This is a genomic window from Lysinibacillus sp. G1-3, assembly GCF_056322905.1.
Genome location: NZ_JBWHYQ010000011.1, coordinates 55,427 through 113,097 on the forward strand (window position 1 = coordinate 55,427; position 57,671 = coordinate 113,097).

At 37.2% G+C, this 57,671-nt stretch carries 55 protein-coding genes and 1 riboswitch (1 of these 56 cut by a window edge); of the genes, 54 read left to right on the forward strand and 1 reads right to left on the reverse strand.

Annotation, left to right across the window (positions count from 1 at the left end; genetic code table 11):
• The 37 genes from comGD to ACVYAD_RS13390 all read left to right on the forward strand — a co-directional run.
• Positions 1–87, forward strand: the final stretch of a protein-coding gene (comGD, locus tag ACVYAD_RS13210; RefSeq protein WP_476426743.1) for a competence type IV pilus minor pilin ComGD. Its footprint begins 354 nt before the window's first position; the window shows 87 of its 441 coding nt (coding positions 355–441); its start codon lies off the left edge, out of view; it ends in the stop codon at positions 85–87.
• A complete protein-coding gene (locus ACVYAD_RS13215) occupies positions 80–397 on the forward strand; it encodes a hypothetical protein (protein WP_476426744.1) in 318 nt (105 codons plus the stop codon). The genes comGD and ACVYAD_RS13215 overlap by 8 nt, the downstream gene beginning before the upstream one ends.
• On the forward strand, positions 390–815 hold the full coding sequence (comGF, locus tag ACVYAD_RS13220; RefSeq protein WP_476426745.1) for a competence type IV pilus minor pilin ComGF: 426 nt from the start codon (positions 390–392) through the stop codon (positions 813–815). Before ACVYAD_RS13215 ends, comGF begins: the two co-directional genes overlap by 8 nt.
• Entirely contained in the window at positions 793–993 is a 201-nt protein-coding gene (locus ACVYAD_RS13225; protein WP_386827435.1) for a hypothetical protein, read from the forward strand. The genes comGF and ACVYAD_RS13225 overlap by 23 nt, the downstream gene beginning before the upstream one ends.
• 19 nt (positions 994–1,012) lie before the next feature.
• Positions 1,013–1,528 carry a shikimate kinase gene (locus ACVYAD_RS13230; protein ID WP_349660301.1) on the forward strand — a complete coding sequence of 172 codons (516 nt, stop codon included), beginning with the start codon at positions 1,013–1,015 and terminating at the stop codon, positions 1,526–1,528.
• 144 nt (positions 1,529–1,672) lie between these two features.
• A riboswitch (glycine riboswitch) is annotated at positions 1,673–1,765 on the forward strand.
• 272 nt (positions 1,766–2,037) lie between these two features.
• Complete coding sequence (gene gcvT / locus ACVYAD_RS13235; protein WP_349660300.1) at positions 2,038–3,138, forward strand: glycine cleavage system aminomethyltransferase GcvT; 1,101 nt, start codon at positions 2,038–2,040, stop codon at positions 3,136–3,138.
• A gap of 24 nt (positions 3,139–3,162) precedes the next feature.
• A complete protein-coding gene (gene gcvPA, locus ACVYAD_RS13240; protein WP_349660299.1) occupies positions 3,163–4,509 on the forward strand; it encodes an aminomethyl-transferring glycine dehydrogenase subunit GcvPA in 1,347 nt (448 codons plus the stop codon).
• Positions 4,502–5,965, forward strand: coding sequence for an aminomethyl-transferring glycine dehydrogenase subunit GcvPB (gene gcvPB, locus ACVYAD_RS13245; RefSeq protein WP_476426746.1), 1,464 nt, complete (start codon positions 4,502–4,504; stop codon positions 5,963–5,965). Before gcvPA ends, gcvPB begins: the two co-directional genes overlap by 8 nt.
• A 135-nt stretch (positions 5,966–6,100) precedes the next feature.
• Positions 6,101–6,277 carry a hypothetical protein gene (locus ACVYAD_RS13250; protein WP_476426747.1) on the forward strand — a complete coding sequence of 59 codons (177 nt, stop codon included), beginning with the start codon at positions 6,101–6,103 and terminating at the stop codon, positions 6,275–6,277.
• A gap of 291 nt (positions 6,278–6,568) precedes the next feature.
• Positions 6,569–7,492, forward strand: coding sequence for a serine/threonine-protein kinase (locus ACVYAD_RS13255; protein WP_476426748.1), 924 nt, complete (start codon positions 6,569–6,571; stop codon positions 7,490–7,492).
• A 531-nt stretch (positions 7,493–8,023) separates the two neighbouring features.
• Entirely contained in the window at positions 8,024–10,192 is a 2,169-nt protein-coding gene (locus tag ACVYAD_RS13260; protein WP_476426749.1) for a transcriptional regulator, read from the forward strand.
• A 228-nt stretch (positions 10,193–10,420) separates the two neighbouring features.
• Positions 10,421–10,846, forward strand: a complete 426-nt coding sequence (locus ACVYAD_RS13265; RefSeq protein WP_349660294.1) for a membrane-associated protease 1 — start codon at positions 10,421–10,423, stop codon at positions 10,844–10,846.
• A gap of 92 nt (positions 10,847–10,938) precedes the next feature.
• Complete coding sequence (locus tag ACVYAD_RS13270) at positions 10,939–11,373, forward strand: J domain-containing protein (protein ID WP_476426750.1); 435 nt, start codon at positions 10,939–10,941, stop codon at positions 11,371–11,373.
• A 36-nt stretch (positions 11,374–11,409) separates the two neighbouring features.
• Positions 11,410–11,985: an FHA domain-containing protein gene (locus tag ACVYAD_RS13275; RefSeq protein ID WP_349660292.1), complete on the forward strand. Its 576-nt coding sequence runs from the start codon at positions 11,410–11,412 to the stop codon at positions 11,983–11,985.
• A 40-nt stretch (positions 11,986–12,025) separates the two neighbouring features.
• Positions 12,026–12,553: an FHA domain-containing protein gene (locus ACVYAD_RS13280; RefSeq protein WP_476426751.1), complete on the forward strand. Its 528-nt coding sequence runs from the start codon at positions 12,026–12,028 to the stop codon at positions 12,551–12,553.
• Between the two features lie 6 nt (positions 12,554–12,559).
• On the forward strand, positions 12,560–13,399 hold the full coding sequence (locus tag ACVYAD_RS13285; RefSeq protein WP_476426752.1) for a PP2C family protein-serine/threonine phosphatase: 840 nt from the start codon (positions 12,560–12,562) through the stop codon (positions 13,397–13,399).
• A gap of 49 nt (positions 13,400–13,448) precedes the next feature.
• Positions 13,449–15,095, forward strand: a complete 1,647-nt coding sequence (locus tag ACVYAD_RS13290) for a serine/threonine protein phosphatase (RefSeq protein ID WP_476426753.1) — start codon at positions 13,449–13,451, stop codon at positions 15,093–15,095.
• Positions 15,096–15,098: 3 nt separating this feature from the next.
• Entirely contained in the window at positions 15,099–16,373 is a 1,275-nt protein-coding gene (locus tag ACVYAD_RS13295) for a normocyte-binding protein (RefSeq protein WP_476426840.1), read from the forward strand.
• Positions 16,364–17,059, forward strand: coding sequence for an iron-dependent peroxidase (locus tag ACVYAD_RS13300; RefSeq protein WP_476426754.1), 696 nt, complete (start codon positions 16,364–16,366; stop codon positions 17,057–17,059). Before ACVYAD_RS13295 ends, ACVYAD_RS13300 begins: the two co-directional genes overlap by 10 nt.
• Before the next feature lie 22 nt (positions 17,060–17,081).
• On the forward strand, positions 17,082–19,730 hold the full coding sequence (locus tag ACVYAD_RS13305) for a molecular chaperone (protein ID WP_476426755.1): 2,649 nt from the start codon (positions 17,082–17,084) through the stop codon (positions 19,728–19,730).
• A 780-nt stretch (positions 19,731–20,510) separates the two neighbouring features.
• A complete protein-coding gene (locus ACVYAD_RS13310) occupies positions 20,511–21,284 on the forward strand; it encodes a DNA and RNA helicase (RefSeq protein ID WP_476426756.1) in 774 nt (257 codons plus the stop codon).
• A gap of 40 nt (positions 21,285–21,324) precedes the next feature.
• The gene (locus tag ACVYAD_RS13315) at positions 21,325–22,017 is read left to right on the forward strand and encodes a hypothetical protein (protein WP_476426757.1); all 693 of its coding nucleotides are present in this window, start codon (positions 21,325–21,327) and stop codon (positions 22,015–22,017) included.
• A gap of 2 nt (positions 22,018–22,019) precedes the next feature.
• Positions 22,020–23,444, forward strand: a complete 1,425-nt coding sequence (locus ACVYAD_RS13320; protein WP_476426758.1) for a hypothetical protein — start codon at positions 22,020–22,022, stop codon at positions 23,442–23,444.
• 47 nt (positions 23,445–23,491) lie between these two features.
• On the forward strand, positions 23,492–24,622 hold the full coding sequence (locus ACVYAD_RS13325; RefSeq protein WP_476426759.1) for a pentapeptide repeat-containing protein: 1,131 nt from the start codon (positions 23,492–23,494) through the stop codon (positions 24,620–24,622).
• Between the two features lie 25 nt (positions 24,623–24,647).
• Entirely contained in the window at positions 24,648–25,199 is a 552-nt protein-coding gene (locus tag ACVYAD_RS13330; protein WP_476426760.1) for a serine protease, read from the forward strand.
• A gap of 35 nt (positions 25,200–25,234) precedes the next feature.
• The gene (locus tag ACVYAD_RS13335; RefSeq protein ID WP_476426761.1) at positions 25,235–25,894 is read left to right on the forward strand and encodes a hypothetical protein; all 660 of its coding nucleotides are present in this window, start codon (positions 25,235–25,237) and stop codon (positions 25,892–25,894) included.
• 221 nt (positions 25,895–26,115) lie between these two features.
• Positions 26,116–26,523 (forward strand): DUF4280 domain-containing protein, encoded by a 408-nt coding sequence (locus tag ACVYAD_RS13340; RefSeq protein WP_476426762.1) that lies wholly within the window; start codon positions 26,116–26,118, stop codon positions 26,521–26,523.
• Positions 26,524–26,639: 116 nt separating this feature from the next.
• Positions 26,640–28,088: a contractile injection system protein, VgrG/Pvc8 family gene (locus ACVYAD_RS13345; RefSeq protein WP_476426763.1), complete on the forward strand. Its 1,449-nt coding sequence runs from the start codon at positions 26,640–26,642 to the stop codon at positions 28,086–28,088.
• A gap of 41 nt (positions 28,089–28,129) precedes the next feature.
• Positions 28,130–29,617, forward strand: coding sequence for a deaminase domain-containing protein (locus tag ACVYAD_RS13350; protein WP_476426764.1), 1,488 nt, complete (start codon positions 28,130–28,132; stop codon positions 29,615–29,617).
• A gap of 4 nt (positions 29,618–29,621) precedes the next feature.
• Positions 29,622–30,077, forward strand: a complete 456-nt coding sequence (locus tag ACVYAD_RS13355; protein WP_476426765.1) for an SMI1/KNR4 family protein — start codon at positions 29,622–29,624, stop codon at positions 30,075–30,077.
• Between the two features lie 1,122 nt (positions 30,078–31,199).
• Positions 31,200–31,541: a hypothetical protein gene (locus tag ACVYAD_RS13360; protein ID WP_476426766.1), complete on the forward strand. Its 342-nt coding sequence runs from the start codon at positions 31,200–31,202 to the stop codon at positions 31,539–31,541.
• Between the two features lie 348 nt (positions 31,542–31,889).
• Positions 31,890–32,282, forward strand: coding sequence for a hypothetical protein (locus ACVYAD_RS13365; protein WP_476426767.1), 393 nt, complete (start codon positions 31,890–31,892; stop codon positions 32,280–32,282).
• Between the two features lie 282 nt (positions 32,283–32,564).
• Positions 32,565–33,371, forward strand: coding sequence for an SMI1/KNR4 family protein (locus ACVYAD_RS13370; protein ID WP_476426768.1), 807 nt, complete (start codon positions 32,565–32,567; stop codon positions 33,369–33,371).
• Between the two features lie 349 nt (positions 33,372–33,720).
• The gene (locus ACVYAD_RS13375; protein WP_476426769.1) at positions 33,721–33,873 is read left to right on the forward strand and encodes a hypothetical protein; all 153 of its coding nucleotides are present in this window, start codon (positions 33,721–33,723) and stop codon (positions 33,871–33,873) included.
• Positions 33,874–33,913: 40 nt separating this feature from the next.
• Positions 33,914–35,296, forward strand: coding sequence for a pre-toxin TG domain-containing protein (locus ACVYAD_RS13380; protein WP_476426770.1), 1,383 nt, complete (start codon positions 33,914–33,916; stop codon positions 35,294–35,296).
• A 27-nt stretch (positions 35,297–35,323) separates the two neighbouring features.
• A complete protein-coding gene (locus tag ACVYAD_RS13385) occupies positions 35,324–36,565 on the forward strand; it encodes a PoNi-like cognate immunity protein (RefSeq protein WP_476426771.1) in 1,242 nt (413 codons plus the stop codon).
• Between the two features lie 359 nt (positions 36,566–36,924).
• Positions 36,925–37,368 carry an SMI1/KNR4 family protein gene (locus ACVYAD_RS13390; protein ID WP_476426772.1) on the forward strand — a complete coding sequence of 148 codons (444 nt, stop codon included), beginning with the start codon at positions 36,925–36,927 and terminating at the stop codon, positions 37,366–37,368.
• 182 nt (positions 37,369–37,550) lie between these two features.
• Here ACVYAD_RS13390 and ACVYAD_RS13395 read toward each other — a convergent pair whose 3' ends face one another.
• On the reverse strand, positions 37,551–38,213 hold the full coding sequence (locus tag ACVYAD_RS13395; RefSeq protein ID WP_476426773.1) for a hypothetical protein: 663 nt from the start codon (positions 38,211–38,213) through the stop codon (positions 37,551–37,553).
• 765 nt (positions 38,214–38,978) lie between these two features.
• Between ACVYAD_RS13395 and ACVYAD_RS13400 the strand changes: the two genes are divergently transcribed.
• From ACVYAD_RS13400 to ACVYAD_RS13480, 17 genes are all read left to right on the forward strand, one after another.
• Positions 38,979–39,623, forward strand: a complete 645-nt coding sequence (locus tag ACVYAD_RS13400; protein WP_476426774.1) for a hypothetical protein — start codon at positions 38,979–38,981, stop codon at positions 39,621–39,623.
• Positions 39,620–41,152, forward strand: a complete 1,533-nt coding sequence (locus tag ACVYAD_RS13405; RefSeq protein ID WP_349660286.1) for a phage baseplate assembly protein V — start codon at positions 39,620–39,622, stop codon at positions 41,150–41,152. Before ACVYAD_RS13400 ends, ACVYAD_RS13405 begins: the two co-directional genes overlap by 4 nt.
• A gap of 15 nt (positions 41,153–41,167) precedes the next feature.
• On the forward strand, positions 41,168–42,265 hold the full coding sequence (locus ACVYAD_RS13410) for a pentapeptide repeat-containing protein (RefSeq protein WP_476426775.1): 1,098 nt from the start codon (positions 41,168–41,170) through the stop codon (positions 42,263–42,265).
• Positions 42,266–42,304: 39 nt separating this feature from the next.
• The gene (locus ACVYAD_RS13415; RefSeq protein ID WP_476426776.1) at positions 42,305–42,802 is read left to right on the forward strand and encodes a hypothetical protein; all 498 of its coding nucleotides are present in this window, start codon (positions 42,305–42,307) and stop codon (positions 42,800–42,802) included.
• Between the two features lie 386 nt (positions 42,803–43,188).
• Positions 43,189–43,587: a DUF4280 domain-containing protein gene (locus tag ACVYAD_RS13420; RefSeq protein WP_134020098.1), complete on the forward strand. Its 399-nt coding sequence runs from the start codon at positions 43,189–43,191 to the stop codon at positions 43,585–43,587.
• 30 nt (positions 43,588–43,617) lie between these two features.
• The gene (locus ACVYAD_RS13425) at positions 43,618–49,170 is read left to right on the forward strand and encodes an RHS repeat-associated core domain-containing protein (RefSeq protein WP_476426777.1); all 5,553 of its coding nucleotides are present in this window, start codon (positions 43,618–43,620) and stop codon (positions 49,168–49,170) included.
• 8 nt (positions 49,171–49,178) lie between these two features.
• Entirely contained in the window at positions 49,179–49,568 is a 390-nt protein-coding gene (locus ACVYAD_RS13430) for an immunity 22 family protein (protein WP_476426778.1), read from the forward strand.
• A 428-nt stretch (positions 49,569–49,996) separates the two neighbouring features.
• Positions 49,997–51,028, forward strand: coding sequence for an RHS repeat domain-containing protein (locus ACVYAD_RS13435; RefSeq protein WP_476426779.1), 1,032 nt, complete (start codon positions 49,997–49,999; stop codon positions 51,026–51,028).
• A gap of 15 nt (positions 51,029–51,043) precedes the next feature.
• Complete coding sequence (locus ACVYAD_RS13440) at positions 51,044–51,664, forward strand: RHS repeat-associated core domain-containing protein (RefSeq protein WP_476426841.1); 621 nt, start codon at positions 51,044–51,046, stop codon at positions 51,662–51,664.
• 24 nt (positions 51,665–51,688) lie between these two features.
• Positions 51,689–52,138 (forward strand): SMI1/KNR4 family protein, encoded by a 450-nt coding sequence (locus ACVYAD_RS13445; RefSeq protein WP_337989527.1) that lies wholly within the window; start codon positions 51,689–51,691, stop codon positions 52,136–52,138.
• Positions 52,139–52,483: 345 nt separating this feature from the next.
• On the forward strand, positions 52,484–52,690 hold the full coding sequence (locus ACVYAD_RS13450; RefSeq protein WP_476426780.1) for a transposase: 207 nt from the start codon (positions 52,484–52,486) through the stop codon (positions 52,688–52,690).
• A gap of 280 nt (positions 52,691–52,970) precedes the next feature.
• Entirely contained in the window at positions 52,971–54,584 is a 1,614-nt protein-coding gene (locus ACVYAD_RS13455; RefSeq protein ID WP_476426781.1) for an RHS repeat domain-containing protein, read from the forward strand.
• A 3-nt stretch (positions 54,585–54,587) separates the two neighbouring features.
• Positions 54,588–54,995 carry an immunity 22 family protein gene (locus ACVYAD_RS13460; protein WP_476426782.1) on the forward strand — a complete coding sequence of 136 codons (408 nt, stop codon included), beginning with the start codon at positions 54,588–54,590 and terminating at the stop codon, positions 54,993–54,995.
• Between the two features lie 270 nt (positions 54,996–55,265).
• Entirely contained in the window at positions 55,266–55,547 is a 282-nt protein-coding gene (locus ACVYAD_RS13465; RefSeq protein WP_476426783.1) for a hypothetical protein, read from the forward strand.
• A gap of 143 nt (positions 55,548–55,690) precedes the next feature.
• Positions 55,691–56,128: a hypothetical protein gene (locus ACVYAD_RS13470; RefSeq protein ID WP_476426784.1), complete on the forward strand. Its 438-nt coding sequence runs from the start codon at positions 55,691–55,693 to the stop codon at positions 56,126–56,128.
• 92 nt (positions 56,129–56,220) lie between these two features.
• Positions 56,221–56,847 (forward strand): Imm43 family immunity protein, encoded by a 627-nt coding sequence (locus ACVYAD_RS13475; protein WP_476426785.1) that lies wholly within the window; start codon positions 56,221–56,223, stop codon positions 56,845–56,847.
• Positions 56,848–56,949: 102 nt separating this feature from the next.
• Positions 56,950–57,297 carry a hypothetical protein gene (locus ACVYAD_RS13480; RefSeq protein ID WP_476426786.1) on the forward strand — a complete coding sequence of 116 codons (348 nt, stop codon included), beginning with the start codon at positions 56,950–56,952 and terminating at the stop codon, positions 57,295–57,297.
• The last annotated feature ends 374 nt before the right edge of the window (positions 57,298–57,671 follow it).

The window sequence follows — 57,671 nt, forward strand, 5'->3', positions numbered from 1 at the left end:
ACGCCAGGAACTGTTTATTTTAAAACGCCTCAAGGTGTTAAAAAGGTTGTGATTACATTAGGACGAGGGAGATCGAGGATTGAATGAATCGGGTTATTCATTTGTGGAAACGATATTATCAGTAGTCATTGTTATGTTATTATGCACGACATTAATACCAATTAGCTATACGATGAAAACGACTCTTTACAACAAGAGGTTGGAGGTTATCGCAGCTGAAACGGCCTATGAAGGCTTAAAGCATTACCGTTATCTACAGCAAACGGAAGGCACTAAAACAATTGAAAATATAGAATTTCAGTGGTTTATAAATGGACAAGGGATATGCGTAAGTTTTCAAAATACGCGGGAATTACGTAAAAAATGTATACAACTGACAGGTGAAGTTGATGAATGAGCGAGGCTACACATTATTAGAAGCGATGTTTCAATTAGTCGTTTTTGTGCTTATTGCCCATCTTTTTGTGTTCATTATGCTTTGGTTTGCAGAAATGAAAACAACGATGCTATCTGATGAACAATCAAAGTGGGAGCTTTTTGTTTATGATTTGAATATGTATTTAAATGATATTTCATCTTTAACAATTCGAAAAGATCAAAAGAGAATAACCTTCCAGGCAGCAGATACCATTCATAATATTGATTGTTACAGCAATATAATTCGTGATCAAGTAAATGGTGGTCATGTACCAATGCTAATTGGTATTACTAAATGCCAGTTCCGATATGAAAAAGATATGTTAACAGTAGCTGTTGAACTTCCAAGTGGTAGTAAAAAGGAGCGAACTTTCTATGTTCCAGTTTTTAAAAAATGACAAAGGGGCTATTTTTTTAATCGCAATTGGATTATTATTTTTTGTAACTACTTTTGTCCTTGCGTATTGTACGTCTTATGAAATTCAGTTTCGAACATATGATGGCCTAGAAAAGCTGAATGTTCAAGCTACGATAAATTTATTAGGACAAATTTTGTCAGACAGTGTAGAATCGTAGTTATAAGAAGGTGATTCGAATGCGAAAAATATATTTAGTTGGTTTTATGGGCTCCGGGAAAAGTGCATTAGGAAGACGTTTAAGCTATTTGTTAAAGATGCCCTATTACGATATGGATCATGAGATTGTTCGACAGCAGGGTATGACAATTCCGCAAATATTTGAAAAATACGGAGAAGCACGTTTTCGGGAAATAGAAACAGAATTTTTGAAAAATTTCCGGGATGAAGCTTGTATTATTTCAACAGGTGGTGGAGTCGCAATTAATGCTGAAAATCGAAAAATAATGAGACGCAGTGGGCTCGTGTTTTTTTTAGATGCGACATTCGAAGATATATACAAACGAATACAGCATGATCCGAACAGACCGATTGTACAGAGCTCGACGAAAGAGGAGTTAGAGCGGCTGTATCATTACAGAAGAAAGTTCTATCGTGAAGTAGGACATATACAAGTGTTAACAGAGGGGAGAACAATCCGCCAAATTCTTGAGTATTTAGTATTCCAAGTTAAAAGGCTAAAAGGCGAACTATGATATATTATAAAGGTTTTAATGTTCGTGTTTTAATATAAATTAAAAAATGATTGCCTTTTCAATGCAATTAATGTTAGGATATAGACAAATAAGTTACTTAATGTTCATTGAATACTAAATAGTACCAAGTTGAAACTTGGGCGGATGATTGTACGGGGAGAGAACGTGTAGACGTCACCGAAGGAGCAAGTAGCAAAGTGTTATGAATCTCTCAGGTAAAAGGACTCGTATAAGACGCAACTCTGGAGAGTGCTGTAGTACTACAGCCACCAAAGGGGAAAGCCGGCTGATTGGCATTGTAGGTATGCGAGCCAGTCTGGTGTAACTTTCAGGTGCAAGGACAGAGAATCCCGAAAAGGGGTTCGTCTGTCTTTTTTTATGTCTAAATGTTTTACCTAATGTTGTTCGTTCTTCTTTATTCGGATGAACAAAAAGGGAAGCATGACTGTAAAAAAAACAGACGAACTACTACAAGTAAATATGTAACGAACAATAAGGGGGCAAAAACAATGACAGAATTAAAACGCACACCTCTATTTGAAGAATATGCAAAACATGGTGGTAAAACAATTGACTTCGGTGGATGGGAATTACCAGTACAGTTCTCTTCTATTAAAGAAGAGCATGATGCAGTACGTAATCGTGCTGGTTTATTTGATGTATCACATATGGGTGAGATTTTAGTAACTGGACCTAATTCACTAGAGTTTTTACAAAATCTTTTGACAAATGATATTTCTAAAATTGCAGTAGGTCAAGCGCAATATAATGCAATGTGCTATGAAGATGGTGGTGTTGTCGATGATTTATTAACGTATAAATTAGCAGACAATCATTATTTATTATGCGTGAACGCGGCAAATATTGAAAAAGATTATGATTGGATGATGGAAAATCAACATCAATATGATGTGACGATCGACAACCAATCAGACGCTTATGCACAAATTGCCCTTCAAGGTCCATTAGCAGAAGAAGTTCTTCAAACATTAACAGATACTGATTTACAAACGATTAAATACTTCCGTTTCCAAGCAGATGTTGAAGTTGCTGGTCATAAAGCATTAGTATCTCGGAGCGGTTACACGGGAGAAGATGGTTTTGAACTATACGGCTCTCCAGAAGATATTAAAGCATTATGGAGAAAAATCTTAGAGGCTGGAAAAGACAAAGGTGTAGTTCCTGCAGGTTTAGGTTGCCGTGATACACTTCGTTTTGAAGCAGGTCTTCCATTATACGGGCAAGAGCTATCAGCGACAATTTCACCTCTTGAGGCTGGTATTGGTTTCGCTGTGAAGTTAAATAAAGAGGGCTTTAATGGTCATGAGGCATTAGTGGCGCAAAAAGAAAATGGGTTGTCACGTAAAATTGTGGGCATTGAAATGATTGATAAAGGAATTCCTCGCCATGGCTATAAAGTGTTGAAAGATGGTAAGGAAATCGGTGAAGTGACAACAGGTACACAGCTTCCTTCTTCTAAACGTAATGTTGGTCACGCATTAATTGACAGTCAATTCGCAACTATCGGAACTGAATTAGAAATCGAAATTCGTGGTAAACACTTAAAAGTAGTAACAGTTGAAACACCGTTTTATAAGCGTTCAAAATAATATTGAAAAGAGGGACCTACATTTATGAAACATCGTTATTTACCAATGACGGAGCAAGATAAACAAGAAATGTTAGACGTAATCGGTGTATCCTCGGTTGATGCGTTATTTGAGGATATTCCAGAAAAAGTACGTTTTAAAGGCCTATATGATATTAAAGAAGCGAAATCTGAATCAGCTTTATTAAAAGAATTAACGGCAATGGCTGCGAAAAATAAAGATACAAATGCTAACGTATCGTTTTTAGGTGCAGGCGTATACAACCACTATAAACCGGTTATCGTGGACCATGTTATTTCTCGTTCAGAGTTTTACACAGCGTATACTCCATATCAACCAGAAATTTCACAAGGGGAATTACAAGCGATTTTTGAATTCCAAACGATGATTGCAGAGCTTACAGGTATGGATCTTGCAAACTCTTCTATGTACGATGGAGGAACAGCATTAGCTGAAGCAGGTATGCTTGCAGCTGGCCATACACGCCGTAAGAAAATTTTAGTATCTGAAGCGGTTCATCCTGAGTATCGTGATGTCGTTGCTACATATGCATATGGTCAATCCATTGAAATTGTTACTGTTCCACAAAAAGATGGTGTGACAGATGTAGAAGCTTTAAAAGAATTAATGGATGATAATACGGCAGCTGTTATTGCACAATATCCTAACTTCTTTGGTCAAGTAGAGGACTTACAAGTAATTGGCGATATTGCGCATGAGGCAAAAAGTTTATTTGTTGTCTCTTCAAATCCACTTGCACTAGGAATTTTAACACCACCTGGTAAGCTAGGTGCTGATATTTGTGTAGGTGATGCACAGGTTTTCGGTATTTCTGAAGCATTCGGTGGTCCACACTGTGGTTTCTTTGCAGTAACTACGAAGTTAATGCGTAAAGTACCTGGTCGTCTTGTAGGTGAAACAGTTGATGGTGAAGGTCGTCGTGGTTATGTTTTAACATTACAAGCACGTGAACAACATATCCGTCGTGATAAAGCAACGTCTAATATTTGTTCGAACCAAGCGCTTCTTGCACTTGCTGCTTCTGTAGCAATGACTGCTCTAGGTAAAGAAGGCGTTCGTGAAATGGCAATGCAAAACATTGCGAAAACTCGCTATGCTAAAAATGCCTTTGAAGCGGCTGGCTTCACAGTAGCATTCCAAGGTGCACACTTTAACGAAATCGTTGTGAAAACAAATAAATGTGTGAAAGAAATTAATAAAGGCTTAATTGAAAAAGGCATCATCGGTGGCTATCCTTTAGGTCAAACATATGACTCTCTTAAAAATCACGTGCTAATCGCAGTAACAGAATTACGCACGAAGGAAGAAATTGATGCACTTGTTGCAGAAATGGGGGCTCTTAATGCATAACGAAAATCAATCACTCATTTTTGAAATTTCCAAAGAAGGTCGCGTAGGTTACAGCTTAGAAGCACTTGATGTACCAGAGGTTGATCTTGCCGACTTACTTCCTGGAAACTTAGTACGTACTGAGGCAGCAGAATTACCAGAAGTATCTGAGCTTGATATTATGCGTCATTATACAGCACTTTCTCGTCGTAACCACGGTGTAGACTCTGGCTTCTACCCGCTTGGCTCTTGTACGATGAAATATAATCCAAAAATTAACGAGGCTGTTGCACGAATTTCAGGTTTTGCTAATGTTCACCCATTACAGGATGAATCAACAACTCAAGGTGCGATGGAGCTTCTTTACGACCTACAAACTGCATTAGTTGAAATTACAGGTATGGATGAAGTGACATTACAACCTGCAGCAGGTGCTCATGGAGAATGGACAGCATTAATGATGATCCGCGCATTCCATGAAGCAAATGGTGAAGGTCACCGTAATAAAGTTATTGTTCCTGACTCTGCTCACGGTACAAACCCAGCATCGGCAACAGTTGCAGGCTTTGAAACTATTACTGTTAAATCAGATGAAGATGGTTTAGTAGATATTGAGGATTTACGCAAAGTAGTTGGTCCTGATACAGCGGCATTAATGCTAACAAATCCAAATACACTTGGTCTATTTGAAGAAAACATTATCGAAATGGCAGAGCTTATTCACTCTGTTGGCGGTAAAGTATACTATGACGGTGCAAACTTAAACGCAGTAATGAGTAAAGCACGTCCTGGTGATATGGGCTTTGACTGCGTACACTTAAACTTACACAAAACATTTACAGGTCCTCATGGTGGCGGTGGCCCAGGTTCAGGTCCAGTAGGAGTGAAAGCTGATTTAATTCCATTCCTTCCAAAACCAGTTTTAGTAAGAACAGAAGAAGGAACATATCACTTCGATTACGAGCGTCCACAATCAATCGGACGTGTTAAACCTTACTATGGTAACTTTGGTATCAACGTACGTGCATATACTTACATCCGTACAATGGGTCCAGATGGCTTAAAAGCTGTAACAGAATACGCTGTACTAAACGCAAACTATATGATGCGTCGATTAGAGCCATTCTACGATCTACCATATAACCGTCATTGTAAACATGAATTTGTATTATCAGGACGTCGTCAAAAGAAACTTGGCGTTCGTACTTTAGACATCGCAAAACGTCTGTTAGACTTTGGCTACCATCCACCAACAACTTACTTCCCATTAAATGTGGAAGAAGCATTAATGATCGAGCCAACAGAAACAGAATCTAAAGAAACATTAGATGCATTCTGCGATGTGATGATTCAAATTGCAAAAGAAACTGAAGAAAACCCATCAATCGTACAAGAAGCACCACATACAACAGTCGTAACTCGTCTAGACGAAACACGCGCTGCTCGTACACCAGTGCTTCGCTTTCAAAAAGCATAATTAACTGCTATAAAGCGTCCGATAAGTATTTAGATACTTATTGGACGCTTTTTTTAGTGAGTTTAAAAGCGAAATAGTCGGATCAATGAGACAGAATGTGATAGAACAGGCGAAGCGACGGATAGAACAAGTGAAGTGACGGATAGAACCATCAAAGCGACGGATAGAACAAGTGAAATGACGGATAGAACAGGCGAAGTGACGGATAGAGCAGACAAAAAGATGGATAGAACCATCAAAATGACGGATAGGACCATCAAAAAGATGGATAGAACAAGCGAAGTGACGGATAGAACCTCAAAATATGGATAGAAGCATCAAAGCGACGGATGGAACAAGTGAAGTGACGGATAGAAGCATCAAGGCGACGGATAGAACAAGTGAAGCGATGGATAGAACCATTAAAGCGACCCCACCATATTGTGCCAAACCCCACCATTCAATGTAGAACCACTAACTACTATAAGATAACTATTTAATATAAAGGTGTATATTGATATACTTACATTAATTTGTATTTTAGTTAAAATAATTACATATTTTGCGTTAAATATGAAACAGATTGTTCATAGTTTATGTGTTGAAAGGGATGATTGATCGAAAATGCAAGCGACTCAAGTTGAACTGAGCTTACCGATAAACAGTGTGTTGAAAGATACATATAAAATAAAAGAAATAATTGCTACTAGTAAATTGTCCTTTGTTTATATCGTGGAGAATATCAATGAAGGGAATCAACTAATTATTAAAGAGTTCTTTCCAAATGACATAGCTTTACGGGATTTAGATAATAAAACAGTTGTTAATCGTGTGCCTTCAACGAAGCAGAAGTTCGAGGATTTAAAAGCTATTTTTCTAAATGAAGCGTTAATTATGCAGCAAATAAATCATCAAAATATCGTCAAATATATGCACCACTTTGAAGAAAATGAGTCGATTTATATCGTGATGAAGTATTATGAAGGAACTTTATTAGATCAATATTTAAAGGATTTTCCTATTAATGATAGGGAGCATTTGTACAAGAGTATATTCCTTCCTCTAATTGGTGCTTTAAGCTATTTACATAAAATAGGTATACTCCATCGTGATATTAAACCAAGTAATATTATAGTAGATTCTGAAGGTAATCCATATTTATTAGATTTTGGTTCGGCTATTTTTAATAAAACTGCCGGGAATCATCAAATTTTCACTAGCCCAGGGTATTCTCCTTTAGAGCAATACTCGAATAAATCTGAGCAAGGTGTATATACAGATATTTATAGTTTAGCAGCAACCTTTTATTACTCTTTAACAAATATTATCCCAATGGATAGTACACAACGAATAATCGAGGACAAAATTGAGAATGTGAGAAAATATAATGAGAAAGTGAGTGTTGTTCTATCTCGAATTATTATGTGGGGTCTGGCAGTGCATGCAAAAAAACGATGCTCCTCACTTAAAATTATGGAATTGGCCATCAATTTTGAAAATATTGTAAAAAAGACGAAGGGTTATTTCAATTCATTTGGTTCTAAATGACTGCTTTAATAAATTAGTAGTTCTATAGTTCTGTTTTTTAGTTCGGAAAATATTTTTAAATAACAGCTTATGGACTACCTATTTTTACTCCATAAGCTGTTTTTTTAGTAAAAATAAAGAATAAATACATTTATTTCTATAAAAAAGTCATAAATTTTACCATGTTTATTTTTTACCATGAACCCAGTTAAATACATTTATTTTACAAAATGTACTAATGTAAATATTGACAATAAAATTAGATACTGTATAGTTACTTTGTGATACATAATGTCATCAGTGAAGTAAGTATGTAAAATTATAGAATCATAAGGAATTCTAGTATTGAGTAACTGGTGTACATAATTACATACAAAATCATAAATAACTATTGATTCTTTGTCTGTAATTACCATTTTGTTACTTATTAGTTTCTTATTGGTTGATTTTAAACGCAATCATCATATTTTATTTGCGACTCACTTATGACTATGCTTACTCGAAATTCGTTACAAAAAGGAGGGATGGCTGTATAATCATACGGCCGACTGAATGGAGATTATTAGTCAAACAAACAGAACCATGCTCTTTGAGGAAATTAATCCTGAAAAAATGGATTTAATTACGCTTGTTGGAGATGTAAAAGGGATTGACAGTCTTAGTGATGAAAAAATTAAAGAAATTAATGAAAATCTTCTTGTTAAAAGCTTCGACGAGTTTTTAGATAAGTTTTCTCCGACGGTTTACTCATTCTACAATGCTGCTAACCAAAAGGTTATGTATACATTAAAAAAACCTGAAGGAATTCAAGATGACTGTATTTCTGAAATAGCAATTGACCAAAATAATGATTTTTTAAAGATGTTATTTACCCTCATTGATACGAAAAGAAGTCAGGGCATTGCGAACGTTGATTTTAAGTTTGAAAATTTGCTCGATATGATCTCTCCTAAAAAGGTTATGGACGACATTCGACAAGTCCGTAAAGAAATCCATTACCTATATGGTGAATATGACAAATTAGATGAAGGCGATCCCAAAAAATTGGATACAGGGGACAAGCTAAACCTGATGTTTGAAGTAGCTAGTAGAAATTACAACAATGTCATGGCGATGCTTCCTTTAGCAATTGAAGATATTAAAACACGTCTATTATTAGGTGCTAATCAGGATGAAGACGAGTCCGAAAAATTACAAATTGGGACACTTTCTATTGGCGACAGTGGTGAATTAAAAATCATTGAGGCACCACAAAATAATAGCTCGGAACTGATGGTTATTGAAGAAAATAGTAACTATGGTTTAAGCACAGTATTTGAAGAGGACTATGAGGCGATTACAGAATCACCATCCTCTTATGTCAAAGATTTAGTCGTAAGAACGTTCTCTCCATTGCCAGCTGTGAGAGCTGAATTAGATGTAGAGACAGAAGTACAAAACTACAATACTTACTTAGAATTCTATAAGGATGCTAAGGATGAATTTGTAAAAACAGTGAAGCCATTAGTTGAAAAACTATTAGGCGTAAAAATGTACTTTGATCAGTATGCTACTAAAAACAAAGGTATGCAGCCCTCGTTACTTGTAACGAACACAAAGTTAGATATGCTCGTTAAAAGTAATAATCTACCACGATTACGCACGTATTTAAACACAGTTAACTCCAAAAATGACTTTACAGATACAGTATGGTACGGAATTGTCCCTGCACTAGAACTAGAAGCTTCAGGAAAAATGAAAGTAAGTAGAGCTAGATTTAAAGGGAACGATAAGGTTGCCAAGCAAGATGGCAATACAATGGAATCACTATCCATCCTTCTTGATACTGTGAAAGATTATAAAATACAGATTTTCTTCAACTTCATGGCAGAAGAAGAAACGACATTTAATGGAATTGCTACTGCAGGTATTGATCGCTTGATCGATAAATGCTCAGTGCTTATTCGAAAAGATTATAGTGAGTTTGCGATACCATGTTTACCAAACTTCACGATTATTCCTAAAGATAAATCAGGAGTAATCATTGATACAAGAATGCAGACAACAGAAAATGGAGCGCGATTATCTAAAGAAAAAGAAGATATTTTAAAACTTTGGATAGAGGGCGTTTATGTTGGTGCTAGCTATGTAGCGGCAGGTATTGTTTCAGCTTATCAATGTCCGGAATATTTGAAAGATTCTTTCAGAAATGTTCAGAGAAATTATCCTGGTGTACGCTTCGATATTGAAGCTGGTGATAACTCACTAAGAGCCGTTACAACAATGGCGAAAGAAATCTCAGGATTTACTAATAATATTAAAGATGCTATTAACAGTAGAAGCTTTGGCTTTGTATTCTCATCAGAAAATGCACAGCTTCAAGATAAAGAAATTAAACGTATTACAGTGTATAAAGCTAGAAGTTTAGCTATGGAAGAAGATGGATTTGATTCAATCTACAAAACACAAGTAAGTACGTATATTGAGAGAATTTTACGATTCCAATCAGGTGACTTTAAACATGAAAATATCGTTCGATTCTTTAGTAATAATCCAAGTAGCCAAAAAAGCAAATGGGTTCAAGATAAAGGCTTTGTAAACTCCATTATTCATGATGGAGATGACATCGGCTACATTATCGATGAAAAAACAAGCACTTGTCAGATTGACCTAGTGTTTAACGGTAATGTGAAGAATCTTGAAGTTATGATTACAAAGGCAAGTAGTGCTGTTAAGGCCTAACAAGTTTACACATACACTAAAATATTTTTTAAGTCGTATGTTTAAGATTTTTTCATAAATCTTTTAACATAAATAGAATCCTCCATTAATTGTAAGGTGAAAACATTACATATTTCTCCGTGCTTCATGTAGTTGCATGAGGCATGGAGGAATGTATACAACTAGTTATACACTTCACCCAAAACGATTTTTTGAGACGATTCAAACAAATTTCAGGAGGTAATGAGAATGGGTTTTGTATTAAAAGTAGAAGGATCAGAAGCAATTGAATTAGGGTTAGATAGCATTATGGCTGTTGAGTATGAAACAGATACTCCAAATGACTCTAACGCACGTTCAACAGATGTAGGAGCAACTTTAAAAATTAAAGGTAAAATTCTTACTGCAACTGATGGTGACAATTCTGATGACACGATGAAATTAGGATTATGGTCATTAGTACCAGCTGAAAAAGCTGACTGCTACCGTAAAGTAACTCTAGAAGTTATTTCTGCTGATCAAGTAGTAAGAAAAATTCATTTCCCAAATGCTTTCGTTGTTGACTATACAGAAAAGTATGGTGACACAGAAGGTATTGGTGAATTTTACTTATTCATTAAACAAAAGAAAGACAAAACAGATTTGGCAAAAATCGAAGGCGGCTACGCTGTCTAAGATTGCAGCTTGATAGCTATTCCACATTATCTAAGGGACTTTCATAGTTCCTTAGATAATTTTGAATAATCCTAATATTGGGGATGAAAAATATGAAAACGCATTATGAAACTTTAGGTGTCAGTAGAGACGCCACGCAAGCACAAATAAAACTAGCTTACCGAAAACTATCAAAAAAACATCATCCAGACGTGAGCGGTGGAAGCAAAGAATCAGAAAAGATTTTTTTAGAAGTGACAGAGGCATACAAAGTACTGAAGGATCAAGCCTCAAGAGAAGCATATGATGCTCGACTAGATGGAGCTAGTCAAAGTTGGGGCAAGGAACAGACATCAGAAAAACAGTCTTCGCGCCCACAGTCTACTGAAAAAAAGCCAGATTTTAATATGAACAATATTGAAAAAAACTTTGAGCATTTTTTTGGTTTTAATCCTAAAACAAAGGAAACGGGATCAACGCTTAATAAGAATGCAAAGAAAAATCCACTAGATACAACTGATTTATTTGAACGTTTTTTTAGCAAGTAAAACGAAGCCATAGCTAGTATGGAGGAGTGTGATACCATGTATGGTCAAAATTCAATGGATGCATACACTGAAGATGCAAAGAAACAAATGGTTATAAAAATTATCGATATTATTATTGTCATAATCACCTTCTTTTTCATTCTATACGTATTTGTCATGAATCAGGATTTTATTTTAAAAACAATTATTGGACTAATGCTGGGCATACTAGCAATAATTTATGGCTCTATTAAGTATGAAGCTAGAGATAAAAATTACAATGTGACAAACAAGAAAATTCGAAAATTAGTTCTCCTCAATGATCGAGGAGCTGAAATAGATGAATGGGAAATCGGTGATCAAACGTCATTACTTATTGGGAAAAGTTCCGCTGACAATAAGGCAGATATCGATTTAAATGGTACTGAATATGAATCGCTTATCAACTATGAACATGCCGTCTTAAATAATGTTTCAGGAGTATGGTACATAGAGGATATTGATTCTGTAAATGGTGTTGGTATAAAAAAGGCTAGTAAGCGCGTTAAAAACAGAATAAAACACGAAAATCCTTACCCAATAGGTAATGGAGACACAATATACATAGCAAATACACGGATTTTAGTGAAATAGAGACAAGTAAATTCGTAAACATAGACGGGGGATAGCGAAAATGAGTTTGATTAGATGCACAAATGGTCACATGTTTAGTTCCAGAAGACATAGAAATGTATGTCCGTATTGCAACGTAATGGTGGAACAGGAGCAAAGACCAAGTAGTCAGCAAACAGCTGTAGCAGAACTAGATGATAAAACAATGCCATACCTTGGAGAAATGGATGGCATTGATCCGGTAACGGGATGGCTAGTTTGTATTGAAGGACCTCAAATGGGTCGAGACTATCGAATTTTATCGGAAAAAAACTTTATTGGTAGAGCTGAGGATATGCACATTCGTATTGTTGGAGACAATTCGATTTCTCAACGTAACCATGCAGTGATTGTTTATGATCCTAAAAAAAGGAATTTCTATCTGCTGCCTGGAGATGCATCAGGCTTAGCTTATCTTAACAATGAAGCGGTTTATACGCCAACAGAGCTAGCAGCGTATGATGTAATTCAGTTAGGCGCAAGTATGTTTCTCTTTATTCCCTTATGTGGTGTTCATTTTGAATGGGAAAACAACAACAGTGAGGGATGATGACGGATGGATGAGAAACTACTGCCATACATAATTGCACTTATTTTTATCGTTGTACTCTTTGCATTATTAATTATTAGAAACATGCTTGCGCAACAAAATGAAAAAACAAAAATAGCCATCGGAAATGGTCAAACGATTGGCAGACGTGATGAGCAGGATGATTATTTCTCTACAGCAGAAACGAAAGATGGAACAATCGCTGTACTAGCAGATGGCATCAGTGGTTTAGCAAACGGTAGGATGGCAAGTACAGTTGCTGTCAATACATTTATTGAAGAATTTAAAAAGCTGAGCGGTCTAAATGCCCTAGAAAAATTTTTTAAGGAGGCCGCTTTTGCAAGTAATCATATGATTGTCGAAAATTTAAATGGCTCGAATGGCGGTACTACATTAGTGGCAGCCGTTATTGATGATAACGGATTTCTTCACTGGGGAGCCGTTGGAGATAGTGTCATTACCATTTTTCGAAATGGAGAATTTAAGGCCATCAATCAAAAGCATATTTTTGAATCAGTGTTAACTGAGCGATATATATCTGGTGAAATATCTCAGCTTGAGGTGCAGGAAAATCCTTTGAAAAAGAGACTTATCAATTATTTAGGGTATGAAGGCTTTAAAAATATGGATATCGGAAAAAGTCCGATTCAGCTAAATAGAGGGGATAAAGTATGTCTATTTAGTGATGGCGTCTATGATACTTTAACAGAGGTTGAAATGGAGAAAATTCTCTCTCAGCAAGCTACTCCCTATGATATTGCTCAAGACATGATAAAAGCTGTTGAACAAAAACGCTTAAAAAATCAAGATAATGCAACCATCGTTATTTTAGAAAAAACATGGTAATTATTTTACATGTGTCTTTAAATGAGTCAGTAAATAAGGAGGAGTAATCATGAGAAAGGAAAATAGCAACTTTAAAACAAGCTTTTTATCCGAAGCGGGCTCATTTTTGCAAAATAAAGATTACTTTGCCTATACAGAGCTGGACGATGTAGCCTGCTGGGTAGCTGTAAAAGGGTTAGATTCTGATCAGGAAATAAGTAGTGCAGAGCTTGCTGTAAAGGCAATTTTAGAAAAATTCATGGAAAAGCCATCCATGTCCAGACGGAAAATTAAACAATACTTACAATATGCACAAGAAATTCTTCAAGCTCAAAGCTTAAGGGTGAGATTGAAGGCTAGTATTGTCATTGTCGTCTCGGATTACTCAAAGATGATTGTTGCCGTTGCAGGAAATTCGAGATTATATCATTTCCGTAATGGGACTTTAACGTTTAAAAGTACGGATCAAAGCTTAGCGCAAGAGCTAGTGAATGATAGGAACCGTTCGCTTGATATTAGCCAGCACGAGGAAAGAACTAATTTACTAAACTATTTGGGCAAACCAAAAGAGTTCCAGCCTTTTGTTTCAAAGAAAATGAAGTTAATGGATGACGATGTACTAGTGCTTTGTACAGCCGGCTTTTGGGAAGATGTCAATGAAATTGAAATGGCAGATGCGTTGGAAGATGCAAAAGAGCCTGAGAAATACATTGATGTATTAGAAGAGGTATTGTTAAGCAGGCAAAAGAAAGTGGTCAATAATTACACAGTCGCAGCTATATTTGCTAATAAGGTTTATCAGGAAACAAATAAGAAAAAAATGAAATACATCAAAATGATTGTAGCTGTATTAATCCTAGTTTTGGTTGTAGGTGGAGGCACGATTTTTTATCAGGCAAAGCAAGCTAAAAAAATGGCTGAATTAACCGTCGAGATGAAAGATCATGAAAAGAGCGGAAACCAGTATTTCCAGGATGGAACTTATGATAAGGCACTGCTGGAATATAGTGAGGGCAGAAATGCTGCTAAAAAATTGAAGGATCCCATACATAGAAATGTACTAGCGAGAAAATTAAGAGTTACCGATCTGATTATCAGTGGAGATAAAGCAGCGGAAGAAGGTAAATTTAACGATGCGCTAGAGCAATATGAAAAGGCTAAAAAAGAAGGAAAGCTTATTAAAGACTTTGGGAAAGCCGTAGTTGAACAAAGAATCGCCAACATGGATACCATTGTACAAATTGCTGAAGCTGTGAAAGATGGAGATTTTAGATTTGAGGCAGAGGATTACAATGGGGCTCTTGAAACGTATCAAAAGGCAAGAAAAAAAGCGCTGACAATTGCCTATACTGGCGAACCTGAAATAAAGACAAAAATTGAAGATACAGAGGCAAAAATTGCTGAATTGAAAAAGGCTCAGAAGGAATTAAAGGCTGAAGGCTTAGAGAAAAGCGGAGATCAGAGCTATGCACGCCAAGAGTTTGGGAAAGCAATTGAATATTATACACTTGCACAGGAAATTTATCAGGAGACAGAGCTGCTGTCCAAGGTTTTAGGTCTTGAGCGAAAGGTTATGAACGCCAATGATAAATTAAATCCGCCTCCTCAAACACCAGCTGCCGATACAGCGCCACCTGATCAGGCAGCACCGCCAACGAATGAAGGGACAGCTGCTAGTGAGCCATCTAATGCTGAAGTGATGAAAGAGGGAAAATAATTGATGAAAGAGCTCATGATTGAACGGTTACGCAAAATAGAGGATTTAGAGCAACGTCAACTGCTAAAGGATATTGTAAGTGGCGTTTTTGTAAATTTAATCGACTATCAGGATGACATGAACAAAAAGCTTGAAGACCGCGTATTCAATGAAATAGATGATGCTGAGAATAGGTTTGATATTTATGTGACGTTAAGTTCTAGGGAGGATGTTGACCCTATTCATGAATGCTTATTCCCGATGCGACCAGCTGATTTAGAAAGTAAATCAATCAATAAAAAAAAACTGCTTGAATCATTTAAAAATAATGAACCTGCAGTGCTGTTCACCTTATTTTTAGCGTGTGATTCCATGCAAATTCAACAGTTACTTGCTGAGCAGCGACGCTTTAATGGAAGGCTAGTAACGACAGAAGGACAAGTAGAGATTAAGGTCAGCCTTACACAAAATACGGACTATTTGCAAGAGATGAACAAGCTGTATCCGCTTTTCCAAATAAACGGCTTACCGTGGAAAACTATTAATCATCCATTCATTTATAAATTTTTTAATGTCAATTTAGAAGATTGCCCACCTTTAAATGAGGATGCTGAAATTACTGAAATAATCGTTGATTTAGAAGAGTATGAGGATAAGAAACGAATGAATATGGTTCCACTATGGAATATTGAACGCCATGAGGTCAAAAATGTCGGGTTTCCCGTCCCTGCTATCGATAAGGTGAATTTTGAACATGTCCTTTCCGTACGTAAAATCGGAAACGAGCATGGCTATCTTGTTGAGGCAGAAGAGGATCATGTTCGTTACGTTAAACGCTCAGACAATGAATTAACAATTGTTTCACCCCAGGATAAGTCAGGGGTTTGGCAGCTAATCAAAATTGCAAAGATGGAAGATGACAAGATCGGGAAATTAAATTACGAGCTTGTATCAAATCGAAGAATCGAGCATTTTATACACAAATTCGCTAACAAGTATACGGCTACCGTTAAAACGAAGGGCGAAATTACTCGTATGATTAACTCCTTTGAGGCAGCTAATCGATTTGAGCTTGTAGATGTTGAAATAGTGGACTCTTTCTCCGGAACAAGCTTTACGCACTCCGCGAACACGTTCTTAACGGAGATGATAGGAGAAAATAATCATAGAAAAACGATGCTATTAAAGTTTAAGACGAAAGAGGAGAGAAACTTTATCGCAAACGATATTTTAAGCTTCCTCGTATCAGAAGTGCAACGACATTTCTTCGAATATGAATGTGTAGGTGTGTGGCTATGAACTATATTTGGGATTTGCTTATTAAAGCTGAGGATGAAGGACTTTCTAAAAAGGATATTTATTTTCATCTTGCCGAAGCCTATTCACCTTATATGGAACTAAGTCCACAACTATTAAATGCACTGTATGTTGACCAGCACGTTGAAGTAAATCCGTATTATCGTTATTACGGAATTTTTAATGGTCTTTTCCATCCAGATAATTCTGCGGATATAGAGTTTAGGAATTATCTTTTAGATACCGTATTGCACTTTTTAGCTGAAATTGATCGTATGCAGGGCATGAATAAGAGAGAGTTCTATATTCGCTTTATCTTACGTGAAATAGAGGCCGATGTATTTGGTAAATTGGTGCGGGACAATATTCATGCCTTTACGAAAAAGGAGCAAGAAATAGTTGCACTCAACATGCTAAGACTGTACCGGACAGGTGAAGAAATTTACTTATTAAAAGATACGCTGAAAAGGCTCTTTAAAAATTGCATGATTTATGTGAAATCGGAGGACCAGGATGAGCTGCTTTTATACATCCGTCAAAAGCAGACAGAACAGAATGAGCGAAAGGTACAGCTTGTACAAGAAATTTTTCTGCCAATAGGCTTTCATATGGAGGTTTATTGGCAATATCATTTTGGCATTATTGATGCAGAGGAAACGATGAAGCTAGATCGAATAGCTCTTTACTAAATAGGGAAGAGGAGGGATTCCAATGACAACGAAATATTCATATAAGCTGTATGCCAATAAGCGTAATACAGAAAAGAAATATATGACCTATACACGAGTAGAACTAATGGAAATGACAACCTTCCAGCTTAGAAATATTTGCTATAAGGAAAAGCTTGTGACGGGGCTTATTAATACACTGACAAGAGACGAGTTAATCGACAAAATTTTAAGATACCGTGGCTCTGAAGAAAACCCTCTTATTAGAGAAAAAAAGGATGGGGGCTTTGAACGAGTAGAAGCGGCCATGCAAGAGTATTTAAAAACACCTATGTCTGACAATGGTGACATTAAAATTCCTGCCAAAATGAGCTTATATAGCGGAATGAAGATTGATAAACCCGATCAGTATTTCTTGGAAACAGGTGGTTTTCTTGTTGAATCTAACGTACTGCTAGTCAATGAGCAGCTGGAACTTTGCGGCATTCTTAATATCCTTAAAGACGACGAAGTCCCAAATCAATACTATTTCGCTGCTGACCAAGCAATTGGAATTCGGAAGACAAACAATAAAAACTACAGCTTTATTTTTTTAAGAAAGCAAGATTCTGAGTATATCTATAAGACGTATTATCAGGAAACCCCACTTCCGCCAACAAATCTTCATTATTATAAAGTTCCAATACCAGATTTAGAGATGAAACAGCTGGAAACAACGAATGCCATTCTTGCGATTGACTTTGGTACAACAAATACAACGGCTGGTGTTTATTTAGAGAGTGATTATGTGTCCTCTCCTTGCAGTCATGATTTATTAAATGACAGAATCCAGCTTAATAGCATCAATTTTGTGCAATTCCCAGATCCACTTCATCAAAACGAATGGATTGAAGTAGTGCCGACGGTCATGACTGTCGCAGATTGCTCAAATGCAGACCAAGTAGGCTATCACTACGGCTATGAAGCGTTAAAAATGATGAAAAAAAATAGCTATACATCGTTGGCTACGAAATTCCAAGGTATTAAGCGATGGGTGAGTAATTATGCCAAGTTGGAAGAAGTGATGGATGCTAACGGGAATACTGCACTTGTTCCACGTAGCCAAATTTTAAGAGAGTTTATGCTTTATATTATTCGAATGGCGGAGCATCAATTTAAATGTCGTTTCAAGCATTTACATATTTCCAGTCCCGTTAAGCTGAAAACACAATTTTTAGATATGTTTCGTGCGATTTTACCCGAATACCAAATCGAAACTGAGCATGCTCTAGATGAAGGGATGTCGGTTCTTTATAATACAATCGCCAATCAAATAGAGAATGATAGTTTTCTCGATGGCAAGGAATATAAAGCGCTTGTGATCGATTGTGGAGGCGGAACAACAGACCTTTCTTCTTGTAAGTTTCGCATAGAGGACGGCCATATTTCTTACAAAATTGATATTCATACTACTTATGAAAATGGAGATACAAATTTTGGTGGCAACAATATTACGTATCGCATTTTCCAATTTATGAAAATCGTTTTTGCCAACTATTATAGTCGAGGAAAAAATGATTATGATATCGATGCATTAATCGATATTCCAGGCAAGGATATTTATCGATATGTCGACGATCATGGCGTAGAAGCGGTGTACGAGCAATTCGAAAAAGCCTTTGTAGATGCTGAAAATATTATTCCTACACGCTTTAAGGAATATGAAAATCGGACACGTGATGAGTACCTACGTGTTCGCAATAATTATTATTTCTTATGGGAAATGGCAGAAGAGATGAAGAAGGAATTTTTCCGCAAAACAGGTATATTAAGAAGTCGTTTTTATGCGGATAGCGATATGCAACACGATAGTGATTTAAATGTCACAGCAGTAGATCGCTGGTGCCTGTCGTTAGTAGAAAACAATCAATTTAAGGAAGTTTATGACTTCCCAAATGTCTTTTTCAACATTAAAGAAATTAATCATCTCATAAAGGCGGATATTTATGATATCGTACGAGAGTTTTTAGAGGAATTTTATGAGAGTGGCATACTGAGTGACTATTCCATCATTAAATTGACGGGACAATCCTGTAAAATTGACGCGTTTCGCGAGGCTTTAAAGGAATTTGTACCAGGGCGCAGCATTGAGTTTAGACAAAAGGCTGAAAACATCGGTAAAGTGCCAGAGTTAAAACTTGCTTGTTTAAGGGGAGCGCTTCGTTATTTAAATGCCAAGAAAATCGGCATGATTGAAACAGAAGTGACGAACCATGCGCCAGTTGTCCCATATGCTGTCAGTGCCTTTACACATAATCGTCAGGAAAAATTACTGATTAGTAGCTTAGAAAGACTAAATCAAATACACGGTACGATTTCTCGCCCATGGGGTGTAAAAGAGGTGGAGTTCTTCCTCACAGGCAACGACGATCACTCATCGTATAAATACACTTACTTAAATCGTCAGGAGGATTATGCACCTGTTCTTTATGAGAATATTGCCATGCAGTATCAAGATAAAATTCCGCAGGACGAGACGGATTCCATCACAAATGGAGAAGTGAAGTTCTTTGTCTTTGCAGGCGAAGATAATTGGGGCTTCCATGTAGTTCCAGTAGCAAGAAAAGACGAACAACTGTTTATCGGAAGCAAGGAATTCTTTGCCTTTGAAACCGATTTGTCTGAGCTGGATTTCTTTGATGGATTAAAGTAACACCTTCGTCGGATGGAAAGGGTTTATTAAATGATCAGGTATCGCTGAGAAGTGATCGGGTAGGCCCCGGAAGTGATCAGGTACCTCAGAGAAGTGATCGGGTAGGCCCCGGAAGTGATCAGGTACTCAGAGAAGTGATCGGGTAGGCCCCGGAAGTGATCAGGTACCTCAGAGAAGAGATCGGGTAAGCCTCGAAAGTGATCAGGTACCTCAGAGAAGTGATCGGGTAAGCCTCGAAAGTGATCGGGTATCTCAGAGAAGAGATCGGGTAAGCCCCGAAAGAGATCGGGTCCCCCTGAGAAGAGATCGGGTCCCCCTGAGAAGAGATCGGGTCCCCTTGAGAAGTGATCGAGTAAACCTCGAAAATGATCAGGTCCCCCTAAGAAGAGATCGGGTAAGCCCCGAAAGAGATCGGGTCCCCCTGAGAAGAGATCGGGTAAACCCCAAAAGTGATCGGGTGCCCCTGAGAAGTGATCACGTAAGCCATGAAAGAGATCGGGTCCCCTGAGAAGTGATCGGATAAACCCCGAAAGTGATCAGGTACCCCAGAGAAGAGATCGAGTAAACCCCAAAAGAGATCGGGTGCCCCTGAGAAGTGATCACGTAAGCCATGAAAGAGATCGGGTCCCCCTGAGAAGAGATCGGGTAAGGCCCTCATGCAGGTCTAAGTTGCAAGGCGATTCTGACGCATTGTTTATCTGCGCGAAAGCAAAGCGACAGCTTCAATTATGTCGAGGCATAATTGATCAGTGAAAAACAAGAAAAGAGGTGGGTGACAGCTTGTTTGCCAATCAATATCCACATTTTCAAAAGGGCCGCATTTTAAAGCGAGAAATGCTAGAAAATTTGCGAGATTACCCAAGAGAATTTTTAGATTTATACTTCCAAGATTATTCGAATGGCATTATTGCTGGTGCCAATATTGTCGTAGCAGATAAAAGCCTCATGATAGCGAAAGGCATTATCAAACATAACGGAAAGCTCTATATGCTACCTAGTAGCTATGAGCTTCCTTATGAGGCAACAGGAAGCGAAATGATTTTAAAAGTACGATTTGCTGAAGAAGTAAATGAACTAGATTTTAGAAATTTCACAACAGAAATAGTCCTAGATGATTCATTAGAGCTTGCAAATAATGAGCTAGAGTTGGCGCGCTTTAAATTAAAATTGGGTGCAAAACTTCGCTCGGAGTATATTGATTTTTCCGATTTTGCGACTGAATACAATACGGTTAATTATCTTCACAGTCAGTATGCAGGTTTTCAAAAGAGCACTTACCATCCAATTATTTTGCACTATTTTGCAAGAGAGCTGTTAAAAAATCGCCCAGCGAATCCGTACGATATTGCTTTTGCTTTAGAGTGCATAAATCAGGAGCGGGTTCAACGAGATGCAATCGATTTTTATATTTGCAATCGGCTAGAGCTAGACTATCAAACATTGTCTAATAGTCAGATTCATAAATACTTGAACCGTATTTTAGTGGAATCAAAACGTGGTGGTCGTATGACAGGGCACAGTCAAGGGCGACCAAAGCGCATGATTGTTGACTAGCTGGTGATCTATTGATGAAAAAACGTTCAAGAAATGGAAGGTGAATGGGTTGAAATATTTAGATGAACAAATTATTGCTCTTAGAAATGAAATGCGAGAGCAGGAACAACATGAATTAGCTCAAAAAGAAGCAGCTTTAAAAGCGGAGCAAACACCACCTGAGGAGCCTATACAGGAGGAACAGTCTGAGCTAGAAGCAATTGACCTTTACAAGGACTTTGTCAATATAGACGAGCAGGAAGTGCCGGTCATTGATCAGCATGTCCTGGAAGGGAAAATTTCGTTCCGAATGCCGAAGCTATTTTCAATCATGCCAGCTCAGTTAGCCTCATTAAAATATCCGTCAGAACGAAGACCGAACATTATTTATACAGATGAATCATCTACTATCAATCTAGCCTTCAACAAGACATCACATTCTTTACCTGATGAGGGTGTAGCAGAGTTTCAAGAAAATATGATTGACGCTCTTGAGCAATCTCAGCCTGCAGCAGAATGGTTTGATACAGATGTGATCAAAATAGATGACAAAACAGTCGGCTTTATCGAGGTCATGACACCTGCCATTGATGGTGAGATTTTTAATTTAATGTTCTTTGTATCGATTGATGGGAAAGCGCTTATCGGTACGTTCAATTGTATGGAGGAGGATACCGAGACTTGGCGCCCTATCGCAAGAGCGATGATGGAAACGATGCAATTTGCACCTAACGGAAGGATAGGAGGAGTATGACGATGAGCGAAGTAGTAACTGCCTATCATAATATTCAAATATTACCATTCAAACTGGTGAGCATTCAAGAGCTTACGCTCACAAAGAAAATGAACGAGCACGCGACATTACACTTCACGGGTATCGTACCAGAGGAAGTTCGAGATCAGTATGTCGAAATGACAGAGGTCCATTCAGCGATTGAAGTGAATCAGCTCGATCATTTAGGTGCACCTACCCCGTTATTTAAGGGGGTTATATTAGGTGTCAAGGTACATACAATTCGGGGAATTTACTACATCGAAGTCGAAGCTGCCTCCAATACCTACTTCCTTGATATTAAGAAGAAAAATTGCTCCTATCAGGATAAAGGGATGACCTATTCATCTCTATTCAAGCTCATGAGTCCATATTATCCTGGTCTCGATGTCATCGATGAGGCTACAAAGGGTGGGAAATTAGGCAAGTTTACCCTGCAATATCGAGAAACCGATTGGGAATTTTTAAAACGTCTTGCCTCCCGCTTTAACACTGGACTAGTTCCTGCAGCTACTTTTGATAAGCCGAAGTTCCATTTTGGTGTCCCTACTGGTCATGCAAAAGGAAAGCTAGAAGACTATCATTATACGACAAGAAAAAAACTAGCAGACTATCTCCTCTATACAGAGAACGGCAATGGTGGTATGGGAGAACATGACTTTATGTACTATGAAGTGGAAACCGATAAGGTACTTGCCATCGGTGACCACGTAACCTTCCATAAACATATACTCTATGTTTGTGAAGCCTATACGTCGATGAAGGATGGCTTGCTAAAGCATCGTTATACACTTTCAACGAAGAAAGGTATGAACAAGAGTGAAACCTTTAACGAAGAAATTTCGGGTGTATCCATAGAAGGTAAAGTATTGGAAGTTGCCAAGGATCATATTAAGGTTCATTTAAACATTGATGAAAAACAGGATAAAGGCAAAGCGCATTGGTTCCTTTATTCAACGGTATATACAGCTGAGGGGCATAGTGGTTGGTATTGTATGCCTGAAATTAACGACTTTGTTCATGTGTATTTCCCTTCGCACCGTGAGGAGACGGGGATTGCTAGCAGCTCGATTCGAAAAAATTTAGACAGCACCGCGACGAATAAGCTAGATGATCCTTCGACGAAATATTACAGAACCGCCTTTGGTAAAGAAATTAAGATGAGTCCAACGGAAATTGTCATTACAGCACAGGATAACGATATTTTTATCCGTTTAAATGAAGCGAGTGGTATTGAAATTTTTAGTAAAAAGGAAATTAAGCTTATTTCCGAGGCAGATATTTCAGTCAATGCAAGCAAGAAAATTCTGTTGTCTGCAGAGGAAGAAATTTCACTAAAATGCAAGGAAAGTAAAATAACGATGGATGGCAGTGTGCAAATTTTCGGGAAAGAAGTAAAGGCCAATTAATAGCCCTATTGATGGGTTTCTTAGTGAAGAGAAAGAAGGAGACACATATGCAAGCAGAGGAAGTTTTACAGCATTTTTATGAAACGGAAGTAGAGAAAAGACGGTTAAAACATCTCTTGACGTTAGAGGATTTTTTCCAAGCCTCAAAAGAGGAGCTTGCAGAGGAATTTAGAAAATCCTTTCAAATCATTTGTCGTCAGCTACAGCAGCAACAAGCTCTTCAACAGAAAGGCCCAATTGGACATATTACGTTCTCTATGCTACGTACAGAGCTACTGGAGGGGCGTCATCACTATCTGGTGGAGGGGACAGATGAGGAATGGTTCTTTGATTTGCGTCCTATTTTAACTACTTATGATGCAAGTTGGGCTTTAAACTTTTTAGAGCAATTCGCTGAGGAATTATATTTATACAGCAAAACATTCATGGGAGCCATTACCCAAGCGGATATTGAGCAAATCAAGCTAAAGGAAGCGACTCATTTCCATCAATATGTTATTAGCCTTGCTAGATATGCATTGCCAGACATTATTAGATGTCCCGAATATTTAGCACTTGATCGTGATGTTGCTGTAGAAATTCGTATAGGTGAATTTCTGGATGTCAATGAAGTTGTCTATAGCGAGGATTTCTCCTCGAAGGATATTGAAGAAATTAAGGATTGGCTTGCTCAAAAATTAGAGGATGAATATGCATATGAAGTATTTAGTAACTTAAATCTATCTGGTGGCAACTTTGAAGACTTAGATATTCAATATGCTTTTTTCCAGAAAACGAAATTAGTACAGAGTCAAATGCGTAATTGCTTACTCATTGGAGCTAACCTTAGGGATAGTCAGCTAATGGACGCTGATTTGAGTTTTAGTACAATCCATGAGGTAGATTTTAGCAATAGTCAATTACAAGGAGCTAAATTCCTTCAAGCGCAGGGAGCAAGCGGGCTATCTGATCGACAGCAGTGGGAAATGCCAGGCTACCTCCCAGTGCGCTTTACTAGCGCTAATTTAGAGGGGGCTGATTTTGAGCTTGCTAATTTACGAGGTGCTTGCTTTATCGGGGCTAATGTCAAGAATGCCCGTTTTGAAGGCGCCAATTTAGAAAAAGCCGTGTTCTCAAAGGAAGCACGGGAGCATCTGAAGCTAGATCCATTCCAAACAGCAAGTGTTATTTGGAAATAGATGTCGTGAAAAAGGAGGTTAAAAGATGAACTATTTTATTCTATCTCAGGATGAGCGTATCTCGAATGCTGTAGAACCAGTTGGACTATCAAAAATTATTAAAAAAGAACTTTTAACAGTGGAAAGAATGGAGGAGCTAGATGAGCTAGAGGGTCAATTTCCTGTTTTAGATAAAAGTGAAAATGACTATATCGATTTTATCGAAAAGCCCATTGCTCTTTTAGCTGATCCAGTGAAGCAGCTAGTGGAAAAATATGAGCCGCGCTTACCATTTAAACCAGTTGTTCTCGTAGATATGTCGAAATTAAAACAGACGTTATATTGGCTTTCGATTCCGCCAAAAGTGGCCTGTCTTTCAGCACAAACTGAATTCAATCTAGACGGAACGCTGAAAAAGCTCGTTATTGATGAGACTTTAGCCGCACCATATACCTTCTTTCAAATTGAAGGTATTAAAGAGGATTATATCATTGTCAATATTGAGCTATCAGAAAGTATATTGCGCCGAGCATTTCGAGGTATTCGATTACGCAAAGTGCAAACCGAAGGCAAATGGAACGAGATTCTTCAAGCATAGATAACTAGCAATACATAGAGTAGGAGAGCATTAACATGAAAAAAAGATGGGCAACGGCTGCTTTCGCAGCATTAGTACTAGCGGGTTGTGGGGCAGGTGAGGCTGAAAAAGGTGAGAAAAAAGAGCCAGTAGTTGCACAGGAAAGCGCAGCTAAAGTAGATATGAGCAAAGAGAATTTGGCTCAAAGCTTTAACGCAGGCACATTCAAGGCAGATGTCATGGCAATTGGCCTTCCAGCAGATTTAAACGAGAAAGCAGAAAAAATTACAGTAGCGATGCAAGCTTCTCTCGCCAAAAATAAAGATTGGTATTTAGAAACAGTGGCTGGGCAAGCTGAAGGTGAGAAGCTTCCCTATGATGAAAAATTAGGCATTACAGAAGACGAATATAAGTTTTTCCTAGAGCTGAATCAGCATTTCCAGCTCGGAAAAATTGGCGAAAGTGATATTACTATTACAAAAAAGGATGATCAGTCAACGATTGAAAATCCTACAACTACAATTGTGAAGAAGCTAACAATTAGCGCGGATGGAAGCACATTGCAAAGTGATGTAGGCGACATTGCATATGTAGAGGAAATCAAAGCTTCTGATGAACAAAAAGTAACGGGAAAATGGAACGGTCATTTATATCGGATGGGTGGCGCTGATACAAAGCAGGTTCTCAAAAATTTCTATTGGCCAGCTAGAGGATAGTAAGAAAAACATTATTTATACAGAGTTGTATGAAGAGGGTAAAGAGAAAAAAGATGAAATCATTATTTTCTGAAGTGATTAGTTTTTAAAGCGATATCTAGGTATTCACGCATCATGATAAAGATTCTCAAAAGCGGAAATAGGAACGTATTATTTTCGCTTTTGAGTATGCAAAGTGAAGCGACGTGAATGCACTTTTCTAATAGAAAGGGTGGTTTTCGATGGCGGATGAAATGCAGACAAAAGGTGATGAGCAGCGCAGTTATGTAGTTGCTGGTGCCAAGCTATCGTGCTCACAGGGCGATCAATCAAGCATATTAAAAATGCCTGTAAGCCATGGTGTTTACTCAAAAAACAAAGCACAGATGAACACGATGGATTATAAGCCCTATGTCAATATTCAGCCATTCGGTTTATGTCAAACATTATCTAATCCTACGGTGGCAGCAGCAACAGCGGCAAATAATGGTGTTTTGAAACCGATGCCGTGTACACCAGTGGTCACAATGCCATGGATTAATGGTAAGTCTGATCAGTTGATTGAGAATTCTCCCGCACTAATCAATCAATCTACTAATATGTGCATATACTGCGGGACGATAAAGGTAGAAGATGATGGACAAGAATAATCATCATCCACTGAGGAAAGAAGGGTATTCATGTGAACACGTATGAGGAAGTGATTGGATACGGTGAGCTTGAGCTCGTATCTCCCTATGAGGTTCAGACGTTGCATGATCTCAGCTTGACCCAAACTGTAAATGACCATGCAAGGTTAACAATAACGGGATTCATTCCAGAGGAAAAGAAAGATCGCTGTATGCAAATTGCCAGCAGTTCAGATCAAATAGAGCTCTATCAAAAACGCAATGGACAGCGTGTGCGAACGCTTTTTAAGGGGCAAGTATCCGAAGTGGTCGTTCGTATGGTAAGAGGCGTGTACCAAATTGAGTTAGAAGCGGTGTCATCTACATTTACTTTGGATTGTAAACGCAATGCTCGCTCTTTCCAGCACGATAAGATGACGTATAATGCTATGCTCAAGCAAGTACTGGCTAACTATCCGGGTGCAGATGTTATTGACACTGCATCGAAGTCTACTCCTCTAAAGCAATTTATATTACAATATAGGGAGACGGACTGGCAATTTCTAAAGCGCATGGCCTCACATTTTCGAACAGTGCTTGTGCCAGCAGTAGATGCCGATAAGCCTAAGCTATGGTTTGGACTACCAGAAGGACGATTAGAAAAACTGTCCGCTACTAGCTATACAATCATGAAGGATCGCTCCAAATATTTACATGCGCGAGTGAATGACACTGAGCGACCAATGGAGGAGAGGGATACAGTATCCTATGTGATCGAGTCCAAAAAAACATTAGCACTCGGTGACCGTGTTCAACTCCAAAACAAGAAGTTAGTTGTGGCGAAGTCCATAGCACGCATGCAACAAGGTGTCCTTACATATGAGTATCATTTACTGTCCAATGCAGGTATTCGTCAAGAAAGACTAAATATTCCTTCGCTGTCAGGCACAGCGATTGAGGGTAAGGTATTAGAGGTCAAGAAGGATCAAGTACGCCTGCACCTTTCCATTGATGAGGCACAAAAAAAGGAAGAAGCTACATGGTTCTCACTTGCTACGCCTTATACAGCAGAAGGACATAGCGGCTTTTACAGCCCGCCAGAGAAAGGCGATAGCGTCCATCTTGCCTTCCCGACACATCGGGAGGAAGCAGCCGTTGTCCGCCACAGTGTACGAAAGGGCGGCGACTCGAATCCCAAAACAGCCGATCCGAAAACGTCCTACTGGGGTACGCCAAAAGGCAAGGACATCAAGCTAGACCCACAAGCTGTCACATTTACTGCACAAGAAGGCGCCGTTTTCCTAAAGTTGGATCAGGGAAGCGGGATAGAAGTACAAAGTAAGCATTCGCTTACACTAAAAGCCAATGATACTATCACCTTTGCGGGTAAAAGCATTTCCATGAGTGCAACAGAATCTATACGCTTGACATGTCGCACTAGTAGTCTCGTTCTTGACGGTATCACTGATATGCAGGGACAGGTTGTGACAATGGAAGGCTCGAACAAAGCACCTGTGGCCGTGTCTAATACAGCGGGAGAAGGTGCTGACCTTGAATCCGCACTAGACGTCATGGGTATGATCCCTGTTGGTGGGGGTGGTGCTTAATGGCGAAGAAGGGAAAAGGCTTTTTTGGAGCAATATGCAGTTTGTTTGCCAGTATCCCTGTTGTTAAGAGTGTTAAAAAGGCAAACAAGTCTAGAAAAACGAAAAGCAAAAAGGCGAAAAGTAAATTAAAATTAAAGAATCTCTTCAAAAAGCTTAAAAAGAAGCGTAAGAAAAAGCGTAAGAAAAAGAAAGGCAAGATTTATACGAAAGCCCGTAAATTCATTAAACTTACGAAAAAGAGGCTTGTGAAATGGTATAAACGAACCGTAAAAAAGGCTGCCCTATATGCGAAAAAGACTGTTCAAAAAGCCAAAAAGTACTATCAGAAGGCAAAAACCCAAGCAAAGAAAGCCGCCGTAAAAGCGCACAAACAAACCACTAAGGAAACGATCGTAAAAACAAAGCCTAAAACTGAAAACCCATTTGTAAAATCATACAACAGTTTAAAAGAGATTGGTAAAGATTTTAATAATAATCTAGATACAATTGCGAACAAAGCACTAGACTCACCGTATGATTTCGCAAACTACCTCACAATAGGAGTATTAGATGGTATAGTGTCAGGAGCAAAGGACAGATATGAAAAGATGTGGGATTCACCTTCTGACTTTGTAAATTTCGCAACTTTTGGATTTACCGGAATGGTTGAAGGGGCAGTAAACCCAAAAGACCCATTTTCAAAGGAACATTTGTTAGATAGTTTTGGTGTTGTAACTTCAGTATTTGGAGTAAAAGGAATAAAAGGGTCTAATTCTAAAACACCTAGTGGTGGTCTACCAAAACCAGCGCCAAATCCTGCGCCAAAACCAGCGCCGTTGCGAAAACCAGCGCCAAAACCGACGCCACCAGCACCGAAACCGGCACCACCAGCGCCAAAACCAGCGCCAAAACCAGCGCCAAAACCGGCACCAAAACCGGCGCCAAAACCGGCACCAAAACCGGCACCAAAACCGGCGCCAAAACCAGCGCCAAAACCAGCGCCAAAACCGGCACCAAAACCGGCGCCAAAACCGGCACCAAAACCGGCGCCAAAACCGGCACCACCAGCGCCAAAACCAGCGCCAAAACCAGCGCCAAAACCAAATCCTAAAAAACCAGAAGAGTCTACGAGTGCAGGACAAGCTACAGTAGTAAGGTCAACTGAAGAATCAATAAATAGAATTAATCAAATTAGGCAAGAATTTAATGTTGGTTCAAAAAGAAACATTGCATTCGCGGAGTATGAAATCAATGGGAAAAAGGGTGAATTAATTGGAGTTAGTGGTGATGCAGATAGAATAGGGACAGTTGGTGTACCAGATAAGCGAATTTTTGATACAATTACCACAGGGAATAATCCAAGAACTCTTGATTCGGAAGTTAAGATTTTGGAGGATTTGGCTTCAAACTTATCGAAAGATGCTTCAGGAAAAGTCTATTTGTTTTCAGAATTGCCATTCTGTATTTCTTGCGCTGGTGTAATAAAACAGTTTAAACAAAGGTTTCCTAATATAGACGTAATAATAGATCATGGACCTAGGAGGAAATAGCAATATGGATAAAAGTAATATAGTGAATTTATTGGTAAGATCGCAAATAGCCACTGTTGAGGAAATTCAGGGATGTAGTGAAAATGAAATCAAAGAATTGGAGAAGGAAATTGGGCACAGTTTTCCAACTATATATCGCACATTTTTGTTAGAAGTGGGACATTGTGCAGGGTTGTTATTTCAAGGCACAGATATTTTCTACGGAAGTTTAAAGGGATTAACGGAAGAAGCGAATGAGTTGCTTGATGAAAACCAAGAATCTTTCAAATTACCAGGGGATGCTTTTGTTTTTTCAATGCATCAAGGTTATGAATTTAATTATTTTAGATTTAGTGAGGGAGAAAATCCACCAGTATACCAGTATATAGAGGGGGAGGGAGAACCTAAGTTAGCTTGGGATAGTTTCAGCCGTTTTCTTTCAGATGAAATAAATATTACATCAGAATTTATCAAGGGATAGAATTGTATGATTATCATATTTTTGATTGAGTGCTATTAACAGAAACAACAAAAAAATGGTTTTACACTAGATAAAATTGTAAAGAAAGAAGATATTCCTAGACATTATCGTGAAATAAGGCGTCTTTAAGTGCAATTTTAGAAAAAAAAGCCTTCCATCAACCCAAACAGTTCGTATTAATCACTATTAATGGTTAATACGAGCTGTTTATTTTTGTGGCAAAAGACTACTCCTTCAAATGCAACAAGTTGTTCTTACCTATGAATGTAACATTTAACGTTTCTTCATTGTTAGGCAGCACAGGCATTGAGAGTAAGGAACTAGAGGTCAGAATATGGTCGTACAGCGAACACCGGAGCGTTCTTGTTCTGACAAAGTGTAGACCTCCTCTCATAAAGGGTGGCGAATCCAACCAAAAAACAGCCGATCCAAAAACGTCCTATTGGGGCAAACCAATTTGTGTGAAATTTCAAGGGCAGAATGGATATATGAACAATTAAAGAAATACACAAATTTAAAAAGACAATTTTGTTTTCTCCCTACCTTATAAATATTCACAACTTTACATACGATAATTACTTTGGCAAGAAGACTACTTTACTCCAATTAATTTAACATTAAAATAAGGAGGGAACTTTATGGATGTAATAAAAAAATTTTAGATATAGAGATTTCTGATCAAGAGATGTACGACGAAATTTATGATTTTATTAATTCACCACATGTTAGAAATGGTGAATTTGAAGCAAATGAATTTATTATAAAAAAATAGATTTACTTAATTTTATTATTTACATAGAGTATATATTTCCTAATGACGGACATAGGGAGATTTCATGTTGTACTTCAATATATATAGATGATTTAAATTCAAAAATTAATGAGTATGCCATTAGGTCTGGACACACATTAAAAGTTAAACGTTAAATATTTATTCTGTGTTTGATTGTATCTTTTAAGGGGTTTGTTTAATATTTACTTATTTCAATTTGAATGGGACGTTCAACTTTTTGAAAAAGGAATGAAAAAGTGGGAGAAATATACGAAACATGGAATGGCAAGAAATATATTAACATTGTACCTGCTGGAACACTTGTACATTAACCTTAAATAGGAGGTAATATGTTTAAACTTAGCTTGTTTGTAGAATGTCAGAATAACGATATGGCATTGTTAATATTAAATGATTTTATAAAAAAGATTGACAGTTATATGACTTCATACAATGTGTGTTCAAGTGAACCATATTGGAAAATTGATGGATGGTTTAAGGTTACATGTGATATCGAAACATCAAATGTTCTTGATATGGGAGAGGCAGAAAAAATACTTGAAAAGATATCAAATAAATGGTCTTGGGATAAAGGAAGAATTTCTGCTTGTTCAGATATCAATGATCGAAGTATAATTTTCTTTAATGAAAGTGTGAAATATTTTACTTGTTGGTTTGAAGACTTCGAATAAATAATTTGGATGATTTTCCTTGACTGGCTATATGCCTTTCAAGGTTTTTTTTTATATACGAAAAACTGATGGAATGTATAATTAATGATGGTCAGCTATGACAGATGAAAATGCTTACTGTTAGAAAAGATATTAAAATGATATTTAAGAGCGTAAAAAAGTAGCGGGGTTAAGTGAGAAGAAGGGTGGGTTTTGAGAAACGAGAACTCATTACTGGTAAAATAGATTTATACATATAAACTTTGACACCTGTCAAAGTTGCACAAATATAGTTATGGAGTTTACACATGTGTACCCTGATTTTGACCTTAATGTTTATTCTGAAAATATGAAATAGGGACTGATAATATGAGCATGACTAGTTATGAAAGTATAAAAAGTTCTATAGTGTTGGACTTTGAAGAATATATAGAAGATGGGTTAAATGTGACGCAGGTTTCAGCGAAAGTATTAGAAGAAGATTGGATAAGAGTAAGCGATAGTTTGTTTACTAAAACATTGTATATTGTTTCTATTGCGATAGAGAGTTTGAAATACAATGAAATTGCTGATTTTATCTATTCTAAATTAGATGGTTATATAGGGAATACTATATTTGAAGAAAATATAGATAAAAATGACGTTGAACAACTTTTAATAGATATAGAAAGTTGTAAAAAGCAAATCAAGAACAAAGAATATAAGATAGTGGAAACAAGTTATTCTACTAAAGCTAGTGTAGATTATATCCTAGGTTTATAGGATAAGCCTTTAGATAATTCTTATCGAGCTACTTAGTACGCATTTCATTTTTTCAATAATGTACGAATGGCAAGTGGTCATTGAAGGTGTGACCTTCTTGTAATTTTGCATTAGCAAAAGTAGTAAATACTGCACATGATCATCCTAGTAAAATAACAGGTGTAGATACTGTTTGGCGCTCATCTAAAAAAGAAAATCCGTATCCATATGCAGAAAATTCAAACCAAATGAATCCATGTTTAACATGTAGTGATTTAAAAAATATAGAGGAGTATATGAAATATGCAAATGCCAATAAAAAGTACTCACATCCCACCTATAGGAGACTGTACAAATCTTTTTGAACGATTATCAAAATATATATCCAGATTTGATGAGAAATGGGTAGATGAAATAGAACCCGCAAAAACAGAGGACATAGATACGCTAAAAAATCTAACACAAATTAATATATATAACTATCATTTTCCTAAAGAATATGAGTTTTATTTAAATAATATGGGGCAGGATGATAAGGGTTTATTAAAAACTCAACTTCCGGGATATGTTTCAGTTTCTGAAATAATTAATACTTATGAAGGGATACATGAAGAAGAACCAGATACTTTAAGTGATAAATATATACATTTTTTTCAAACTGAATTATATGATGGTCAATTATCATTTGATTTTACCCAAACTGATAATCCTAAGATTGTTATGACTGATGAGGATAGCCAGTTTGTAAGTTATTTTGCAGATAACTTTGAAAAATTCTTATTTCAATGTGCGTTTAGTAAATACGAAAGATTAAATTATGATAAGTGTATAATCTTTGCTGGATCACCTAACATGCTTAAAGAAGCAATCAAGAGACACAATGAATCGGATGCTTTTGGCATAATTGAAAAATTTTCGAAAACATATGATTTTCAAAGAGCATGGTTTAGTGACCTGACCCATCACATAGGTTTTAAAGACGGTATTAGTTTTTACATTGAAAATAGAGAAAATTCTTTGTGTGGGTTTGTAGCAGGTAATTTAGATAACCAAATCGACAATATTGGCGAAACTTTACTAGCTGAATTAAATGTTAATAAAAAGAATTAAAGTTTTCAACGAGTGTATATTCAAATTTTATCCTATGTTGGTGTGCTGAGCTAATTTTGGAAATAATTTCATGAAATACTACTATGCTTGAAGTAGACTACCGTTCAATAGTAAATGGAATAATGTGTTAATCACATTGAAACATCAAAAGATTCAACATTGTTATTATGATATCTATTTAAACTACAACGCCACAATGCGAGCTAACTGCCCGTGTTGTGGTTTCTCTTTATATATATATCAAATAACTCAAAAGCGCCGGTTGTTCAAAATGACTTTAATTATTTGCCGGAAAGCCATTTATTCGACTAATAACACATCTAACACTTTTGCAGGGAAAAGCATTTGGATGAGCGCAACAGAATCTATGCGCTTAACATGTGGCTCCAGCAGTCTTGTTTTTGACGGGATTACCGATATTCAGGGACAGGTTGTCACAATGGAAGGCTCAAATAAAGCACCTGTGACCGTATCTAATACATCTGGAGAAGGCGCTGACTAGACGTCATGGGCATGATCCCTATTGGTGGGGGTGGTGCTTAATGGCGAAGAAGGGGAAAGGATTCTTCGGAGCACTAGGTAGTGCTTTAAGCAGTATTCCTGTTGTAGGGAAAGTTAAAAAAGCGGCTAAAAAGAAACTCAAAAAGGCCAAAAAGAAACTAAAGAAAGCCTTAAAAAAAGCGAAGAAAAAGCTCAAGAAAAAGTTAGGCAAGGTCTTGACAAAAGCCAGGAAGCTAAAAAATAATTTATCCAAGAGCAAACTGGTCAAGAGGTTTAAAAAGGCTGTAAAAAAAGCAGTTAAAAAGACCAAGAAGTATGTAAAAAAAGTTGTAAAGACAGTTAAAAAGGCAGCGAAAACAGCAGTTAAGGCAGTTAAAAAGGCAGCGAAAACAACGGTAAAGGCAGTTAAAACCGCAGCAAAAACGACCGTTAAAGCGGTGAAAACCGCAGCGAAAACAACGGTAAAGGCAGTTAAAACCGCAGCGAAAACAACTGTTAATACGGTTAAAACCGCAACAAAGACAGCTGTTCAGACGGTTAAAACCGCAGCAAAAACAACCGTAAAAGCAGTTAAAAAAGCAGCGGTAAAAGTAGGGGGCAAAGTTGCTAACGCCTACAATGCTTTTAAAGACGGTGGATATAAAGAAGTGCTTTCTGCGGCGGTAGATTGTATTCCTATTCTTGGAAACGCCAAAGCTGCGTATGAAACCATCGTTGGAAAAGATCCAATTACCGGACGGAAATTGGAGCCATGGGAACGTGCAGTATCCGGTGCATCTGTTTTCGGTGGTCCAGCTGTTAAAATTGCTAAGCGCGTAGGTGGAATTGCCGTTGGAGGTAAGCAGGCAGGCGGAGCAATAAGTGGTATTATTGCTGGTGGGAAGAAAGGCGATACGACTCCTAAGCCAAAGGATAAAACTCCAAATCAGAATAATGTAGACGACTTTAATCCGAGTACAGCTACAAACAAGCAAAAAGGTAATTATGGTGAAATAAAATCAAGTGACAATTTATTAAACAATCAAAGTTTAAAAGATGCTGGATATGACTTAAAGCCAATTGGCAGGGGTGCCCCATCAAGTGTTAATGATAAAATTGTAAAAGGGATTGACGGATTATACGAAAACGCAAATTCAAAATCAAATATCAAATATGTTGTTGATGAAGCAAAGTTTGGTAGTTCAAAATTATCGAAAACACCTAAAGATGGACCACAAATGTCAGACGACTGGTTGAAAGGTACGAAAACCAAAAAAGATAGAATATTGAAAGCAGTTGATGGAGATAAAGAATTAGCCCAAAAGATTACGGATGCATTGGATGAAGGTAAAGTTGAGCGAGTGCTTTCAACAGTCGATAGTAGTGGAAAGGTTAAAACATATAGGATAGATGCAAAGGGTGACATAATTGGAGAATGGCCTTAAATCAAAGGCAAGGAGGAATCAGATGTTATGAGAGATCATTTATGTATTGAAGAAAAATGTAGAGAAGATATAGAATTCAATAAAAAGTTTATCGACAAGAATATAGGGGATATTAAAGATTTGGAAGAAGATGAGAAAAATGGTATCCAAAGAAATCCTAATGATAATAAAAGTATTATAGAAGCAAGATATTTAAGGAATTTTATATATGAGACAGAGAAAATAAATGCAAAATATTCCTTAGGTGAAAAAATTAATACAATGGTAGAAGATTTTGAGAATGCCATTACTTATTTAGAGAATAAAGGAGAAAGAGAAGTTGGATATATAAATCTACTTTGGATGATATCTTTAGGAATTTTATTAGAAACTGATAAAAAGAATATTGTAAGATTAGCCAAGCAGGTTGAGAAAGAAAACATTAATGATTCTGTGATTGATTATTTATTATGTGCTAGTGATATAGGATACACAAAAATCACAGATGTTTATTTTAAAGAAAATCCATATGCAAAAACAAGGGAAATTATAGAACTTGCGCAAACAGATAAGAAAGAAGCATCTAAAAGATTGCAGAAGTATATGGAGAAAGAATGGTTTAAAGGCCATTATGATTATGAATGGAAAAATGCACATAAAGAACCTGGATATGTAGGGTTTTGGAGCTTTGAAACAGCCGCATTAGCAAAGATATTAGAACTCGAAGATACAAGTCTAATAAATAATAATCACTATCCATATGAACTGGCGCACTACAAAAATTCAATGAAATTCAAACCAATCTCTATAAGTCAATACAGCAATGAGCAAGAGATTGAAGAGATAGATGAAATAATAGAAGGAATCGAAAATAACCCTTTATTGGAAAAGATAATTCCAACAAGATGGCACTCATTTGTCAATGAATTGATACATGATTATGAGGGTATGGATGATAGTAGCTTTTATGAGAAATACAAAAAACTTATGGGGTTAGATCAAATCTGGTTTTTATCACAAGAATACGAAAAAGAAAATGTGCAAAAAAATCTGTTGGGAAGTTTAATTGTTTTTGCAATGACGGAAAAAGGATATATACTGCAGTTGGATTATAAAGAAGATGTGGAAGAATACTATTCAGGTATGAAAAATTGTTGGAATGAGGAAAGAACAAAGCTGATTCAATTTATCTTAAATAATGATCAAAATTATTATGCATTGGTACCGATGGATGCAGATGTTGAAGAGATGTATGAAGTTAATGTTAAAGATGTAAAGGAATTTGATTAAGAAGTAAGGACTGTTTTGTTGATTTAAAGAGAACTTTGGGGAGTATTGGCAATATCGAGGGAAATGTAAATAAATGTATGTGAAATAAATTAAAATTGAATAAATGATAAAATGGTGGTAGTTGGAAGTTCTGACTGCCACCATTTCTATATCCTCGATAGGAAGCTGCGGTTGTCCGCGACAGTATAAGAAAGGACGGCGATTCCAATCCAAAAACGCCCTATTGGTGCACACAAAAAGGCAAGGTCAAGCTAAATCAGCAATTAGTTACATTTACCTTACAGGAAGGCGTCGTTTTCCTAATGATGGATCAGGCAAGCAAAAGAATTTTCCAAACATGAATATGGAGGGGATTTAGTATGAACTTTTATAAAAGCAGTAATATAGAGGGTTTCTTGACATCCTTAGAAAAGGACTCTTATCCAATGGAACCCTGCAGTAAGGATGATCTATCAAAATTGGTGAAATTATCTTCAACTCTAACACTTCCAAAAACTTATTTGGATTTTATGAATAAAGCTGGTAATGGAATTGAATTTTTAGTTGGTACGGATTATTCCATGAATTGTATTTTTGACTTAAAAGAGGGGGCAATTGAACTTTTGGAGGAAAATAATTTCAAAAAAAAGCTCACAGATAATCAGTTTATTTTCATGATGCATCAAGGATATATATTCTGGTTTTTTAATCTAAATGATGGAGATGATCCAGCGGTATATTGCTATGATGAAAGTGTAAAATTAGATGATTTTAATAAGGTCAGTAATAATTTATCAGATTTTTTAATTTCCCTAAACGATTAATAGAAGAGTCTAAATATCATAATGATTTTAACTTGATAATTTAAGAATAGAGTAACTATTGTTGCTAATAGAAATAATAGTACGAAAGTGTTTCAACTAACTAAAAATGTAGAGATTATTTGGCTTTATGAAGGAACCATTTAGTTATGTCACAGCCTCTTATTCCAATATGTACTGATTTTTTATACTTCCCACTCGATACCTATTTCTTCAAAAGAAATTCTGCTTTCAGCTAACCCTTCTCCATCTTCAGATTCAATCATTTGAATTTCCTCTGCCGTTAAAACAATGACTTTAGAGGGGTTTTCTATCTTTCGAAGGAAGATGGACTTTAGTAGGGTGATTTGTACATCAGACATTTCGGCATCCTCTTGCCATTCAGCGATAGCAGTTTCTATGTCCATTGCTTGTCTTTCTAAGAGAAAGCCACCGTTTTCAATCATTTCATCAATGTCCTCTTGTGAATAGATTTCCTCGCCATTTCCCCAAAAAGCAGCTGTAATCATAGGCACTGTCTTTCCATTAATATCTTCTAACAAATATTGGAGCGTTTCAGCTGTGGCTAACTCTTTTACTTCTTCGGGTGCATCCTTAAAGTATTCTAAAGCATTTTTATAGTCTGATACCCTTTCGTTATTATCATCACGAAAGGCAGCTACTAAGTAGTTAGAATGGAATGTAATTGTCCCTCGTGTGCCAGAACTATCCTGTACGTTGTAATTGAACCCGTCCCAAGACTGTTCGTGAGCCAATTCTGGGTAGTGTGCAACGTTTATTGCGTGAGCGATTGAAGCCAACATACACCCTTTCCAAAGTTTCTCGCTATCCCAAGTGATCTTTTTCATATCTATCTAATCCCTTTCTAGTTAATTTAAGTAGCCAAAACAAATAATTATCCAAGTGACGTGTCGCCACGCTTAGGAAACGATTCATTGATATGATGAATATGGTAAATTCCTTTTCTAATGTGTTTGGCTTGTCGTACTTTAATGGCTTCGTGTTGTATACCTTTCATTTTAGCAAAATTCTTATAGTTCGTTGTAGAATCTATACAAAACAAAACTGAGGTGTCTATGTAGCGACCTAGCAACCCGTTCAATTCCTCGCGGTAGTCCGACTCTTGCTTGCAATTTGAGAGAGGATATCCCTATCTCTATTTGTCCCTTTGATTTCCCTGTCTCTAAGCGACACAGCGACGTTTACGACTTAAAATTATTCTCTTCATCATGAATGTATTCGTCGTTCGATCGAGTTACATTTCCATACCACAATAGTTTCATTTTTTCTTTTACTCACACAGTATATCTAACTACTAAATTTCAAATTTTCCCGATCTTCAGGATTATTTTTTTGTCTATTCCAAATAATAGAACTTATGGATGTTGACTTTTTAACTATGGTTTATTAGCATATTTAATGATGAAAATAACCAATTAATGGTTATATTGTCATAAATGTATTTTAAGATGGAATATTACTAAAAAATTTAATTAATAACAATAACTATTGATTTATTGCTGATAAATAATCGGTGCTATTTAATAGGAAAACAAAAGAATTCAAGGTTATGAGATAGAAGGAATGGTAGTTAAAACAAAGGAGCGAAAACAATGAATTACATGGATGAAGAAGTTATCGAGATGACGAAGCATGCAAGGCAGAAGAAACGAATGGAGAACATCGAAAACCAATTATTAAATACGGATATTGTGAAAGCGATTAAAGATGGTCAGCTCATGATTGAAGATGAAACGATTGAGTTTAAAGAAATGAGTTTTTATGAGGGTCAAATCCGGATGTGTATGCCTGCAGCCTTTGACGTGATGGAACCTGAATTAATGGATATTAAATATCCATCCAGTCGTAGACCCGATTATATTTATACAAGCGAAAGTACGTCCATCAATGTCACACTGAAAATCATGGAACAACAGGTAAAAGAAGAGGAATTAGAAGACTTCACAGAGGCCATGAGGAACATCCTTCAAAAAACGCAGCCAACGACAAAAATGTTGGATTTCGGCATGAATGAAGTGAACGGTCTACAAATTGGTTACTTTGACTTCATTTCGCCAGCACTAGATAACAAGATTTATAATTTAATGTTTTTGTTTATAGTAGGCGAGAATGTGACGATGGGCTCAGTTAATTGTTTGAAAAAAGAGATGGATATTTGGAAGCCCATTGCTTACGGCATGATGGAATCTATCTTTGTTGAAAACAAATTATTAGATGGGGAAGGTGTTGTCGAATGAGTAAGGAAACAGCCTTGACGTATAAAGATATCATCGTGATGCCCTATAATATTCGCGTCAATCAAATCGAAATTACGCAACAAATGAATGAGCATGCTACATTGCATTTAACGGGCGTGATTCCTGATGAACTTGAAGATTCCTACGTATATATGACGGATGCAGAAACGGCTATTGAAGTAGTGCAAATCGGTAGTGGTGGACAAACTATTCCTATTTTTAATGGGCTGGCGTTAGATGTACAAGTGAAATCGGTTTTGGGTACCTATTATTTGGAGGTAAAAGCAGTTTCGCATTCGTATGTGTTAGATGTGAAGAAGAAAAATCAAACTTATCAAAATGCGGGTATGCCCTATAGTGAATTAATAAATGCATGTATTGCCGATCAAAAAGGTGCAGATTTCATGGATTATGCCTCAAAGGGCGCTACTATTGGACGCTTTACGATGCAATATATAGAGACAGATTGGGAGTTTCTTAAACGAATGGCATCAAGATTCCATACAGGTCTGGTGCCAGATACGGTTCACCCAGCCGCAAAGTTTTACTTCGGCGTACCGTTTCAAGCTGGGGGCACGCAGAAAATGGAGGCCATCAATTATCGAGTTAAAAAGGCGATCGGCAATTTCCTTGTGTCCAGTAAAAATCATCTCGACGGTATTACTGATAGTGACTACATGTACTATGAAGTAGAATCATTCCAACCGTTCAAAATAGGTAATGAAGTTACTTTCCAATCCAAAAAATTGTATGTCTATAAAATCTACTCAACTTTAAAAGATGGCTTGTTCAAGCATATTTATACGTTAACACCTCAGAACGGCTTCAGTGTCCACACTACTTATAATCAAGCTATTATTGGTGCCTCCATTCAAGGAAAAGTAATTGATGTTGCGGGGGATAAAATTCGTATTCATGTCGATTTCGACGAGGGTCAAGATAAAGATACAGCGTATTGGTTTCCATATTCGACGATCTATGCATCAGAAGATAATACAGGCTGGTACTTCATGCCAGAGCTATCCGATAACGTTAGAATCTATTTCCCGGGCAATCGTGAGGATGAAGGGATTGCGATTAGTTCCGTATCAAAAGCACCACCACAATCTGGTTCGATGTTAGCAGCGACGAATCCACCTAGTCCAAGCGGTGGTGGAAGTGCCAGTGGCGGAGGAGGTGGTGGAGGTGGATCAAGACCTGCACCACCAGAGGATAGTCGCCAAGACCCAGCGCGGATGGCCGATCCAGATGTCAAAACACTCAGAACGAAGCACGGTAAACAAATTCTACTTGCACCGGATCGGATTGTTATATCTGGTGGAGGATTAATGATTTCGCTTATGGATGATAATGGGATCTCCATCATAAGTGATAAAAATATTACCTTACAAGCAACAGATAAAGTCGCCATCAATGCGAAGCAAATTATGATTAATGCGACCGAGAAAATAGAGATGACTTGTAAAGACAGTTCAATCAAGATGGAAGACAAAATGGAGATTAAAGGAACAGAAGTACGAGCAAATTAGTGAGGATGTGGACGCATGAAACGAGAAGAAGCATTACAGCATTTTATGGATGAATGCGTGTCAGTTCATATCAGCCGATTACAAGAGAAGGTTGATCGACAGTTTCGTCAAGAGAAGGAAGTCTTACTAAAACCAATCATTCACTCGCTTGAACAGCTGTTTGCAACTATTAGAGATCAGCAAGAGCAAGGGAAGTTAGCGCCAGTTGCTTTTATTCATTTTTCACTGCTACGAACATCATTACTAGATAACAAGTGTACGTATTTGCTAGAAGCGTATGGAGAAAAATGGTACTACGACTGGGGAGAATGTACGGCACAGTATGAAGCGGAATGGCTTAGTGAGGCGATTATAGATTTACACAACACGCTTGAAAAAGAAAGAAAACCATATCTCGCTATCCAAGCAGCTGACGTTCGAGGAATTATTCAACAAACTGTGATTCTGTTTCATCAGTATATCATTCAATTGGTACGCTATCTTTTCCGCTATCAACAAGAAAGCGTACCTGAAATAGATTTCCAACGAGCAGCATGTTTGCGATTTCGTGTCGGTGAATATAAAGGATTTAGTGAAGATGTTGCGATGTTCGACGAACGGGAACGGGTGGAACAAAATCTTCTGTCGTGGTTAGGAAAAAATGAGATGGACAAATCATATACGTTTGAAAACTTCTCAAGCCTACCATTACAGCAAAAACTTTTCGACCAAATGGACTTTTCTTATGCGAATTTCAATGGCAGTGACTTAGAAGGGGCTTCCATGAAACAAAGTGTTTGCGTCGGTACTAGTTTTGTAGATTGTAGCTTAGCGAATGTTGATTTTTCCTATGCAGCCATTCAAGATGCTGATTTTCGAAACGCCAATTTAGCAGGCGCTAATTTTACGCATGCACAAGGAAAAACGCTAATGCTTCCCGGTGACGAAGTTGCCTGTTACCTAGGTACTGATTTCAGTCATGCGAATTTGGAAAATGCAAAATTTGAGTTTGCGCAAATTGCAGGCGCTAATTTTACAGGTGCTAATTTAAAAGGAGCTACCTTTTTTAAACGTGATCAAGAGAAATGTCTATTTAGCCCAGACCAGATAAAAGTCATTCATTGGATTCATTAACGTTGAAATCAATAGAAATGATAGTTGCAGGAGGAAAAGATGGAGTATTTTATTGTTCGGCAAGATCAAAGCATTACAAATCCAATTATTCCTTTCAAGACAGACCTCGATGATCACTTTGTCTGTTCATCTGTATTCGGGGAAGTAATAGAAAAAGAGAATGGGGTATATCTGGATTATTTAGAGAAGCCTCGAAGAATCGTCTCAGATGATTTAAAAGGGTTATTAGTGAAATATGAGGATAACTTAGAATTTACAGCCATTGTCTTTACGGATGTGAAGAAAGGAACACAGCGTGTGCATTGGCTTATGGACATTGTCAAGAAGAACTGTATTTCCGATGAGACGGCTTATTATCCAGACGGACAAATAAAGGAGCTCGTAATTGACCCGAAGAAAGTGGAACTGGATTGTATCTTTCAAGTTGACGGCAAAAAAGAATCATTCACCATCGTCAATTTAGACGTGGCAGAAAGTATGCTACGACGACCATATCTCGGGATTCATTTACAACGAGTAAAACTACAAGGACGATAGATCATTCTAATAAATCATGGCTCTATCAAAAGTTGTGGATGTTGTGGATGACATTTGTTAATGCCATATATATAAGTTGATTGGAGTGGAGACTGGGCGACTCCTTGGGGATTAGCGATAGAGGAACGGAGACTAAAGGCATCACATCCTGTGATAACGCCTCCGTGACCAACATCGTATTGGCCCGAGACCCTGGAGCGAGCAACGCGAGTGAAGCGGCTCATCGGACGCCCTCAGGAAGCTCTGCTCTGCGCGAAAGCGAAGCGACAACAAAGCGCCCAGTCGGAACGGAAATCAACCACACGCTATGAGGATAAGTTAAATCATTCCAAAACACTGCCTTAGTTTGAAACAGTGTTTAATCGATACGAAAGGAAGGATATTAAATGGCTCAAGTTGTAGAAAGTTTGGAAACAGAAGGTTCGGAACAAGAGCAATTTAGTTATGTGGTACATGGCGCCATCATTTCTTGTGAGCATGGTAGCCACCTCAATTATTTAAATTTGCCGCAAGATCATGGCGTTTATATTAAAGAAAAAGCCGTCATGAATGTAGGGGATCGAAACCCTGATAACATCCCAACCTTTGGTGTTTGTTTACAGTTGCAAAAGCCATGTACACCAACATGTTCCATTGATTGGATGGAAGGAATGGAAACTGTCAACATCGAGGGGAAGCAAGCGTTATTAAGCCGCTGCCATACGCAATGCTCAGCAGGTGGAGGCAAAATCGAAATTATTCATGACGGTCAAGAGGAAGTAGAAATACCGAAACAAGGTTTTTAAAAGCCGAGGTTGATTGAAAGGAGGTAAGTAATGAAATCGCTAGAAGAAAAGGAAGTACACATGGTTAGTACGTATGAGGATCTTGTGCTCGAATGGCCTTATCCGCTTATTCATTTAGATAAACTAACCATCAAACATAAGGCTAATGACCATGCAAGATTGTACTTTACAGGAATGATTGCTGAAGAGCAGGCTCAAAAGTATATTCAGCGGGTCAATCAAACAGATGAAGTGGTTGTGAAATTTGGGCGAGACAGTGCCATTTTGTTCTCAGGAAGAATTGAAAATGCGGAGTTGCAGGCATCACAAGGGGTGCACTATGTCTCTGTTGAGGCTGTATCATTTACAGCAAATATGGATATTGCAAAGCGTTCACGTTCTTTTCAAGATGTGAACATGACGTACGTGCAGTTAATCAAAAACATCGTAAGTGCCTATCCTAATGGGGATTACATCGACCAGGCTTCTAACGGTCAAGCCATTGGTAGTATTGCGATTCAATACTTAGAAACAGATTGGGAATTTATTAAAAGAATGGCATCCCGTTTACACGCCGTTGTTTTTCCTGATTTAAAAGGAAAAGGTGCTCGGTTCTGGCTTGGTACACCTCAAAGTAGGAAAAGCATAACGATCGACCATCTGCCGTCTATAGTACGAATGGACGTCGATGCGTATCGGTTGATTACTGAAAATGATGGTACGGATGTGAGTGAAGCCGATTATACTTTTTGTGAGTTTGAAAGCACAGAGGCCCATGAGCTGGGCACGTTGGTGCAATTCAAGGGAAGCTCCTATATCGTAACGGCTAGGGAAACCCATCTTGATGATGGCGTGTTGAAGTTTCAATATACTGCCCAACCCGAGAAAAGTATTCGTCAGCGGTTAGTACGTAATTTAGACCTTATTGGTGCAGCATTTACGGGAAAAATTATTGATGTTACGCAAAACACCGTTAAAATTCATTTAGATATAGATAAAAGCCAGGACCAAGCAAAAGCACATTGGTTTGCTTATTCAGCAGATGCCAATGGTGTTATGTATTTAATGCCTCAAATAGGCGCACGTGCTCAATTGCATTTTCCAAGTGCAGTTGAAGAAGAAGCTATCGTTATCAGCTCGGTGCGTGTGAATCCAGCCACACCAGAGGGCGGGCAAAAGCAGACGCAGAAAATGGCGGATACTACCGTTAAATCATTGGCGACTAATGTAGGGAAAGATGTGACATTAGGTGTTGGTGATATTACCTTTAGTGCAGTAGATGGAGTATTGGACTTAAAGATGGATGATGGAGATGGCGTAACATTTCAAAGTAACAGTACCATCATGTTAGCGGCCGATGAAACACTTGAAATTAGTGGTATGAAAGAGCTAGCCGTAGAAGCGGAAGAATGGATTGCGATATCAGCGAAGGAACAAAGTCATGTAATTATGGGCGCTGACACACAATTAATTAGTACGCTCATTGATCAAGAAGGTATAGAGAAGCAGAGTCAGCCACCGAAATTAAATGAAGAAGCAATTGAAGCTACGACGAAAGTTGACTTAATCTTCCCGCAAAAGGCAGAAGAGAAGAAAGAGAAAAAAGGCTGGTTTAGTAGTTTAGTAGATGGCGTTAGTGCAGCATTGGATGTTGCTGGATTTATTCCTGTCATCGGTACATTTGCAGATATTGCGAATGCAGGAATTAGCTTGGCAAGAGGGAATTACATGGATGCAGCCATGAACTTAGTAGGTGCGATCCCAGTAGTTGGTGATGCCGCCAAGGGAGCCTACAAGGTCAAAAAAGGAGCAAAACTCTTAGATAAAGCTGCTGATGCTGCAAAAAGTGTTGATAAGGCAATAGATGCTTCAAAAGCTTTAGCAAAAGGGATGAAGGCAGCCTATCCGAAAGTATCTAAAACGTTAGATGCAGTAAAGGGACTAGCGGAACTAGCTAACAAAGCATCTAAGGCTGTGAAGACGGCCGCAGATAAAGTCATTTCGTCGATGGATGAATTGCTCGCTGCGTCGAAGGCAGTAGACGGTATGAAAGCTATGGCCAAAGCCGGGCTAACGAAATTTAATCATGGGGTATTAAAGAAATTTAATTGTACAAAAGGGTTAAGTGAAAAATTCTGTAAAAGAGGTTTTGAACCCGTTGATTTAATCACAGGGCGTATGATTTATGAAGGCGTCGACTTTGAACTACCTGGACCTATCCCTCTTTCATGGGAACGCGCTTGGTACAGTGATAGTAGTCGCATTGGCTTGTCAGGTCATGGTATGCACTTTACATACGATCTAGCCTTAGAGATATTTGAAGAAGATGACCTGATTGGGATTGTTGTGACGGATGGTCGTGCAGTTGGTTTTCCAATTTTACCAATAAACTTGCCGTATTTTAACAAACGAGAAAGAATGACTTTAACAAATACAGGCGAGGAGTATCATTTGTTTGAGCATGATACACGATTGATTTATGTATTTGAACAAACAACAGAAACAAAATATCGATTAAAAGAAGTAAGAAATGAGCAAGACCATCATATTCAATTTGCGTATAACCTTAAAGGCTTCCTATCTCAAGTAACGGACAGTGTTGGAAGAGTGCTCGAGGTTACGACCAATGAGTCAGGTAGAATGACAGAAGTTGCCCTACGTAACCAGATGAGTCGTGAAGTCTTAGTTCGCTATGATTACAATGATGGACAAGATTTAATCGAAATCCAAGATGCGTTAGGGCAAAGTACGCATTTAAAATATGTGAATCACTTAATGATGCAAAAAACGGATCGCAATAAAAATAGCTTCTTCTGGCGCTATGATGGCCCAACTACAGGTGCACGAGTCATCAAAACATGGGGAGATGGCAATGTCCTTGCAGGAGAGCTTGCATATCACGAGGGCTATAACGAAATTACGAATAGTTTAGGCCATAAGAGTTATTACCATTTTAACGACGATAACCTCTGTACGAAAATTGTTCATCCAGATGGTAGTGAAGTTAGCTATGAATATAATGAGGACTTTGAATTACTGCAAGAAGTAGATGAAGATGGACGTGTGACGGCATATAGCTATGATGTGTGGGCAAATCCAGTGACGATTACTCTTGCAGATGGCAGTACCGTATCTTCTCAGTATGATGAGAAGGATAGGCTGATTCAGGCAGTAAACGCAGAGGGCGGAAGTCGTCAGTGGATTTATAATGAAGATGGAACATTACAGGCAAATATTTTAGAAGATGCAATAGAGATTGAATTTTCCTATAATGAGAAAAATTTAATTAAAACAGTAACAAATGCGCAAGGCCATGTGGTAAGGTTAGCTTATGATGCTGACCTGAACCTGAGTCAAGTGACATTGCCAGACGGAACAAGTTCCACATGGACATATGACCTTCGTGGTAACTGTACATCAACGACCAATCCCCTAGGAGCAACAGAAAAGTTCCGTTATGATAACTTAAATCGCCTTGTAAGGGCAAATCTTTCGGATGGTAACGATGTTCAATTAAAATACGATGCCTATGATGATGTCGTTTTTACAAAAGATAATCATACGCAAGTTGCCTTTGATTACACCATTCTTGGCAGTTTAATATCCCGTGAACAAGGTGGAAAGAAAGTTAAATTTGCCTATGATACAGAGGAGCAGTTAACCACTGTCATCAATGAAAAAGGCGAAGTGTATGAGTTTGAACGCGATACGAAAGGAAATATCATTAAGGAAATTGGCTTTGATGAGCTGACTAGAACGTATGAACGAAGTCTGGCAGGATTGGTTCAGAGGATTCAACGTCCGGGTGATCGTTGGACAACGTACCAGCATAATGCTCTAGGGAATGTCATACGAGCTGATTATTATGATAACACTTGGGAAACGTTTGGTTATGACAAAAATGGCTTGTTAATTGAGACTGAAAATGAGCATATTACCGTGAAACTAGAGCGAGACCCATCTGGACAAGTGATCAAGGAGTGGCAAAATGACCATTGGATTGCGAGTAGCTATGATGAATTAGGCAATCGTTCACAAATTACGAGTAGCTTAGGTGCAAAAATAGATGTCGCTCGTAATGAAATGGGCAATGTGTCACAAATCACGGCTTCTCGCTCAGAGCAAGAAAATTGGACAGCATCCATGCAGTACAATGAACTTGGACAGGAGATTGAAAGAATCTTACCAGGGGATGTCATTAGCAAATGGCAGTATGACGTAGTAGGTAGACCAACACACCATCGAATAAATAGTCAAAACCGCGATACACGAAGACGAGTATATAATTGGGACGTCAATCATCGCTTACGAAGCATGATAAACGAGTTAACAGGTGTAAAAGTTACTTATGGTTACGATGAATTCAGTAATCTCGTCTGGTCCAATCAAGGCGATCAATTTGACTTTTTACATCGTAGTGTCGATGATGTTGGGAATTTGTATGAAACGAAAGAAAAGACAGATCGTGTCTATGGTGCCGGAAGTAGATTGCTTGAAACGAAAGAGGCAAAATACTCTTATGATGATGAAGGTAATCTGGTTCAGAAAGTTGAGAAGAATGGTGATAAGTGGCAGTACGAATATTACGGCAATGGCATGATGTCAAAAGTCATCAGACCAGACAGTACAGAAGTTACTTTCAAGTATGACTCGCTAGGTAGACGAATAGAGAAGTGTTCTGACGAGAAGACAATGAGATTCGTATGGGATGGGAATACTATCCTTCATGAGTATTTCTTGCAGAATACTTCAGATAAATTTGGAAATCTAGATGAGGATTCTTCACAGAATAATTCTAAAATACCAGATAATCTCGTCACATGGGTGTTTAATAATGGGTTCGTACCTTCAGCTAAAATTACAAGTGAAGGTAACTATAGTATTATTAGTGACTATCTAGGGACACCTGTTGAAGCCTATGATGAACAAGGAAATAGGGTTTGGTCAGCTAAGCTTGATATCTATGGGCGAGTGAATAAGTTCACTGGTGAGCAGGATTTCATTCCGTTTAGGTATCAGGGGCAGTATTCAGATAAAGAAATAGGTCTCTATTACAATAGGTTCAGGTATTACTCACCAAATGAGGGAATATATTTACAACAAGATCCTATTGGGCTATCTGGTGGAAACCCTACGCTTTACGGGTACGTGAATGATCCGAATACTTGGATTGATCCTTTTGGATGGGCTCCTTGGAAAAGAAATAAATTCAATGAATGGTTTAACAAAGCAACTCCGAAGGATATTTCAGATAATAAAGCTGCTGTTGAACGTCAATTAAGAAACGGTGGAGGAAAACATGAATTATTCCCTGTAGCTAATGCGGCAAAAGCTAGAGATCTTGGTTTTACTGCAGAAGAATTGAAACGAATGGCTGTAGATAAAAATAGAGTAACATTTGTTGATGTACCTGATAAGGATGGTGTTCTTCATTCAGGACCTCATTCAACAGGTAAGAAAAGAGTTTTTGGTCAATCGAGTAAAGCAAGTGGGAACTTCCATCGACGATTATCAGATGCTTTAGAAAATGCAAATACTAAAAAAGAGGCAAGGAAGATAATAGGTCAACATCATAAAAAACATATGAGAGTGAGTTGTAAATAGTAATGAATATGTCTAAAGTTCATGTATGGATAGGAATTAATGATTCTGACGATGAAACATTCGAAAAATATTTTGAATTAGATTATAACACTGATGTAGAAATGGACGACCCTGAATATAAGGTCTGTCAATTTTGTGTCGATACTAAAACCGAATGGTACGATGAGGACATGATAGCTATTTATAAGATCGACCATTTAATAAGTGTTGAAGAAGCACTAGAAGAAATACCTGTTTCTAAGGAAACATTATTAGAAATCAACACTATCTGCGTTGGAAAAGGGATTAAAAATATAAATGCAATGTTTTTCTACACAGATGCGGGTTTAAAAATAACTGACACTGATAAGTTATTTAATGGTTTAGTTTACTTAGGAGAATTTAAGACAAATATCTAAATATAATCAATAATATACTAGTCGTTAAAGGGTTTAATTTATTGAATTAGATGAGGTGGTAACACACATTAACTCTCGTTACGGCAAGGACAATTTTTGTAAATCAACACTGCTGTGATCAAAAACAATAATCATTGATGGCTTTACTTGTAATAAATTCTATAAACAAAGAGTAGCATAAATCCCGGAGTATATGGATTTTTTGCTACTTTTTGTTTTTAATGTGATTTTGAATTTAAATTTCCATATAATGGTTGGATGAAAGAAATACATCCAAATCATGGCTAATTGTGAGAAATGGCTAAGTTGTCATCAATGAAAAAGGCGAAGCGTATCAGTTTGAACGTGATACAAAAGGGAATATCATTCGAGCTGATTATTATGATGACACATGGGAAACGTTTGGCTATAACAAAAATGGCTTGTTAATGGAGACTGAAAATGAGCATGTTACCGTTAATCTGGAGCGAGACCCATCTGGACAAGTGATCAAGGAGTGGCAGAATGACCATTGGATTGCGAGTAGCTATGATGAATTAGGCAATCGTTCACAGGTTACGAGTAGCCTAGGCGCAAAAATCGATGTCGCTCGTAATGAAATGGGCAATGTATCACACATCACAGCCTCTCGCTCAGAGCAAAAAAATTGGACAGCATCCATGCAGTACAATGAACTCGGTCAAGAGATTGAGAGAATCTTACCCGGAGATGTTATTAGCAAATGGCAGTATGACGTAGCAGGTAGACCAACACACCATCGAATAAGTAGTCAAAACCGCGATACACGAAGACGCATGTATAATTGGGATGTAAATCATCGCTTACGAAGCATGGTAAACGAGTTAACAGGTGTAAAAGTTACCTATGGTTACGATGAATTCAGTAACCTCGTTTGGTCCAATCAAGGCGGTCAATTTGATTTCTTACACCGCAGTGTCGATGATGTCGGGAATTTGTATGAAACGAAAGAAAAGACAGATCGTGTCTATGGTGCCGGAAGCAGATTGCTTGAAACGAAAGAGGCAACATTCTCTTATGATGATGAAGGTAATCTGATTCAGAAAGTTGAGAAGAATGGTGATACGTGGAAGTACGAGTACTATGGCAATGGTATGATGTCGAAGGTCATCAAACCAGACAACACAGAAGTTACTTTCAAGTATGACTCGCTAGGTAGACGAATAGAGAAGAGTTCTGACGAGAAAACTATGAGATTCGTATGGGATGGGAATACTATCCTACATGAGTATTTCTCGGAGGAAGATTCAGGGGAATTTGAAAACCTAGAGGAGTATTCTTCACAGAACAAGTCTGAAATACCAGACAATATAGTCACATGGGTATTTAAAGATGGGTTCGTACCGTCTGCTAAAATTACGGATGAAGGTAATTACAGTATTATTAGTGATTATCTTGGAACGCCTGTCGAAGCTTATGATGATGATGGTAATAAGGTTTGATCGGCTGAGCTTGATATTTATGGGCGAGTAATAGAATTTGCAGGTGAAAGGGATCTCATTCCATTCCGTTATCAAGGGCAGTATGAAGACGTGGAAATTGGATTATATTACAACAGATTCCGATATTACTCACCAAGTGAGGGGATTTACACACAACAAGACCCTATTAGGCTAGCGGGGAATAATCCAACGTTATATGGATATGTTAGTGACCCTCTCATGGAGCTGGATCCGTTTGGCTTGATAAAATGGAAAAAAGTTATTTGGACTGCAACAAGACCAAAGGGAACTAGACAAACATATGATGTGTATCAAAGAGATGATATTAATTGGGATAAAATTAGAAGTGCAGGAGATAAAAAGTATATTGGTATGACAAATAGGGATGCGGCAAATAAATACGGAAAAGCACCACAACTATCTGATGGTAGTTTTGCAACATTACATCATTTAGGTCAAGATTCGAGAGGAGCATTAGTAGAAGCAAGTACTCGTTATCATGGTGTAGGAAAGTATGGGCAAGATATATTGCATAGTCAATTTGGGAGAAATAAACCACATCCTAATTATCCGATAAATAGGTCGAAATTTGGTGTCGATACACGAGAATATTGGAAAACCCGATGTAAATCATAAATTTTTAGAAGAGGTGGAGATATAATGAATGATATGAATGAATTGCTAAATAAATATAGAGCTTTATACGATATTGATGGAATTTCTAAAGATTACTTGGATAAAATCGAATATGATCTTCAAATAAAACTACCTAATGATTTTCGTGAAGTATCTAGTTTCTACAGTGGAGGAGATGTTGGAGGGAAAAATATACATTCTTTTTTATTTTCTGATTCAACAAATCTTATTGGAGAAACTTTGAGAATTAGAGAGGCCGTTGGTTTACCGAGTAGATTTGTTGTTATTGCTGAACAAGATGAAAGTATTATTGTTATGGATACAGAAAACAAACCATCAATCATTTGGCTAGATTCTGTAGAAATAACTAAATTAGAGGAGCAAGATTTTATTTCCGAGCCAGATGTATGGGAGAATTTTTCTGACTTTTTTAATCATATACTAGATGATGAAGAAGAAGAACGTAAATATTAAGATATAATAAAGAAGTGAGTTTTAACCAACAATAATATAAAAATAAAGAAACAACAGTATTACAAGTCTTTTGTGTTATTTAATGGATTTAATAAAGATTAAAACACACTAACATTAGTAGTACAAACCAAGGCCATGGTTTGTGCTACTATTTTTTTATAGTAGAAGTGAAAAAAAGCCGACTAGCCTCTGGGACCATTTGTGAGTCCGTAAATAAAACCGGCTAACTTCATGCCCTAATATGAATTAGTTTAGTATGTTGGGTCCTAAGAGATCGTGTATAAGAAAGTGGAATCGATAAGGTACTGTGAAGGCTTCTATGATTGGTCAAAAGGAGAAGAAGAGATGAAACATGTCATTGCGTTAGATGTCAGTAAAGGAAAAAGTACCGTTGCGATTTATGATGGTCACCGCCAATGTGAGTTTGAAGGTGTTCTACATCATACACGGGGTGATTTTGAGCGATTACACGAACGAATGGAAGAAATGACAAAGCAAGATGGACAAGCGCCAGATATCGTATTTGAAGCAACAGGTGCAAATGTCAACTAATGTAGTTAACCGCTGTCATCAATGAAAAAGGCGAAGTGTATCAGTTTGAACTTGATACAAAAGGCAATATCATCAAGGAAATCGGCTTTGATGAACTTACAAGAACGTATGACGAAGTCTGGGAGGATTAGTTCAGAGAATTCAACGTCCAGGTGATCGTTGGACAGCGTATCAGCATGATGGTCTAGGAAATGTTATCCGAGCTGATTATTATGATAACACTTGGGAAACGTTTGGCTATGACAAAAATGGTTCTTTAATTGAGACTGAAAATGAGCATGTGAAAGTAAAGCTGGATCGAGACCCATCTGGACAAGTGACCAAGGAGTGGCAGAATGACCATTGGATCGCGAGTAGTTATGATCAATTAGGCAATCGTTCACAGATTACGAGTAGCCTAGGCGCAAAAATTGATGTTGCTCGCAATGAAATGGGGAATGTGTCGCAAATCACAGCTTCTCGTTTAGAGCAAGAAAATTGGACAGCATCAATGCAGTACAATGAACTTGGTCAAGAGATTGAAAGAATCTTACCAGGGGATGTCATCAGCAAATGGCAATATGACGTAACTGGTAGACCGACACACCATCGAATAAATAGCCAAAATCGTGACACACGAAGACGCGTATATAATTGGGACGTCAATCATCGATTACGAAGCATGGTAAATGAGTTAACCGGTGTAAAAGTTACCTATGGTTACGATGAATTCAGTAACCTCGTTTGGTCCAATCAAGGCGGTCAATTTGACTTCTTACACCGCAGCGTCGATGATGTCGGGAATTTGTATGAAACAAAAGAAAAGACAGATCGTGTCTATGGTGCTGGAAGTAGATTACTTGAAACGAAAGAGGCAACCTTCTCTTATGATGATGAAGGGAATCTTGTTCAGAAGATTGAGAAAAATACCGGTGATACGTGGAAATACGAATATTACGGCAATGGCATGATGTCTAAAGTTATCAAACCAGACCACACAGAAGTTACTTTTAAGTATGACTCGTTAGGTAGACGAATAGAGAAAAGTTCTGACGAAAAAACAACTAGAATCGCGTGGAATGGAAATGTTATCCTGCACGAGTATTCAGATAATTATTCAGCTGAACTAGAAAATGATAGTCTAGTCACATGGGTATTTAATGAGGGGAACGTACCTTCAGCTAAAATTACGAATGAAGGTAATTACAGCATTATTAGTGACTATCTAGGAACGCCTGTTGAAGCCTATGATGAACAAGGTAATAGGGTTTGGTCAGCCGAGCTTGATATCTATGGTAGAGTGAATGAATTTACTGGTGAGAAAGACTTTATCCCATTCCGTTATCAAGGGCAATATGAAGATATAGAAATTGGATTGTATTATAATCGATTTAGATACTACGACCCGGAACAAGGGAATTATACTCAAGTAGATCCAATTGGACTTGCCGGTGGAAATCCTAATTTGTATGGATATGTTAGTAACCCTAATGCTGAGCTAGACTTATTCGGACTTGCACCTTGGAAAAACGGTGGATTTATTGAGTGGTTTAATAAAGCTACTCCAGAGCAAGTTTCTCAACACATTCAATCTGTTAAAAGAGCACTACGAAATGGCGGAGGTTTTCATGAGATGTTTCCTGTATCCATTGCTGTAAAAGCGAGGGAATTAGGATTCTCAGCAGAGGAACTGTTGGAAATGGTAGTTCCTTTAAATGGTGATAAAAAAGTATTTTTTGAAGGTGTATTGGATGGATATGGTAATACAATATCAGGTAAACATCACAGTAGTAGTGCAAATAAGAGATTCCATGACATGTTAATTAAACAGTTAAAGAGTGATAAGACGAAGGAAGAAGCACTTGGAATAATCAATAAAAATCATGATCATCATATGAAGATGAGGTGTAAATAACAAATGAATTATGGAGAACAAAACACATCTAAAGTGCATATTTGGGTAGGAATTAATTTTAAGAAGGATTATGAGGAGTATTTTGAATTAGACTATAGAGAAGATGTAGAAATAGGAGATTTAGATTATAAAATCTGTGGTTTTTGTAAAGATATAGGGGAAGTATTTTACGATGAGGACTGGATTGGATATACCCAGCACTCACAAGAGATGGACTTAGATATTCTGATAAATCAAGATGAATTATCAGTTACGGAAGAAACTATAACAAAAATTAAAGAGATTTGTATAAAAAGGGGCGTTGAAAAGGCGAATGCAGTGTTTTGGTATTATGATGGTGATATCATGATAAAAGAAAAAGAAAAGCTTTATAATAAGCTAACTTATATTGGAATATTTGATGCTATTTAGTATTTAAGTCGGAATAAAGCGAAAATAATCAAAATAATTGGGTTATACGGTAAGTGGGAAATAGTATGACGGATTTCTACATTAACTATCAGAAAAGTTGCAATGAGGTATTAAATACATAGACATTTTATGTGTCAGATTGTAAAAAAAGGCTTTTTGAGAATGTTCAATACCCAAAGGCCTTTATTTCTTTATTTAAAAAAGTTTTAAGAGTAAAAAGTGAACTGAAAACCTTAAAGAATGGGCAAGTATTCTATTAGGAGGATGTAAATGAAGAAAGCGATAATTTATTGGTTTTCAGAAGCGGAAGGAGGAAGAAAAGCTCCTCCAACAGGAACAGAGTATTATCCGACTACAGAAATACTAGAAGATGGCAATGTGTGGAGTTTAGCTATTAATTTTGATAGGACAAATCCGACGCAAAATAAAATGATAGATAACTGTGAAGTTTGCTTTTTATTTGATCATGCACCACAACACTTACTAAGTGGTAATGCGGAACTTATCATATGTGAAGGACCTCATAAAGTAGGTAAGATGGTAATCAAGTAATATATAAACCTCCCTGTAGAAAAAATGAACCTTAAATTCTCCTAATAGAGAAGCGGTAAAGCTTTTTCTAAAATAAAAGTTGTAGATGAAATAGAATTCAAACCTACATCAAAGGAGTGGCATAAATCCTCGGGGCCTATTATTTGGAAGGTGATATTTTGATTTATGAAAGTAAAACTATAAAAATTGCTATGAATGACGGAAAAATATTTGATGGCATTTTGAAACTATATGAAGAATGTCCAGATGATGAAGAAATGGTTTTAATACAACTATTAATATTAGATAACACAATAAGTTTTAAACATGAAAATTTTTTCCTAGCACTACAAAGCCTGCGACAACATCTAGAAGATAAACATATACAGATTATGTGTAATGAGGCTGCGTTAAATGTTTATCCATCTACAATGCAGCTATCGATGGGTACCGGACGTTTAGCATATATAGTGAAATTTAGAGAACCAGCTAAATTAAAAGATGTAGTTGACATATTTGAGTTTGATAATAGTTTGAGGTTTGTAAAAATCGAAGAACAGTTCAGCTACTATATTAGATGGTTAAAAAGTTTGAAAGGTTAGGTTTATAGTTTATTCATTATTATAACGATTTAGCTTGTGGTGTTATGGACCATCAAAAAAATATCCAGCTTGTAAACGATTGGGGAAATTTTATGAAATATTTTATGTTAGTCAATGATAGAGATACTTCTCCCATCTATTTAGATGGGGTTTTGCACGAAAGTTTTACTGAAAAGAAATATCATGAAGGAATGAGCTATAATTGGAATCGACCGTTTATTGAAGAAATGGAGTTTCCAAAAGAGCTATGGTTAATAACGAGAAGCAAAGTTCAATTTGACTACAATGAAAATTTCTTTGGTCATGTAATCTCTGAAAAATTTTTATCTTCAATGGAGCAAGTAAATATATTACAGGATTATGTTATAGCTAATTTGCATGTTGTAAGTACAAAAGGTAAACCAAAAGTAAAAGATTTATTTTCCTTTATTAAGTGTATTAAAAGATATTCATTAGTTGATTATGATGAATCTGAATATCTTACAAGAGAAGTTCCAAGTAATGCAAAATTAAAGGTTAATGGAGGTTTCGTTGATAAGTATATAAAGTTGGTATTAAAAGACACTGATCTTGATTTATTTCAATTAAGCGATTTAAAACTGGGAAGATACCTGTTTTGTTCAGAGAGATTTAAATCATTGTGTGAAAAAGATAATCTAAATGGGATTCATTTTATGGACTTAGAGCTAGTGCCTGATTATCTACAATCTATAGTGTAATCAATGAATATTATTGAACCATATTTAACCACAAAAACATGACGAGGATGGATTGATTCTATTGGCAAGGTAAATTAACAGAAGAGGATGAAATTATTTGTTATGAAAATAGATTATCAAAGTGAAATCGACAAAATTAGAAATTCTTTAAATAACTACTACTATAAGCAATTCAAAAGTGAAGAGGAAGAGTACGTTGAAAACAAAAGGGTCAAAGAACTAATAAAAAAATTAATAATTCAAGTTTATAATGATAGTACTCTGTCTGAAGCAGACAGAGGGTATACAATAAAAATAGCGGTAGAACTTCTGGCAAGAAATACAGGTTGTGCAGAAGACTTAGAGATTGCTGAAGATATTCTTGATTGTCTTTTTAATGATATGAAAATACTAAGTCAGGAAAATATTGATAATTTTCACGAGCGATTTTCATGCGGAAGATGGTATTAAGGACTGGATCAATCACAAAAAAAGTAGACTTTAGTTTAGAAAAGTAAAAACAAAGCCTATGTACAAATAGAAAATAGACTCGCCATGCCTTTCATGACATAACGAGTCTATTTTCTATTATTTTGTTTTAATGTTGTTGAGAATTAAGAACAATTTGAAAAAGAAATGGATTGTTATCAAGTAACAGAACCATATCATAAATTTTCATCCTTCAGTTTATGACAGGTACTAAATACCCGAGAATAAATATACTTGTTGCATAAATTTAAGCACATGGAATTGAACGGATGGATAATATAAGGGAATTTGGTTACTGACACGAGAATAATGATAAAGTAATAGGTGGAAGATACTTCTCATAAACAAGATGGTCT

Coding starts and splice junctions, on each gene's coding strand:
- comGF (WP_476426745.1), top strand. CDS start 390: ATGAATGAGCGAGGCTACACATTATTAGAAGCGATGTTTCAATTAGTC.
- ACVYAD_RS13225 (WP_386827435.1), top strand. CDS start 793: ATGTTCCAGTTTTTAAAAAATGACAAAGGGGCTATTTTTTTAATCGCA.
- ACVYAD_RS13230 (WP_349660301.1), top strand. CDS start 1,013: ATGCGAAAAATATATTTAGTTGGTTTTATGGGCTCCGGGAAAAGTGCA.
- gcvT (WP_349660300.1), top strand. CDS start 2,038: ATGACAGAATTAAAACGCACACCTCTATTTGAAGAATATGCAAAACAT.
- gcvPA (WP_349660299.1), top strand. CDS start 3,163: ATGAAACATCGTTATTTACCAATGACGGAGCAAGATAAACAAGAAATG.
- gcvPB (WP_476426746.1), top strand. CDS start 4,502: ATGCATAACGAAAATCAATCACTCATTTTTGAAATTTCCAAAGAAGGT.
- ACVYAD_RS13255 (WP_476426748.1), top strand. CDS start 6,569: ATGCAAGCGACTCAAGTTGAACTGAGCTTACCGATAAACAGTGTGTTG.
- ACVYAD_RS13260 (WP_476426749.1), top strand. CDS start 8,024: ATGGAGATTATTAGTCAAACAAACAGAACCATGCTCTTTGAGGAAATT.
- ACVYAD_RS13265 (WP_349660294.1), top strand. CDS start 10,421: ATGGGTTTTGTATTAAAAGTAGAAGGATCAGAAGCAATTGAATTAGGG.
- ACVYAD_RS13270 (WP_476426750.1), top strand. CDS start 10,939: ATGAAAACGCATTATGAAACTTTAGGTGTCAGTAGAGACGCCACGCAA.
- ACVYAD_RS13275 (WP_349660292.1), top strand. CDS start 11,410: ATGTATGGTCAAAATTCAATGGATGCATACACTGAAGATGCAAAGAAA.
- ACVYAD_RS13280 (WP_476426751.1), top strand. CDS start 12,026: ATGAGTTTGATTAGATGCACAAATGGTCACATGTTTAGTTCCAGAAGA.
- ACVYAD_RS13285 (WP_476426752.1), top strand. CDS start 12,560: ATGGATGAGAAACTACTGCCATACATAATTGCACTTATTTTTATCGTT.
- ACVYAD_RS13290 (WP_476426753.1), top strand. CDS start 13,449: ATGAGAAAGGAAAATAGCAACTTTAAAACAAGCTTTTTATCCGAAGCG.
- ACVYAD_RS13295 (WP_476426840.1), top strand. CDS start 15,099: ATGAAAGAGCTCATGATTGAACGGTTACGCAAAATAGAGGATTTAGAG.
- ACVYAD_RS13305 (WP_476426755.1), top strand. CDS start 17,082: ATGACAACGAAATATTCATATAAGCTGTATGCCAATAAGCGTAATACA.
- ACVYAD_RS13320 (WP_476426758.1), top strand. CDS start 22,020: ATGAGCGAAGTAGTAACTGCCTATCATAATATTCAAATATTACCATTC.
- ACVYAD_RS13325 (WP_476426759.1), top strand. CDS start 23,492: ATGCAAGCAGAGGAAGTTTTACAGCATTTTTATGAAACGGAAGTAGAG.
- ACVYAD_RS13330 (WP_476426760.1), top strand. CDS start 24,648: ATGAACTATTTTATTCTATCTCAGGATGAGCGTATCTCGAATGCTGTA.
- ACVYAD_RS13335 (WP_476426761.1), top strand. CDS start 25,235: ATGAAAAAAAGATGGGCAACGGCTGCTTTCGCAGCATTAGTACTAGCG.
- ACVYAD_RS13340 (WP_476426762.1), top strand. CDS start 26,116: ATGGCGGATGAAATGCAGACAAAAGGTGATGAGCAGCGCAGTTATGTA.
- ACVYAD_RS13355 (WP_476426765.1), top strand. CDS start 29,622: ATGGATAAAAGTAATATAGTGAATTTATTGGTAAGATCGCAAATAGCC.
- ACVYAD_RS13360 (WP_476426766.1), top strand. CDS start 31,200: ATGTTTAAACTTAGCTTGTTTGTAGAATGTCAGAATAACGATATGGCA.
- ACVYAD_RS13365 (WP_476426767.1), top strand. CDS start 31,890: ATGAGCATGACTAGTTATGAAAGTATAAAAAGTTCTATAGTGTTGGAC.
- ACVYAD_RS13370 (WP_476426768.1), top strand. CDS start 32,565: ATGCAAATGCCAATAAAAAGTACTCACATCCCACCTATAGGAGACTGT.
- ACVYAD_RS13375 (WP_476426769.1), top strand. CDS start 33,721: ATGAGCGCAACAGAATCTATGCGCTTAACATGTGGCTCCAGCAGTCTT.
- ACVYAD_RS13380 (WP_476426770.1), top strand. CDS start 33,914: ATGGCGAAGAAGGGGAAAGGATTCTTCGGAGCACTAGGTAGTGCTTTA.
- ACVYAD_RS13385 (WP_476426771.1), top strand. CDS start 35,324: ATGAGAGATCATTTATGTATTGAAGAAAAATGTAGAGAAGATATAGAA.
- ACVYAD_RS13390 (WP_476426772.1), top strand. CDS start 36,925: ATGAACTTTTATAAAAGCAGTAATATAGAGGGTTTCTTGACATCCTTA.
- ACVYAD_RS13395 (WP_476426773.1), bottom strand. CDS start 38,213: ATGAAAAAGATCACTTGGGATAGCGAGAAACTTTGGAAAGGGTGTATG.
- ACVYAD_RS13400 (WP_476426774.1), top strand. CDS start 38,979: ATGAATTACATGGATGAAGAAGTTATCGAGATGACGAAGCATGCAAGG.
- ACVYAD_RS13405 (WP_349660286.1), top strand. CDS start 39,620: ATGAGTAAGGAAACAGCCTTGACGTATAAAGATATCATCGTGATGCCC.
- ACVYAD_RS13410 (WP_476426775.1), top strand. CDS start 41,168: ATGAAACGAGAAGAAGCATTACAGCATTTTATGGATGAATGCGTGTCA.
- ACVYAD_RS13415 (WP_476426776.1), top strand. CDS start 42,305: ATGGAGTATTTTATTGTTCGGCAAGATCAAAGCATTACAAATCCAATT.
- ACVYAD_RS13420 (WP_134020098.1), top strand. CDS start 43,189: ATGGCTCAAGTTGTAGAAAGTTTGGAAACAGAAGGTTCGGAACAAGAG.
- ACVYAD_RS13425 (WP_476426777.1), top strand. CDS start 43,618: ATGAAATCGCTAGAAGAAAAGGAAGTACACATGGTTAGTACGTATGAG.
- ACVYAD_RS13430 (WP_476426778.1), top strand. CDS start 49,179: ATGTCTAAAGTTCATGTATGGATAGGAATTAATGATTCTGACGATGAA.
- ACVYAD_RS13435 (WP_476426779.1), top strand. CDS start 49,997: ATGGAGACTGAAAATGAGCATGTTACCGTTAATCTGGAGCGAGACCCA.
- ACVYAD_RS13445 (WP_337989527.1), top strand. CDS start 51,689: ATGAATGATATGAATGAATTGCTAAATAAATATAGAGCTTTATACGAT.
- ACVYAD_RS13450 (WP_476426780.1), top strand. CDS start 52,484: ATGAAACATGTCATTGCGTTAGATGTCAGTAAAGGAAAAAGTACCGTT.
- ACVYAD_RS13460 (WP_476426782.1), top strand. CDS start 54,588: ATGAATTATGGAGAACAAAACACATCTAAAGTGCATATTTGGGTAGGA.
- ACVYAD_RS13465 (WP_476426783.1), top strand. CDS start 55,266: ATGAAGAAAGCGATAATTTATTGGTTTTCAGAAGCGGAAGGAGGAAGA.
- ACVYAD_RS13475 (WP_476426785.1), top strand. CDS start 56,221: ATGAAATATTTTATGTTAGTCAATGATAGAGATACTTCTCCCATCTAT.
- ACVYAD_RS13480 (WP_476426786.1), top strand. CDS start 56,950: ATGAAAATAGATTATCAAAGTGAAATCGACAAAATTAGAAATTCTTTA.